63 protein-coding genes and 3 pseudogenes (1 of these 66 only partly in view) are annotated in these 56,031 nt (G+C 42.0%); 51 read left to right on the top strand and 15 right to left on the bottom strand.

Annotation, left to right across the window (positions count from 1 at the left end):
• The 16 genes and pseudogenes from OVN21_RS09385 to OVN21_RS09310 form a co-directional block, all read left to right on the top strand.
• On the top strand, window positions 1-577 hold the 3' portion of the coding sequence (locus OVN21_RS09385) for an enoyl-CoA hydratase (RefSeq protein WP_267248220.1). Its footprint begins 209 nt before the window's first position; only the last 577 of its 786 coding nucleotides appear in the window; its start codon lies off the left edge, out of view; its stop codon occupies window positions 575-577.
• A gap of 87 nt (window positions 578-664) precedes the next feature.
• Window positions 665-1,098: pseudogene (locus tag OVN21_RS09380) on the top strand (MarR family winged helix-turn-helix transcriptional regulator).
• Window positions 1,098-2,072: a beta-ketoacyl-ACP synthase III gene (locus OVN21_RS09375; RefSeq protein ID WP_267248219.1), complete on the top strand. Its 975-nt coding sequence runs from the start codon at window positions 1,098-1,100 to the stop codon at window positions 2,070-2,072. The pseudogene OVN21_RS09380 and the gene OVN21_RS09375 overlap by 1 nt, the downstream one beginning before the upstream one ends.
• Before the next feature lie 57 nt (window positions 2,073-2,129).
• Window positions 2,130-2,354 carry an acyl carrier protein gene (locus tag OVN21_RS09370; protein ID WP_000257840.1) on the top strand — a complete coding sequence of 75 codons (225 nt, stop codon included), beginning with the start codon at window positions 2,130-2,132 and terminating at the stop codon, window positions 2,352-2,354.
• 117 nt (window positions 2,355-2,471) lie between these two features.
• Complete coding sequence (fabK, locus tag OVN21_RS09365; RefSeq protein WP_267248218.1) at window positions 2,472-3,446, top strand: enoyl-[acyl-carrier-protein] reductase FabK; 975 nt, start codon at window positions 2,472-2,474, stop codon at window positions 3,444-3,446.
• A complete protein-coding gene (gene fabD / locus OVN21_RS09360; protein WP_267248217.1) occupies window positions 3,439-4,359 on the top strand; it encodes an ACP S-malonyltransferase in 921 nt (306 codons plus the stop codon). The genes fabK and fabD overlap by 8 nt, the downstream gene beginning before the upstream one ends.
• Window positions 4,360-4,404: 45 nt before the next feature.
• Entirely contained in the window at window positions 4,405-5,136 is a 732-nt protein-coding gene (fabG, locus tag OVN21_RS09355; protein ID WP_267248216.1) for a 3-oxoacyl-[acyl-carrier-protein] reductase, read from the top strand.
• Between the two features lie 28 nt (window positions 5,137-5,164).
• On the top strand, window positions 5,165-6,400 hold the full coding sequence (gene fabF, locus OVN21_RS09350) for a beta-ketoacyl-ACP synthase II (protein ID WP_267248215.1): 1,236 nt from the start codon (window positions 5,165-5,167) through the stop codon (window positions 6,398-6,400).
• A 2-nt stretch (window positions 6,401-6,402) separates the two neighbouring features.
• On the top strand, window positions 6,403-6,885 hold the full coding sequence (accB, locus tag OVN21_RS09345; RefSeq protein ID WP_267248214.1) for an acetyl-CoA carboxylase biotin carboxyl carrier protein: 483 nt from the start codon (window positions 6,403-6,405) through the stop codon (window positions 6,883-6,885).
• A complete protein-coding gene (gene fabZ, locus OVN21_RS09340; protein ID WP_267248213.1) occupies window positions 6,882-7,304 on the top strand; it encodes a 3-hydroxyacyl-ACP dehydratase FabZ in 423 nt (140 codons plus the stop codon). The genes accB and fabZ overlap by 4 nt, the downstream gene beginning before the upstream one ends.
• Before the next feature lie 11 nt (window positions 7,305-7,315).
• The gene (accC, locus tag OVN21_RS09335) at window positions 7,316-8,683 is read left to right on the top strand and encodes an acetyl-CoA carboxylase biotin carboxylase subunit (protein WP_267248212.1); all 1,368 of its coding nucleotides are present in this window, start codon (window positions 7,316-7,318) and stop codon (window positions 8,681-8,683) included.
• A 36-nt stretch (window positions 8,684-8,719) separates the two neighbouring features.
• Window positions 8,720-9,586: an acetyl-CoA carboxylase, carboxyltransferase subunit beta gene (accD, locus tag OVN21_RS09330; RefSeq protein WP_267248211.1), complete on the top strand. Its 867-nt coding sequence runs from the start codon at window positions 8,720-8,722 to the stop codon at window positions 9,584-9,586.
• On the top strand, window positions 9,583-10,350 hold the full coding sequence (locus OVN21_RS09325; protein ID WP_267248210.1) for an acetyl-CoA carboxylase carboxyl transferase subunit alpha: 768 nt from the start codon (window positions 9,583-9,585) through the stop codon (window positions 10,348-10,350). Before accD ends, OVN21_RS09325 begins: the two co-directional genes overlap by 4 nt.
• Before the next feature lie 10 nt (window positions 10,351-10,360).
• A complete protein-coding gene (locus tag OVN21_RS09320) occupies window positions 10,361-10,693 on the top strand; it encodes a bacteriocin (protein ID WP_267248209.1) in 333 nt (110 codons plus the stop codon).
• Window positions 10,694-10,720: 27 nt separating this feature from the next.
• Entirely contained in the window at window positions 10,721-10,963 is a 243-nt protein-coding gene (locus OVN21_RS09315; protein ID WP_267248208.1) for a hypothetical protein, read from the top strand.
• Window positions 10,964-10,998: 35 nt separating this feature from the next.
• Window positions 10,999-11,445, top strand: coding sequence for a CPBP family intramembrane glutamic endopeptidase (locus tag OVN21_RS09310; RefSeq protein WP_267248207.1), 447 nt, complete (start codon window positions 10,999-11,001; stop codon window positions 11,443-11,445).
• Window positions 11,446-11,493: 48 nt separating this feature from the next.
• Here the strand turns inward: OVN21_RS09310 and nusB are convergent, their stop codons facing one another.
• The 8 genes from nusB to gatC all read right to left on the bottom strand — a co-directional run bounded on the left by nusB (window position 11,494) and on the right by gatC (window position 18,330).
• On the bottom strand, window positions 11,494-11,916 hold the full coding sequence (nusB, locus tag OVN21_RS09305; RefSeq protein ID WP_267248206.1) for a transcription antitermination factor NusB: 423 nt from the start codon (window positions 11,914-11,916) through the stop codon (window positions 11,494-11,496).
• Entirely contained in the window at window positions 11,909-12,298 is a 390-nt protein-coding gene (locus tag OVN21_RS09300; RefSeq protein WP_267248205.1) for an Asp23/Gls24 family envelope stress response protein, read from the bottom strand. Before OVN21_RS09300 ends, nusB begins: the two co-directional genes overlap by 8 nt.
• Before the next feature lie 21 nt (window positions 12,299-12,319).
• A complete protein-coding gene (efp, locus tag OVN21_RS09295; RefSeq protein WP_061476385.1) occupies window positions 12,320-12,880 on the bottom strand; it encodes an elongation factor P in 561 nt (186 codons plus the stop codon).
• 81 nt (window positions 12,881-12,961) lie between these two features.
• On the bottom strand, window positions 12,962-14,089 hold the full coding sequence (locus OVN21_RS09290; RefSeq protein WP_267248204.1) for an SPFH domain-containing protein: 1,128 nt from the start codon (window positions 14,087-14,089) through the stop codon (window positions 12,962-12,964).
• 8 nt (window positions 14,090-14,097) lie between these two features.
• A complete protein-coding gene (locus OVN21_RS09285) occupies window positions 14,098-15,054 on the bottom strand; it encodes a zinc-ribbon domain-containing transport protein (protein WP_267248203.1) in 957 nt (318 codons plus the stop codon).
• 62 nt (window positions 15,055-15,116) lie between these two features.
• Window positions 15,117-16,562, bottom strand: coding sequence for an Asp-tRNA(Asn)/Glu-tRNA(Gln) amidotransferase subunit GatB (gatB, locus tag OVN21_RS09280; protein ID WP_267248202.1), 1,446 nt, complete (start codon window positions 16,560-16,562; stop codon window positions 15,117-15,119).
• Window positions 16,562-18,028, bottom strand: coding sequence for an Asp-tRNA(Asn)/Glu-tRNA(Gln) amidotransferase subunit GatA (gene gatA / locus OVN21_RS09275; RefSeq protein ID WP_267248201.1), 1,467 nt, complete (start codon window positions 18,026-18,028; stop codon window positions 16,562-16,564). Before gatA ends, gatB begins: the two co-directional genes overlap by 1 nt.
• A complete protein-coding gene (gene gatC / locus OVN21_RS09270) occupies window positions 18,028-18,330 on the bottom strand; it encodes an Asp-tRNA(Asn)/Glu-tRNA(Gln) amidotransferase subunit GatC (RefSeq protein ID WP_267248200.1) in 303 nt (100 codons plus the stop codon). Before gatC ends, gatA begins: the two co-directional genes overlap by 1 nt.
• Window positions 18,331-18,541: 211 nt before the next feature.
• Between gatC and OVN21_RS09265 the strand changes: the two genes are divergently transcribed.
• Window positions 18,542-20,086: a peptide chain release factor 3 gene (locus tag OVN21_RS09265; protein WP_267248199.1), complete on the top strand. Its 1,545-nt coding sequence runs from the start codon at window positions 18,542-18,544 to the stop codon at window positions 20,084-20,086.
• 253 nt (window positions 20,087-20,339) lie between these two features.
• On the opposite strand, the gene OVN21_RS09260 is transcribed toward OVN21_RS09265, so the two are convergent.
• The 4 genes from OVN21_RS09260 to OVN21_RS09245 all read right to left on the bottom strand — a co-directional run bounded on the left by OVN21_RS09260 (window position 20,340) and on the right by OVN21_RS09245 (window position 22,145).
• The gene (locus tag OVN21_RS09260) at window positions 20,340-20,960 is read right to left on the bottom strand and encodes a transposase (protein ID WP_267248198.1); all 621 of its coding nucleotides are present in this window, start codon (window positions 20,958-20,960) and stop codon (window positions 20,340-20,342) included.
• On the bottom strand, window positions 20,914-21,093 hold the full coding sequence (locus OVN21_RS09255; RefSeq protein ID WP_267246915.1) for a hypothetical protein: 180 nt from the start codon (window positions 21,091-21,093) through the stop codon (window positions 20,914-20,916). The genes OVN21_RS09260 and OVN21_RS09255 overlap by 47 nt, the downstream gene beginning before the upstream one ends.
• Entirely contained in the window at window positions 21,090-21,449 is a 360-nt protein-coding gene (locus tag OVN21_RS09250) for a transposase (RefSeq protein ID WP_267248197.1), read from the bottom strand. Before OVN21_RS09250 ends, OVN21_RS09255 begins: the two co-directional genes overlap by 4 nt.
• Before the next feature lie 336 nt (window positions 21,450-21,785).
• Window positions 21,786-22,145, bottom strand: coding sequence for a DUF3397 domain-containing protein (locus tag OVN21_RS09245; RefSeq protein ID WP_267248238.1), 360 nt, complete (start codon window positions 22,143-22,145; stop codon window positions 21,786-21,788).
• Window positions 22,146-22,236: 91 nt separating this feature from the next.
• Between OVN21_RS09245 and OVN21_RS09240 the strand changes: the two genes are divergently transcribed.
• The 5 genes from OVN21_RS09240 to OVN21_RS09220 are packed head-to-tail and all read left to right on the top strand — an operon-like array spanning window position 22,237 to window position 26,918.
• Window positions 22,237-23,166: a TIGR01212 family radical SAM protein gene (locus OVN21_RS09240; RefSeq protein WP_267248196.1), complete on the top strand. Its 930-nt coding sequence runs from the start codon at window positions 22,237-22,239 to the stop codon at window positions 23,164-23,166.
• Between the two features lie 10 nt (window positions 23,167-23,176).
• Window positions 23,177-23,722 (top strand): tRNA (mnm(5)s(2)U34)-methyltransferase, encoded by a 546-nt coding sequence (locus OVN21_RS09235; RefSeq protein ID WP_267248195.1) that lies wholly within the window; start codon window positions 23,177-23,179, stop codon window positions 23,720-23,722.
• A 2-nt stretch (window positions 23,723-23,724) separates the two neighbouring features.
• Window positions 23,725-23,979, top strand: a complete 255-nt coding sequence (locus tag OVN21_RS09230; RefSeq protein ID WP_267248194.1) for a hypothetical protein — start codon at window positions 23,725-23,727, stop codon at window positions 23,977-23,979.
• 11 nt (window positions 23,980-23,990) lie between these two features.
• Window positions 23,991-26,045, top strand: coding sequence for a cation:proton antiporter (locus tag OVN21_RS09225; protein ID WP_267248193.1), 2,055 nt, complete (start codon window positions 23,991-23,993; stop codon window positions 26,043-26,045).
• Between the two features lie 27 nt (window positions 26,046-26,072).
• Entirely contained in the window at window positions 26,073-26,918 is an 846-nt protein-coding gene (locus OVN21_RS09220) for a YihY/virulence factor BrkB family protein (RefSeq protein WP_267248192.1), read from the top strand.
• A 79-nt stretch (window positions 26,919-26,997) separates the two neighbouring features.
• On the opposite strand, the gene queA is transcribed toward OVN21_RS09220, so the two are convergent.
• Entirely contained in the window at window positions 26,998-28,026 is a 1,029-nt protein-coding gene (queA, locus tag OVN21_RS09215) for a tRNA preQ1(34) S-adenosylmethionine ribosyltransferase-isomerase QueA (protein ID WP_267248191.1), read from the bottom strand.
• Between the two features lie 149 nt (window positions 28,027-28,175).
• On the opposite strand from queA, the gene OVN21_RS09210 reads away from it, so the two are divergent.
• From OVN21_RS09210 to OVN21_RS09095, 22 genes and pseudogenes are all read left to right on the top strand, one after another.
• Window positions 28,176-28,883 carry a glucosamine-6-phosphate deaminase gene (locus OVN21_RS09210; protein WP_267248190.1) on the top strand — a complete coding sequence of 236 codons (708 nt, stop codon included), beginning with the start codon at window positions 28,176-28,178 and terminating at the stop codon, window positions 28,881-28,883.
• 138 nt (window positions 28,884-29,021) lie between these two features.
• Window positions 29,022-29,198 carry a 30S ribosomal protein S21 gene (rpsU, locus tag OVN21_RS09205; RefSeq protein WP_000048054.1) on the top strand — a complete coding sequence of 59 codons (177 nt, stop codon included), beginning with the start codon at window positions 29,022-29,024 and terminating at the stop codon, window positions 29,196-29,198.
• Window positions 29,199-29,327: 129 nt separating this feature from the next.
• Complete coding sequence (hprK, locus tag OVN21_RS09200; protein ID WP_267248189.1) at window positions 29,328-30,263, top strand: HPr(Ser) kinase/phosphatase; 936 nt, start codon at window positions 29,328-29,330, stop codon at window positions 30,261-30,263.
• A complete protein-coding gene (gene lgt, locus OVN21_RS09195) occupies window positions 30,256-31,044 on the top strand; it encodes a prolipoprotein diacylglyceryl transferase (RefSeq protein ID WP_267248188.1) in 789 nt (262 codons plus the stop codon). Before hprK ends, lgt begins: the two co-directional genes overlap by 8 nt.
• A complete protein-coding gene (locus tag OVN21_RS09190; RefSeq protein ID WP_050242113.1) occupies window positions 31,045-31,428 on the top strand; it encodes a DUF948 domain-containing protein in 384 nt (127 codons plus the stop codon). It abuts the gene before it with no gap.
• A gap of 15 nt (window positions 31,429-31,443) precedes the next feature.
• On the top strand, window positions 31,444-31,839 hold the full coding sequence (locus OVN21_RS09185; protein ID WP_267248187.1) for a YtxH domain-containing protein: 396 nt from the start codon (window positions 31,444-31,446) through the stop codon (window positions 31,837-31,839).
• 400 nt (window positions 31,840-32,239) lie between these two features.
• Window positions 32,240-34,509: pseudogene (locus OVN21_RS09170) on the top strand (YSIRK-type signal peptide-containing protein).
• Window positions 34,510-34,685: 176 nt separating this feature from the next.
• Entirely contained in the window at window positions 34,686-35,816 is a 1,131-nt protein-coding gene (gene hemW, locus OVN21_RS09165; protein ID WP_267248184.1) for a radical SAM family heme chaperone HemW, read from the top strand.
• Window positions 35,817-35,820: 4 nt separating this feature from the next.
• Complete coding sequence (locus OVN21_RS09160) at window positions 35,821-36,558, top strand: acyl-[acyl-carrier-protein] thioesterase (protein WP_267248183.1); 738 nt, start codon at window positions 35,821-35,823, stop codon at window positions 36,556-36,558.
• Window positions 36,559-36,568: 10 nt separating this feature from the next.
• A complete protein-coding gene (locus tag OVN21_RS09155; RefSeq protein ID WP_267248182.1) occupies window positions 36,569-37,342 on the top strand; it encodes a TIGR01457 family HAD-type hydrolase in 774 nt (257 codons plus the stop codon).
• Window positions 37,332-37,949, top strand: a complete 618-nt coding sequence (locus tag OVN21_RS09150) for a TIGR01906 family membrane protein (RefSeq protein ID WP_267248181.1) — start codon at window positions 37,332-37,334, stop codon at window positions 37,947-37,949. The genes OVN21_RS09155 and OVN21_RS09150 overlap by 11 nt, the downstream gene beginning before the upstream one ends.
• A 199-nt stretch (window positions 37,950-38,148) precedes the next feature.
• Window positions 38,149-38,550: a Spx/MgsR family RNA polymerase-binding regulatory protein gene (locus OVN21_RS09145; RefSeq protein WP_267248180.1), complete on the top strand. Its 402-nt coding sequence runs from the start codon at window positions 38,149-38,151 to the stop codon at window positions 38,548-38,550.
• The gene (locus tag OVN21_RS09140; protein ID WP_267248179.1) at window positions 38,551-38,829 is read left to right on the top strand and encodes a UPF0223 family protein; all 279 of its coding nucleotides are present in this window, start codon (window positions 38,551-38,553) and stop codon (window positions 38,827-38,829) included.
• Window positions 38,819-39,592: an inositol monophosphatase family protein gene (locus OVN21_RS09135; RefSeq protein WP_267248178.1), complete on the top strand. Its 774-nt coding sequence runs from the start codon at window positions 38,819-38,821 to the stop codon at window positions 39,590-39,592. The genes OVN21_RS09140 and OVN21_RS09135 overlap by 11 nt, the downstream gene beginning before the upstream one ends.
• Window positions 39,593-40,897, top strand: a complete 1,305-nt coding sequence (locus tag OVN21_RS09130) for an RsmF rRNA methyltransferase first C-terminal domain-containing protein (RefSeq protein ID WP_267248177.1) — start codon at window positions 39,593-39,595, stop codon at window positions 40,895-40,897.
• A gap of 219 nt (window positions 40,898-41,116) precedes the next feature.
• Window positions 41,117-41,995 (top strand): phosphate ABC transporter substrate-binding protein PstS, encoded by an 879-nt coding sequence (locus OVN21_RS09125; protein ID WP_267248176.1) that lies wholly within the window; start codon window positions 41,117-41,119, stop codon window positions 41,993-41,995.
• A complete protein-coding gene (pstC, locus tag OVN21_RS09120; protein WP_267248175.1) occupies window positions 41,995-42,912 on the top strand; it encodes a phosphate ABC transporter permease subunit PstC in 918 nt (305 codons plus the stop codon). Before OVN21_RS09125 ends, pstC begins: the two co-directional genes overlap by 1 nt.
• Complete coding sequence (gene pstA, locus OVN21_RS09115; RefSeq protein WP_267248174.1) at window positions 42,902-43,786, top strand: phosphate ABC transporter permease PstA; 885 nt, start codon at window positions 42,902-42,904, stop codon at window positions 43,784-43,786. Before pstC ends, pstA begins: the two co-directional genes overlap by 11 nt.
• 10 nt (window positions 43,787-43,796) lie before the next feature.
• Window positions 43,797-44,600 (top strand): phosphate ABC transporter ATP-binding protein PstB, encoded by an 804-nt coding sequence (gene pstB, locus OVN21_RS09110; protein WP_267248173.1) that lies wholly within the window; start codon window positions 43,797-43,799, stop codon window positions 44,598-44,600.
• Window positions 44,601-44,612: 12 nt separating this feature from the next.
• Entirely contained in the window at window positions 44,613-45,371 is a 759-nt protein-coding gene (gene pstB / locus OVN21_RS09105) for a phosphate ABC transporter ATP-binding protein PstB (protein ID WP_267248172.1), read from the top strand.
• 11 nt (window positions 45,372-45,382) lie between these two features.
• Window positions 45,383-46,036: a phosphate signaling complex protein PhoU gene (gene phoU / locus OVN21_RS09100; RefSeq protein ID WP_267248171.1), complete on the top strand. Its 654-nt coding sequence runs from the start codon at window positions 45,383-45,385 to the stop codon at window positions 46,034-46,036.
• A 158-nt stretch (window positions 46,037-46,194) separates the two neighbouring features.
• A complete protein-coding gene (locus OVN21_RS09095) occupies window positions 46,195-47,010 on the top strand; it encodes an ABC transporter substrate-binding protein (protein ID WP_267248170.1) in 816 nt (271 codons plus the stop codon).
• A gap of 20 nt (window positions 47,011-47,030) precedes the next feature.
• On the opposite strand, the gene OVN21_RS09090 is transcribed toward OVN21_RS09095, so the two are convergent.
• Complete coding sequence (locus tag OVN21_RS09090; RefSeq protein ID WP_267248169.1) at window positions 47,031-48,302, bottom strand: PLP-dependent aminotransferase family protein; 1,272 nt, start codon at window positions 48,300-48,302, stop codon at window positions 47,031-47,033.
• Window positions 48,303-48,594: 292 nt separating this feature from the next.
• Here OVN21_RS09090 and budA point away from each other — a divergent pair, with 292 nt between their 5' ends.
• The 7 genes from budA (at window position 48,595) to OVN21_RS09055 (ending at window position 55,044) form a co-directional block, all read left to right on the top strand.
• Window positions 48,595-49,326, top strand: coding sequence for an acetolactate decarboxylase (gene budA, locus OVN21_RS09085; RefSeq protein ID WP_267248168.1), 732 nt, complete (start codon window positions 48,595-48,597; stop codon window positions 49,324-49,326).
• A 9-nt stretch (window positions 49,327-49,335) separates the two neighbouring features.
• Window positions 49,336-50,088 carry a YhfC family intramembrane metalloprotease gene (locus OVN21_RS09080; protein ID WP_267248167.1) on the top strand — a complete coding sequence of 251 codons (753 nt, stop codon included), beginning with the start codon at window positions 49,336-49,338 and terminating at the stop codon, window positions 50,086-50,088.
• 110 nt (window positions 50,089-50,198) lie between these two features.
• A complete protein-coding gene (gene murB, locus OVN21_RS09075) occupies window positions 50,199-51,104 on the top strand; it encodes a UDP-N-acetylmuramate dehydrogenase (RefSeq protein WP_267248166.1) in 906 nt (301 codons plus the stop codon).
• Window positions 51,105-51,262: 158 nt separating this feature from the next.
• On the top strand, window positions 51,263-52,420 hold the full coding sequence (locus OVN21_RS09070) for an ABC transporter ATP-binding protein (RefSeq protein WP_000742913.1): 1,158 nt from the start codon (window positions 51,263-51,265) through the stop codon (window positions 52,418-52,420).
• Window positions 52,401-53,207 (top strand): ABC transporter permease, encoded by an 807-nt coding sequence (locus OVN21_RS09065; protein WP_267248164.1) that lies wholly within the window; start codon window positions 52,401-52,403, stop codon window positions 53,205-53,207. Before OVN21_RS09070 ends, OVN21_RS09065 begins: the two co-directional genes overlap by 20 nt.
• On the top strand, window positions 53,204-53,977 hold the full coding sequence (locus OVN21_RS09060) for an ABC transporter permease (protein WP_267248163.1): 774 nt from the start codon (window positions 53,204-53,206) through the stop codon (window positions 53,975-53,977). The genes OVN21_RS09065 and OVN21_RS09060 overlap by 4 nt, the downstream gene beginning before the upstream one ends.
• Window positions 53,974-55,044 (top strand): ABC transporter substrate-binding protein, encoded by a 1,071-nt coding sequence (locus OVN21_RS09055; protein ID WP_267248162.1) that lies wholly within the window; start codon window positions 53,974-53,976, stop codon window positions 55,042-55,044. The genes OVN21_RS09060 and OVN21_RS09055 overlap by 4 nt, the downstream gene beginning before the upstream one ends.
• A gap of 701 nt (window positions 55,045-55,745) precedes the next feature.
• Here the strand turns inward: OVN21_RS09055 and OVN21_RS09050 are convergent.
• Window positions 55,746-55,868 (bottom strand): annotated as a pseudogene (locus OVN21_RS09050) (IS110 family transposase); the annotation flags it as partial.
• Between the last annotated feature and the right edge of the window lie 163 nt (window positions 55,869-56,031).

Here is a 56,031-nt window from a genome sequence, read left to right as displayed (position 1 = left end):
AGCAGTGGATGAAGATGATATCCCTTCTTTGAATAAGATTGCAGAATTAGTCAATACAATTTCTTTTAAAATCAAGCAAATTCCTAAACCTGTTTTGATGGAGGTTGATGGAGCGGTTGCAGGTGCGGCGGCAAATATGGCAGTAGCAGTTGATTTTTGCTTGGCGACTGATAAGGCAAAATTTATCCAAGCCTTTGTTGGAGTTGGATTGGCGCCGGACGCTGGTGGGATTCATCTCTTGAGTCGTAGTATCGGGGTAACACGAGCTGCACAACTTGCTATGACAGGAGAAGCCTTGACTGCTGAAAAAGCACTGGAATGGGGCGTAGTATACCGCGTTTGTGAAGCTGACAAATTAGAAAAAACAAGAGAACAAGTTCTGAAAAAATTAAGACGAGGTTCAGCAAACTCATACGCAGCGATTAAAAAGTTAGTTTGGGAAAGTCAATTTAAGGATTGGCAAGATTATGCCGAATTGGAATTGAAACTGCAGGAATCTTTATCTTTAACTGAAGATTTTAAAGAAGGGATTCGAGCACATTCTGAAAGAAGAAGACCAAAGTTTTCAGGAAAATAAAAAAATACTTGCACAATTCTTTGAAGTTTGTTATACTTTTTCTATCAAATGTTTTGATTGTGAAAGTTTTTTGAGGAGGGAAAAAGTTTGGACTACCAACAAGTAAATGATTATTTAACATCTATTTTCAATAACGTCCTTGTGATTGAGGAGGCTAGCTTACGAGGTAGTCGATTCAAAGACACTCCATCAAAGAAATGCACACGATTGATGTGATTGGGAAGTTCCCTGAGGCGACGCCTAGTAAGGTTTCCAAAGAACTGATGGTGACCCTGGGAACAGTTACGACGAGCTTGAATAACCTAGAAAGAAAGGGTTACATTGAGCGTATTCGTTCTGATCAAGACCGTCGTGTGGTCTATCTGCATTTGACAAAGAAAGGTCGTTTGCTTCACCGCCTTCACAAACGATTCCACAAGGCAATGGTTGAAAGAATTATTGATGGCATGAGTCCTGAGGAAAAGAAAGTCATGGGCAGAGGATTGACGAACCTTTATCAATTTTTGGAGGATTTGAAATAATGGCCTTTGCTAAAATAAGCCAAGTTGCTCATTATGTTCCAGAGCAAGTGGTCACTAATCATGACTTGGCTCAAATCATGGATACAAACGATGAGTGGATTTCAAGTCGGACAGGAATTAAACAGAGACATATCTCAAAAACGGAGTCTACAAGTGACTTGGCGACAGAAGTTGCTAAGAGTTTGCTAGCTAAAGGGAGCTTAACAGCAGACCAGATTGATTTTATCATTGTAGCGACGATTACTCCAGATTCGATGATGCCTTCTACGGCAGCTCGGGTTCAGGCAAATATCGGAGCTCATAGAGCTTTTGCCTTTGATTTGACGGCAGCTTGTAGTGGCTTTGTATTCGCTCTCTCAACTGCTGAAAAGTTTCTAAGTTCTGGACAGTTCAAGAAAGGGATTGTTATCGGGGCTGAAACCTTATCCAAGGCAGTTGATTGGTCTGAACGTTCGACAGCTGTTCTCTTTGGAGATGGTGCTGGTGGCGTTCTCTTGGAAACGAGCGAAACACGGCACTTCCTTGTGGAAAGTCTCTATACAGATGGCTCTCGGAGCGAGTGTTTGACCTATGGTCAAACGGCTTTGGCTTCGCCTTTTTCAGATCAAGAAGCAGTTCCTGCTTTTCTGAAGATGGATGGACGAGCAGTTTTTGATTTTGCAAATCGTGATGTTGCTAGATCGATCAAAGAAACCATTGAAAATGGTCCAATCGCAGCATCAGAATTGGATTATCTCTTGCTTCATCAGGCAAATATCCGTATTTTGGATAAGATGGCTAAGAAAATCGGTGTAGACCGAGATAAGCTTCCTGCCAATATGATGGAGTATGGGAATACCAGTGCAGCAAGTATCCCGATTTTGCTCTCAGAGTGTGTGGAGAATGGCATGATTCGTTTAGATGGCAGCCAGACGATTCTCCTATCAGGCTTTGGTGGAGGTTTGACATGGGGCACACTCATTCTTACAATCTAGGTAATCATGTGGTAAGCACATAGTTATAATTTTTATATATTTTAAAGGAGTCCTATCATGGCAGTATTTGAAAAAGTACAAGAAATTATCGTTGAAGAACTTGGAAAAGACGCATCAGAAGTAACACTTGAATCTACTTTTGATGATTTGGATGCAGATTCATTGGACTTGTTCCAAGTAATCTCTGAAATCGAAGATGCTTTTGATATCCAAATCGAAGCAGAAGATAACTTGAAAACAGTTGGTGACTTGGTTGCCTACGTTGAAGAGCAAACAAAATAATTAACATATTACTAAAAGGAGTAGGGGAGACCCACTCCCTCTTGTTTAGGTAATAGTTTGAAGTTCAAATGATAAACTTATCGAACTATTACGTAAGCAAGGAATGGTGGAGGCACTATGAAAACACGTATTACAGAATTATTGAACATTGATTATCCTATTTTTCAAGGAGGAATGGCCTGGGTTGCTGATGGTGACTTGGCTGGTGCGGTATCAAAAGCTGGTGGTTTAGGGATTATCGGTGGTGGAAATGCACCTAAAGAGGTCGTAAAGGCTAATATCGATAAAATCAAGTCACTTACGGATAAACCTTTTGGTGTCAACATCATGCTCTTGTCACCTTTTGTAGAAGACATCGTTGATCTCGTGATTGAAGAAGGAGTTAAGGTGGTTACAACTGGTGCTGGAAATCCAAGTAAATACATGAACCGTTTCCATGATGCAGGAATTCCAGTGTTTCCAGTTGTTCCTAGTGTTGCTTTGGCAAAACGCATGGAAAAAATCGGTGCGGATGCCGTCATTGCAGAAGGTATGGAAGCTGGTGGACACATTGGTAAATTAACAACTATGACCTTAGTTCGCCAAGTTGCTGCAGCTGTTTCAATTCCAGTTATTGCTGCTGGTGGTATTGCAGATGGTGAGGGGGCAGCGGCTGGGTTTATGCTTGGCGCAGAAGCTGTTCAAGTAGGAACTCGTTTTGTAGTTGCCAAAGAGTCTAATGCTCATCCAAACTATAAAGCTAGAATTTTAAAAGCTCGTGATATTGATACAACGATTTCAGCACAATATTTTGGACACGCAGTTCGTGCCATTAAAAACCAGTTGACTCGTGATTTCGAGCAAGCTGAAAAGGATGCCTTTAAACAAGAAAATCCAGATTTGGAAATCTTTGAGCAAATGGGTGCAGGAGCTTTAGCTAAAGCTGTTGTCCATGGTGATGTGGATGGCGGATCTGTCATGGCAGGTCAAATTGCAGGGCTTGTTTCCAAAGAAGAAACTGTTGAAGAAATCTTAAAAGATATCTACTACGGTGCAGCTGAAAAAATTCAAGAAGAAGCTGCTCGTTGGGCAGGAGTTACAAAAAATGACTAAAACAGCCTTTCTATTTGCGGGCCAAGGTGCTCAGTATATAGGGATGGGACGTGATCTCTATGACCACTATCCTATCGTCAAGGAAACAATTGACCAAGCTAGCCAAGTATTAGGGTATGACCTCCGTGACTTGATTGACAATGATGAAGCAAAGTTAAATCAGACTCGTTACACGCAACCAGCTATTCTAGCTACATCCGTTGCTATTTACCGACTATTGAAAGAAAAAGGCTATCAGCCTGATATGGTTGCTGGTTTGTCTCTTGGAGAATACTCTGCCTTGGTGGCCAGCGGTGCCTTGGATTTTGAGGATGCAGTTGCCTTGGTTGCTAAACGTGGTGCTTATATGGAAGAGGCTGCACCTGCAGGATCTGGAAAGATGGTTGCGGTTCTTAATACTCCGGTAGAAGTGATTGAGGAAGCTTGCAAAAATGCCTCTAAAGTAGGAGTAGTGACTCCAGCCAACTACAATACCCCAAGCCAAATCGTTATCGGTGGTGAGGTGGCTACGGTTGACCGCGCAGTTGAACTCTTGCAGGAAGCAGGAGCAAAACGCTTGATTCCTTTAAATGTATCTGGTCCTTTCCATACAGCTCTTCTTGAACCAGCCAGTCAGCAACTAGCTGGAGCTCTTGAAGGAGTGAGTTTCTCTGATTTTACTTGTCCACTAGTCGGCAATACGGAAGCTGCTGTTATGGAAAAAGATCGAATCCAAGAGCTCTTGACGCGTCAGGTGAAAGAACCTGTTCGTTTTTATGAAAGTATTGCTGTGATGCAGGATGCTGGTGTGAGCAACTTTATTGAAATCGGTCCTGGTAAGATCCTATCAGGATTTGTCAAAAAAATCGATAAAACTGCTCAGCTAGCTAACGTTGAAGATCAAACAAGCTTGGATGCTTTGCTAGGAAACTAGTGACCCCCTTCTCACATAAAATACAACAGGAAACAGGAGAATAGAATGCAACTAAAAAATAAAAATATCTTTGTTACAGGTTCAAGTCGTGGTATCGGACTTGCCATTGCTCACAAATTTGCCAAACTAGGTGCGAATGTAGTCTTGAATAGTCGTGGGACAATCTCAGAAGACTTGCTGGCTGAGTTTTCAAACTACGGTGTCAAAGTGGTACCAATCTTAGGTGATGTTTCAAACTTCGCAGATGCCAAACGTATGGTAGATCAAGCAATTGCAGAACTCAGTTCTGTCGATGTCTTGGTCAACAATGCTGGGATAACTCAAGATACACTCATGCTTAAGATGACAGAAGAAGATTTTGAAAAGGTGATTAAAATCAACTTGACAGGTGCCTTCAACATGACGCAAGCAGTCTTGAAACAGATGATAAAGGCGCGTGAAGGTGCGATCATCAATATGTCCAGTGTGGTCGGTTTGATGGGAAATATCGGGCAGGCCAACTATGCAGCTTCTAAAGCAGGTTTGATTGGTTTTACCAAGTCAGTAGCACGTGAAGTTGCTAATCGCAACGTACGCGTAAATGCTCTTGCACCAGGGATGATTGAATCGGATATGACTGCCGTTTTGTCTGATAAGGTCAAGGAAGCGACATTGGCCCAAGTCCCAATGAAGCGTTTTGGACAAGCAGAACATATTGCAGATGCTACAGTATTCCTAGCTGGACAGGATTATTTGACAGGACAAGTTCTCGCTGTTGATGGCGGACTTAGCATGTAAAAAATAAGGAAAGATATAGGTAAGACAGATGAAACTAAATCGAGTTGTAGTAACAGGTTATGGATTGACCTCTCCGATTGGAAATACTCCAGAGGAATTTTGGAACAGTTTGCAAACTGGTAAAATCGGAATTGGAGAAATCACTAAGTTTGACCACAGCGAATTTGCTGTGCACAATGCGGCAGAAGTTCAAGATTTTCCATTTGATAAATACTTTGTCAAAAAAGATACCAACCGTTTTGATAACTATTCTTTGTATGCCTTGTACGCAGCTCAAGAAGCGGTGACAAATGCTAATCTTGATGTAGAAGCAACTGATAAAGATCGTTTTGGTGTCATCGTTGCCTCAGGTATTGGGGGAATTAAAGAAATCGAAGACCAAGTTATCCGTCTTCATGAAAAAGGTCCAAAACGTGTTAAGCCATTGACACTTCCAAAAGCCTTGCCAAATATGGCTTCGGGAAATGTTGCCATACGCTTTGGAGCAAACGGTGTCTGTAAATCAATCAATACGGCCTGTGCCTCATCAAATGATGCTATTGGAGATGCCTTCCGTTCCATCAAGCTTGGTTTCCAAGATGTTATGTTAGTAGGTGGAGCAGAATCATCTATCACTCCTTTTGCCATCGCTGGTTTCCAAGCATTGACTGCCCTATCAACTACAGAAGATCCAACTCGTGCATCTATTCCATTTGACAAAGACCGTAATGGTTTTGTGATGGGAGAAGGTTCTGGGATGCTGGTTCTTGAGAGTCTTGAACATGCTGAAAAACGTGGAGCGACTATCTTGGCTGAAGTAGTTGGTTATGGAAATACCTGTGATGCTTATCATATGACTTCACCTCATCCAGAAGGTCAAGGTGCAATCAAGGCAATTAAATTAGCTTTGGAAGAGGCAGAGATTTCTCCAGAGCAAGTAGCCTATGTCAATGCTCATGGAACTTCAACTCCTGCTAATGAAAAAGGAGAAAGTAGTGCCATTGTAGCTGTTCTTGGTAAAGAAGTACCAGTATCTTCAACCAAGTCCTTTACAGGACACTTGCTTGGTGCTGCAGGGGCAGTAGAAGCAATCGCTACAATCGAAGCTATGCGTCATAACTTTGTACCAATGACAGCTGGAACAAGTGAGTTGTCAGATTATATCGAAGCCAATGTCGTTTATGGGCAAGGCTTGGAGCAAGAAATTCCATACGCTATTTCAAATACTTTTGGGTTTGGTGGCCACAATGCCGTTCTTGCTTTCAAACGTTGGGAGAATAAATAAGTATGAATTTAAATGAGATCAAAGACTTGATGGCTCAATTTGACCAATCAAGTTTGAGAGAATTTTCTTATAAAAATGGAACGGATGAATTGCAGTTCAGTAAGAATGGAGCAAGAATGGCTTCTGAAGTAACAACTCAAGTTGCTCCAGCGACAACTGCAGTAGCTGCAAGTCCAGTAGTTTCTGCCCCTTCAACTCTAGTAGAGAGTGCAGTGGAAGAAGCTCCAGCTGAAACAAGTGTGGCTGCTGAGGGAGATGTTGTAGAGAGCCCACTTGTTGGAGTGGCTTACTTGGCTGCTGGTCCAGATAAACCTGCCTTTGTAACAGTTGGTGATAGTGTTAAAAAAGGTCAAACATTGGTAATTATCGAAGCCATGAAAGTCATGAATGAAATCCCAGCTCCTAAGGATGGTGTGGTAACGGAAATTCTCGTTTCTAACGAAGAAATGGTTGAGTTTGGTAAAGGATTGGTACGTATCAAATGATTGATATTCAAGGAATCAAAGAAGCCCTTCCCCACCGTTATCCTATGCTCCTGGTAGACCGTGTGTTGGAAGTGAACGAGGACACCATTGTTGCCATCAAAAATGTGACCATCAACGAGCCTTTCTTTAATGGCCATTTTCCTCAATACCCAGTTATGCCAGGTGTTCTGATTATGGAAGCCTTAGCGCAAACAGCTGGTGTTTTGGAGTTGTCTAAGTCTGAAAATAAGGGGAAACTGGTCTTTTACGCTGGTATGGATAAGGTCAAATTCAAGAAGCAAGTTGTACCAGGCGACCAATTGGTTATGACAGCAACTTTTGTAAAACGTCGTGGCACCATAGCTGTGGTTGAAGCAAAGGCTGAAGTGGATGGCAAGCTTGCAGCTAGTGGTACTCTTACTTTTGCAATTGGGAACTAAGGAGGTTCTCCATGTTTCGAAAAATTTTAATTGCCAATCGTGGTGAAATTGCGGTTCGTATTATCCGTGCGGCGCGTGAACTGGGGATTGCGACGGTGGCGGTCTATTCAACTGCCGATAAGGAAGCTCTTCACACACTCCTAGCGGATGAAGCTATCTGTATCGGACCTGGTAAGGCGACAGAGTCTTACCTCAATATCAATGCGATTTTATCTGCTGCAGTCTTGACAGAAGCAAAAGCCATCCACCCAGGTTTTGGTTTTCTTAGCGAAAACTCTAAGTTTGCCACTATGTGTGATGAAGTGGGGATTAAGTTCATCGGTCCTTCTGGGGCTGTAATGGATACCATGGGAGATAAGATTAATGCGCGTGAGCAAATGATCAAGGCTGGGGTTCCAGTTATCCCAGGATCTGATGGTGAAGTTCACACGGCTGAAGAGGCACTTGCAGTTGCAAAAAAAATTGGCTATCCTGTTATGCTCAAGGCTTCAGCAGGTGGTGGTGGAAAAGGGATTCGTAAGGTTGAAAAGGCAGAAGACTTGGTCGCAGCCTTTGAGACAGCATCCAGTGAAGCCAAGGCCAATTTTGGAAATGGCGCTATGTATCTTGAACGTGTGATTTATCCAGCTCGTCATATCGAAGTTCAGATTCTTGCAGATCAAGAGGGGCATGTTGTCCATCTTGGTGAACGGGATTGTTCACTTCAACGGAATAACCAAAAGGTCTTAGAAGAAAGCCCGTCCATCGCGATTGGCAAAACACTTCGTCATGAAATTGGTGCTGCTGCTGTTCGAGCGGCAGAGTCTGTAGGCTATGAAAATGCAGGGACTATTGAGTTTTTGCTTGATGAAGCAAGTAGCAACTTCTACTTCATGGAAATGAATACACGTGTACAAGTAGAACATCCAGTAACAGAGTTTGTTTCAGGTGTTGATATCGTGAAGGAACAGATTCGCATTGCGGCAGGTCAGCCTTTGTCTGTGAAGCAAGAAGATATTGTCCTACGTGGCCATGCCATCGAGTGCCGTATCAATGCAGAAAATCCAGCCTCTAACTTTGCTCCAAGTCCAGGTAAGATTACCAATCTCTATCTACCAAGTGGTGGAGTTGGTTTGCGCGTGGATTCAGCAGTTTATCCAGGCTATACCATTCCTCCCTATTATGATAGTATGATTGCCAAAGTCATCGTTCACGGCGAAAATCGTTTTGATGCCTTGATGAAAATGCAACGTGCCCTCTATGAACTAGAGATTGAAGGGGTGCAGACCAATGCTGATTTCCAGCTTGACCTCATTTCAGATCGCAATGTCATTGCTGGAGATTATGATACTTCCTTCTTGATGGAAACCTTCTTACCTAAATATCAAGAAAAAGAATAAAATGACTTCAAGAGTGTAAACCGAAAAGGGGAATCAATGGCTCTATTTAGTAAAAAGGATAAGTATATTCGGATCAATCCTAACCGTTCCGTAAGGCAGAAACCACAAGCCAAGCCTGAGGTTCCGGATGAACTCTTCTCCCAGTGTCCTGGTTGTAAACACACCATTTACCAAAAGGATCTCGGGAGCGAACGAATTTGTCCCCATTGTAGCTATACTTTCCGTATTTCAGCTCAGGAACGCTTGGATTTGACGATTGATTCTGATAGCTTTGTGGAGATGTTTACGGGTATTGAAACTCAAGATCCATTAAACTTTCCAGGCTACCAGAAAAAACTAGCTAATATGCGTAAAAAGACAGGTTTGGATGAAGCAGTACTGACTGGTACAGCTAGCATCAAGGGACAAAAAGTTGCCCTTGGGATCATGGATTCTAACTTTATTATGGCTTCTATGGGAACCGTTGTGGGTGAAAAAATCACGCGCTTATTTGAGTATGCCACGGTAGAAAACTTGCCAGTCGTACTTTTCACAGCTTCTGGTGGAGCCCGTATGCAAGAAGGAATCATGAGCTTGATGCAGATGGCTAAGATTTCTGCGGCAGTTCAACGTCATTCCAAGGCAGGACTTTTTTACCTAACCATTTTAACCGATCCGACAACAGGTGGGGTGACCGCTTCTTTTGCTATGGAAGGTGATATTATCCTAGCGGAGCCACAGAGTTTGGTTGGGTTTGCTGGGCGCCGTGTTATTGAAAATATAGTTCGTGAGACCTTGCCGGATGATTTCCAAAAGGCAGAATTTTTGCTTGAACATGGATTTGTTGATGCAATTGTCAAACGGAGAGAATTGCCTGAAACAATTGCTAAATTAGTGAGATTGCATGGAGGAAGTCGCGGATGAATATTGCAAAAATAGTCAGAGAGGCACGCGAGCAGAGTCGCTTGACTGCACTTGACTTTGCCAATGGAATCTTTGACGAGTTTATCGAATTGCATGGAGACCGCTCTTTCCGTGATGATGGTGCGGTTATTGGTGGGATTGGCTGGTTAGGTGACCAAGCAGTAACTGTCGTTGGTATCCAAAAGGGAAAAAGTCTTCATGACAACCTCAAACGAAATTTTGGGCAACCTCATCCAGAAGGCTATCGTAAGGCCTTGCGCCTGATGAAACAGGCAGAAAAGTTTGGACGTCCAGTTGTGACCTTTATCAATACGGCGGGTGCTTACCCTGGTGTGGGAGCCGAGGAACGTGGACAAGGGGAAGCAATTGCCCGAAACCTGATGGAAATGAGTGACCTTAAGGTTCCAATCATCGCGATTATTATCGGTGAAGGTGGATCTGGTGGAGCCCTAGCTCTAGCCGTAGCTAACCGTGTCTGGATGTTAGAAAACTCAATCTACGCAGTACTTAGCCCTGAAGGATTTGCCTCTATTCTTTGGAAGGATGGAAGTCGTGCTATGGAAGCAGCGGAATTGATGAAAATCACTTCACATGAACTTCTAGAAATGGGAATTGTAGACAAGATAATTTCAGAAGAGGATTTCTCAAGTAAAGAACTGCTAGGATGGGTTAAAAGTGAATTGCGTGCAGAACTAGATAGGCTGCAAAAACTACCACTCGACCAACTTATTGAAGAACGTTACCAACGCTTTAGAAAATACTAAGAATGACTAAATGAGACTAGAAAGGTCTCATTTTTTATGGAAAAATGCAATTCAGGACGAAAAATTGACAGTTGAGGAGATAGACTATAAAATAGACAAAAAAGATGTATGCTGTAGATGTAGGCTTACAAAAATTTATTTTAAGGAGGTACTTGCAATGACAGGTACAGAACAGTTTGCAGTTCTTTCAACAGAAGAGCTGGATCAGATTTCAGGTGGGAAAGTTATATTTTTAGGTGATTCTGATAATTGCCCCTATCCTGGGGAATTTAGCCCTTACTTAAATTCTAGTTCCCTTAATAACTATAGAAATTCTTGGCGTTATGGATTATTTGCAGGATAGAACATAAAAGGTCACAAGGAGAAGGAAATGAAAAAACTAGGGCATATGGGAGTCTATACATCACTGGTATTTCTATCGGTTTATCTACCAGAGTTAGGGGTTGTGCATCTAACTAAGTTTTTAGGATGGGGGATAGATGGCTATTCTATCATTTCACTTGTTTGGGAACTAGTTCTTGTAGTTTTATTTGTTTTCTGGTTAAAAAAGAAAGAGATGCTCTTTATCTTTGAAAAAAGGCTTGGACTTGGTCAACGATTTTTCCCCTTGTAGTCAGTCTAGTAGCTACTTATTTTGTTCGTCAATTGGTGGATGCTTTTCAGTTACAGTTTCATCACCTAATTGATAACAAGTATATCTTTCAAGACCTTCTTTCGGTTCTATACTCTAATGGGCAACCAACTTTTCTATCAACTATTCTCAGTTTTAGTTTAACAGTAGTCGTCGCACCTATATCAGAGGAACTAATTGACAGAGGGTATTTTATGAATACCTTCTTTCCCCAGTCCAAGTATTATCTGGATGTTATCTTATCAGCTCTTATCTTTGGTCTTGGTCATTTGATCCTAACTCACCGAGATCCTATCAGTTTGACTATTTTTAGTTTTGCTGGTCTCTTCTATGCCCTTGTCTACCGTTGGATAAAGAATTTAAAAATTACCATCCTGTGCCATAGTTTTTTCAATTTTCTCATCTATGCAAAACCTATCTGGATTTTTGTTTATAATTATGTCTATTATCATTTTTTTAGATAGTAGGAGGCAAAGAAAAAGTGTTTGATAGCTATCAAACACTTTTTCTTTTTACTGTTCTTCTGTTACAAACTGGCTGAGCAGTCCATTGATAAAACGGGCAGATTTTTGATCTGAGAAGTCCTTTGCAAGTTCGATAGCTTCATTAACAGCAACAAGCTGAGGAGTGTCAAACGAAGTGATTTCAAAGACTCCCAAGCGAAGGAGGTTTTTCTCCACAAGCGTTAAGCGTTCAATGGTCCAACTTGCTTTTAAATGCTGTGTGATTTGCTTATCTAGTTCTTCCTTTTTAGCTTGAACACCAGAAACGAGGTCTGTCAAAAAGGCTGGAAGTTGTACATCCGTATCTTCGCGATTATGAGTATAGGCGAAGCGACAAGCAGTTTCGACATCCGTACTGAACTCAAGGCTCATGAGAGCTTGAAAAGCGCATTTACGGAGCAGGCGTCTAGATTCTAATAGTGGACTAGTCATTGAGGAAGTCCTCGTCAAATAAATCTTTCAATTCTGGTTTTGGTGTCTTATCTGGGACGATACCGGCAACGTGGATATTGATAGCAGCGAGTTCTACATCAGCCATATCGCGGACTGCATCTTTGACAGCTTTCTGGATAGCAATCGCTACCTGAGGAACTTTTACTCCGTACTCAAGGTAGAGATAGATATCTGCTGTGAGTTCTTCGTCCACGTTTTTAAGATAAACACCACGGCCGAGTGAAAGTTTTGAAAGGGTATCGGATACTGATTTATTTGAAAAAGAGTGTACACCCTCTACCTTTGCAGTAGCAATAGCAATGATTTTTTCAAGTACACGTGGGGCGATAACGATTTCGCCAAGTTGTTCTTCAATTCCCATAGAATGACCTCTTTCTAGAGATTAGGCACGAGAAACGTAAGTTCCTTCTGCAGTGTTGATAACGAGTTTTTGTCCTGCTTCGATGAAGTCTGGAACGTTTACGACAAGTCCGGTTTCCATCGTTGCTGGTTTACCAGAACCTGTAACAGTAGCACCTTTGATAGATGGTTGAGTTTCTGCAACTGTCAATTCAACAGTAGTGGGAACGGTGACGCCAATCACTTCAGTTCCGTAGAATTGGATCTTCACATCAGAGTTTTCAAGGATGTAAAGCAATTCGTTTTCAATGTTGACTACAGGGATTTCGTACTGGTCGTAAGTTTCTGTATTCATGAAGTATGCTGTGTCATCCATTTTGTACAAGTATTGAGCTGGGACAGTCTCGATGATGGCTTGTTCAAATTTTTCCTCTGGACGGTAGCTTGTGTCAAATGTAGAACCAGTACGGACATCACGCAATTTCATACGCATGATTGTGTTTCCTTTACCTGGTTTGTGGTGGCTAGCTTCCAAAACGCGGATCAATTTTCCGTCAGCTGTTTCAAAGGTCATACCAGCCTTTAATTTACTTGCTTCAATCATGTTTTTACCTCTTTAATAAAATAATTTACTCTTTATTGTACCATAAAAGACAACATTACTCAAATGTCAGAAGGAACTTGATTAGTTGACTGGTACGATATTCCCATCCTCGTCTTTGGTGACGAGAACGTATTTTCCATCGACTTCGATGTAAAAATTCTTGCTGGCAGTTTGCCCAGTGTTTTGAGCAGGTGCTTGATTTTGAACTTGTTGGCTTAGTTGACCACCGAGAGTTTGGCCAAGATTCATGCCCATAAACATGTTCATCCCATTACCATTCCCTTCATTGGCAGCTGCAGCAATGAGCGCTTCGTTGCGAGCACGGCGTTCTTCGATTTCAATCGTGTTGTACTTCATTGCTACGAGCTCACTATCAAGCTTGCGAATGATATCAAGACTTTCTTGGTCGTAGCTAAGATCTTCAAGTAAGATATTGGTTGCTTCCATCCCGTAGAGACCTGTCCAAACCTTGTTGACCTCTTGTTTAGTGAGTTCGTTAAAGGTGTCTTGATTGGCATTGAGGCTATAAATATCAACCTTATTTTCGTTGGTGTATTTGGTAATGGCGATTGCGATTTTCGGTGCGATATTTTGACGGAGCGTTCCTTGAGCTACATCTTGGAGAGTAAATGGCTGTCCGTCAGTAATTTGGTGGCTAACAGAGCTCACGTAGAAGAGGACTGGATCTGCTATTTTTACATCAAACAAGCCATAGAAACGGATGTTGAGCAGTTGTTGGTAACGTTCGCTGAAATATTCGACCGCATTTTGTGTGCCGAACTTATTGCCCGCGATGGGTTGCATGCGGATAAAGATGATTTCTTGTTGAGTGATGACTTGTCCACCAAAAGAGAAACGGTTTTTAAAGTTTTTCCAAGTGCCTTTTAAACCACCTTTTTCAAGGAGCCAGGTGTTATCACCAGCTTGCCATTCGTGGCTACCAGCTTCGAGGACTTCACCAAGGAAGCTACCGTTGTTTACCAAAACAGCGGTATAGCCTTGGGGAACGATAACCACACTGCCATCTGACAAGAGTCCAGTATTTTGATTGCTGTGACGCGAATGTCCATCGGAGTCTTTTGTGAGTAATTGTCCCTTGATGGCCAAGGCATCGCTAGAGACATTGTCTGGAAGGACAATGGCTTCCTTAAATTTACTATCATTAAAACTATTTAAGCCTGCTGATAAGGCTGCACATATAAATCCCATAATTCCTCCTAATTATAAAGCTCGTCTTCATCCACAACATCATAGGTGTCCAGTACCCATTGGTTTGGACTACGAGAGAGATTGGCACCACAGTAGTCACAATCGCTAACTGCAGAGATTTTCAATGGCGCGCCACAGTTTGGACAACGACCGCTCACAACTTCGTCGGGATTGACTGTTTGCGTTTGGCTACCATGTTGACGGATAAAGTTCAATTGATACACGGTGAAGAGATCTTTTTTAGGGTTTCCTTCAAGCACATGACGACTCTCATCGTCAATGACATAGTCCCGCAAGGTAGATGACAGAATCACAACTAAGGTATCGTTTCCGTCAGGATTTTCAATGAACTCCTTGATGCGAACATTTTCGATACAAACTTTCTCTAAAACATTGGTTGTTTTAGCTCGAATGTGATCCTCAAGTTGGGTACTGTGTTGGGAGTAGAGACTAGTGCTTTCTATAGCGCGGACAGAGTTCCAATTTTTCTCAGTCCAGGCAACCTGCAATCTAAGGTAGACTTCCTTAACCCAAGATGTGAAGGCTTCCGTGTCAAAGTTTGGATCCCCGTATTTCACACACCTAATGGCCAGTGTGTTGTGTTCAACTCGACGATGGAGAGTTTGATAATCATTACTAGTGTACGTTGAATTCGAATCTCCAGACTTATTCTGCAAGGATTTGACGATAACAACTAGTATGATTCCTCCGACTAATATGAACATAAATCCTAGATAGGGAGAGTTAGCAGAACTGTCAGAGGAAGACCCATATCCAGAGCGGTAGTAGTGGTAGGATGAGCCACCAGAACGACTTCCACCTCCACTTGAGCGACTAGTACTTCTGGAGCTACTGCGGCTACTTCCTCCACTTCTGGAATGTCCGACACCCGCATCAACGATTTGAGGCACGGATAGAAAAATAAGTAATAAACAGGTCATTAAAAGAGCGTAAAACTTTTTCATGTGTCTCCTAACTATATGATTGAAAAGGTAGCTGGCTTGACCATTGGGTGACTACTAGAGAATTAGTCACTTTCTTTCAGCTTCGCCAACTCTTGTGCAAGGAGTTTAAGGGCGACTTGTGGGTTGGCTTGGCCTTTAGTTGCTTTCATGAGGAAGCCTGTGAAGGCTTTGTCTGCGTTGCGTTTGCCTGACTTGAAGTCGGCAACGGCTGCTTCATTATTCGCAAAGACTTGATGAATGATTGGAATCAAGACATCTGGATCTGAGATTTGAACCATGCCTGCTTTTTCCACGTATTCACGCGCGCCACCGCCGTTTTTAGCCAGGTGGACGAAGACTTTCTTGGCAATCTTAGAAGAGATCGTGCCGTCTTCGATGATGGCAATCATTTCTACCAAGTTTTCTGGTGTCAGTTCGATTTGTTCTAGTGTCCTGCCTTCAGCGTTCAAGAATTGAGCGACTTCGCCTTGGAGCCAGTTAGAAACTTGTTTGGCATCACCACCGAGGGCAACAGCTTTTTCAAAGAAGTCAGAAGTGACTTTGTTTGCAGTCAACTGGCTAGCATCGTAGTCTGACAAGCCAAGGTCAGATACGTAGCGCGAACGGCGTTCTTTTGGAAACTCTGGCAATTCTGTTCGCATTTCCTCAATCCACTCGTCTGAAATTTCAAAGAGGGGTAGGTCTGGTTCTGGGAAGTAGCGGTAGTCAGCAGCACCTTCCTTGACACGCATGAGGATAGTTGCTTTGTTAGCTTCATCGTAACGGCGTGTTTCTTGGCGAATTTGACCACCTGAGCGAAGGATTTCAGCCTGGCGTTGGACTTCGTATTCGAGACCCTTACGAACGTTTGAGAAGGAGTTGAGGTTCTTCAACTCAGTCTTGGTACCGAATTTCTCTTGACCATAAGGACGAAGAGAAATGTTGGCATCTACACGCATCGAACCTTCTTCCATCTTAACGTCAGAAATACCAGCGTACTGGATGACTTCCTTGAGGGCAGTCAGATAAGCATAGGCTTCTTCTGGAGAACGCATGTCGGCTTCAGATACAATCTCAATCAATGGAACCCCTTGACGGTTGAGGTCAACATAAGAGTAGCCATCTATACCGTGGGTGTTTTTACCAGCGTCTTCTTCTAGGTGAGCACGTTCGATACCGATTTTCTTAGTTGTACCGTCTTCTAGCTTCACTTCAATCCAACCATTGTAGCCGATTGGCTCATCAAACTGAGAAATTTGATAGGCTTTGGGATTATCAGGATAGAAGTAGTTCTTGCGGTCAAAGTGCATCTTTTTGTGGATGTCCATGTTGAGGGCAAGAGCTGCCTTGATACCGGCATCGACAACACCTTTATTGAGAACTGGCAGAACACCTGGGAAAGACCAGTCAATCACGTTGGTGTTGGCATTTTGGTCGTTTCCAAAGTGGGCAGAAGTAGGTGAGAAGATTTTTGAATTGGTGTTGAGCTCTACGTGGACTTCAAGTCCAATGACTGTTTCAAAGTTCATTAGTTGTCACCTCCAAAAATCACGGGTTGTTGTTTGTGGTAGTCTGTTGTTGCTTCAAAGGCAGCAGTAGCTTGGTAAATGGTTTCCTCAGAGTACTTAGGACCGATCAATTGGAGACCGACAGGTAGACCTTGAGAGAATCCAGCAGGAATCGAAATTCCTGGTAGACCAGCCAAGTTAACTGGGATTGTCAAGAGATCCGCCAAGTACATAGCAACTGGATCGTGGTTGAGCGAATCCAAGTCAAAGGCTACACTTGGAGCAGTTGGTCCCAAAATCAAGTCGTAATCCGCAAAGATGTTTTCGAAATCTTGGATGATGAGGGTACGGACCTGACTAGCCTTTTTGTAGTAGGCATCGTAGTAACCTGATGAAAGGCTGAAAGTTCCTAGCATGATACGGCGTTTCACTTCTTCACCGAAACCTTGGCTACGGCTGTTGACATAGATTTCGTCAAGATTAGTCGCATCCTCTGCGCGGTAGCCGTAACGGATACCGTCAAAACGTTGCAAGTTTGATGAGGCTTCTGATGAAGCGATAATATAGTAAACAGCAACACCGTATTTAGAGTGAGGAAGGCTGACTTCTTCAACGATGGCACCAAGCTTTTCAAAGTGTTTGGCTGCATTCAGAATGGTTTCTTTAACTTCTGGGTCAATCCCTTCACCAAGGTATTCCTTAGGAAAAGCAATTTTCATGCCCTTGATGTCTTGCCCAATTTTGGAAGTAAAGTCAGCAATGCGGACAGGAGCAGAAGTAGAGTCTTTGGCATCTTCGCTAGCAATTGCATTGAGCAAGAGGGCATTTTCTTTAACAGTTGGTGCAAAAGGTCCAATCTGGTCTAATGAGCTACCGAAGGCAATGAGACCGAAACGTGAAACTGTTCCGTAGGTTGGTTTGAGACCAACAATCCCGTTGAAGGCAGCAGGTTGGCGGATGGAACCACCAGTATCAGAACCAAGTGACAAGCGAACTTGTCCTGAAGCCACAGAAGCCGCAGAACCGCTTGATGAACCACCAGGAACCTTGCTATGGTCCCAAGCATTTTTAGTCGCACCGTAGTGAGAAGTCTCACCTGAACCACCCATGGCAAACTCGTCCATGTTGGTTTTTCCGACAATAATCATACCCTTAGCTTTGGCATTGGCAACGGCTGTCGCATCAAAGATAGGCTCGTAGTTGTAGAGCATTTTTGAGGCTGCAGTTGTCAGAATACCGTCTGTAGAGATATTATCTTTAACAGCAAGCGGAATTCCTGAAAGGACATTATCAGCGTCGATTCCAGCTTCATCAATAGCCTTAGCTTGTGCAAGGGCTTGCTCCTCAGCGATGGTAACAAAAGCGTTGATAGCTGTCTCGCGAGATTGGATATCTTCAAGCGTTGCTTGTGTCAATTCAGTTGCTGAAATCTCCTTAGAGACAAGGAGGTTGTGCAAGTCTTCAATCGTTTTGTTATTAAAAGTCATTAGGCATCTCCTCCATCATCTAGGATAGCTGGTACCTTGATATAGTAGTTGTCTTTTTCAGGTACGTTTTTAAACAAGCGGTCGCGGTCTGTTCCTTCTTCAGCCACATCAGGGCGGAGTACAGTCTTGCGGTCAGCCATAGTCGTAGTAGGTGCGACACCATTTGTGTAGACTTCGCCCAGCAATTCAACCATATCAACAATCTTAGACAAGGTTGTTGCAAAGGCAGCAGTTTCTTCTTCAGAGAATCTTAATTTTGAAAGATTGGCAACGTGTGTTACCTCTTCTTGCGTAATTTTCATCTTGCATCCTTTCGTGAAATGATGATTTTTAGTCTGTTCTATTTTACCATATTTTCCTATAAATAAGGGAGCCAAACTGAAAAGAAATAGAAATTGAAAAAAATGCTAAAATCCGATATAATGGAGTGTTGAAAGGAATGGTAAAATCCAATGTAGAAATCATTCTTAGCTATTGAAACAAGAAAAATAGAGAATCAAAGAAAGAGAACTTATGACTATTCAAGAAGAAATTAAGAAACGCCGTACCTTTGCCATCATCTCTCACCCAGATGCGGGGAAAACAACCATTACGGAGCAGTTGCTCTACTTTGGGGGCGAGATTCGTGAGGCTGGTACCGTAAAAGGAAAGAAAACAGGGACTTTTGCCAAGTCTGACTGGATGGATATCGAGAAGCAGCGTGGGATTTCCGTTACTTCATCTGTTATGCAATTTGACTACGCCGGCAAGCGCGTGAATATCCTAGACACACCAGGACACGAGGACTTCTCAGAAGATACCTATCGTACCTTGATGGCGGTGGATGCTGCAGTTATGGTCGTGGATTCTGCCAAGGGTATCGAGGCTCAAACCAAGAAACTGTTTGAGGTTGTGAAGCACCGTGGCATTCCAGTCTTTACCTTTATGAACAAGCTGGACCGTGATGGTCGTGAGCCGCTGGACCTCTTGCAAGAATTGGAAGAAGTCTTGGGTATTGCGAGCTACCCGATGAACTGGCCAATCGGGATGGGGAAAGCCTTCGAAGGCTTGTATGACCTTTATAACCAACGTTTGGAACTTTATAAAGGGGATGAACGTTTTGCCAGTCTGGAAGAAGGGGATAAGCTATTTGGTAACAATCCTTTCTACGCTCAGGTTAAGGACGATATCGAACTCCTTGAAGAAGCAGGAAATGAATTTTCAGAAGAAGCTATTCTTGCTGGAGAACTGACTCCGGTCTTCTTCGGTTCAGCTCTGACGAACTTTGGGGTGCAGACCTTCCTTGAGACCTTCCTCAAGTTTGCTCCAGAACCTCATGGACACAAGAAAACAGACGGCGAAATTGTGGATCCTTATGACAAGGATTTCTCAGGATTTGTTTTTAAAATCCAAGCCAACATGGACCCTCGTCACCGGGACCGTATCGCCTTTGTCCGTATCGTATCAGGTGAATTTGAGCGCGGTATGAGTGTCAATTTGCCTCGTACTGGTAAGACTGCCAAACTATCTAATGTCACTCAGTTTATGGCCGAAAGTCGTGAAAATGTCACTAATGCCGTAGCAGGTGATATCATCGGAGTTTACGATACCGGTACTTATCAAGTTGGAGATACCTTGACGGTTGGAAAAAACAAGTTTGAATTTGAACCACTGCCAACCTTTACACCTGAGATTTTTATGAAAGTTTCTGCTAAGAACGTCATGAAGCAAAAATCCTTCCACAAGGGGATTGAGCAATTGGTGCAAGAGGGAGCCATTCAGCTTTATAAGAATTACCAAACTGGCGAGTACATGCTAGGGGCTGTGGGTCAACTCCAGTTTGAAGTCTTTAAGCACCGCATGGAAGGCGAGTACAATGCGGAAGTGGTCATGAGCCCAATGGGTAAAAAGACCGTTCGTTGGATCAAGTCAGAGGATTTGGACGAGCGCATGTCATCAAGCCGCAATATCTTGGCCAAAGACCGTTTCGACCAACCAGTCTTCCTCTTTGAAAATGAGTTTGCCCTCCGCTGGTTTGCGGACAAGTATCCAGATGTAGAGTTGGAAGAGAAGATGTAAATCGTTACAAATGACTAGCAACATAAAGTTACTGTCATTTGACGGTAACTGCTATGGTAGTCTACCTAAACGCTTCACTAGGCAAAGTCCACGAATGATATCGATTCATGGACTTTGCCGTCGTAATAGTAAGGAGGTGAACTGGCGAACTGCCTCACTAACCTCGTTTGGCAAATGAAATCGATTTGCTAAACTCTGTGTCGTAGTTCAGGAAATTTACTTATTTGTATAACAATCTGAGTAATTAATGAACCTAGGACAAAATAGTTCTCAACCACAAAAAAGCTAGAGATTTCCAATTGCAGAACTCTAGCTTTTTCATTTTAAGGGCTCTCTTATTGTATTTTAGGAGCTTATTTGCCATAAGTACCAATCCCATGTCAATTCTCACTTGACGCATCCCTCTCAGATTCCCTCTCTTGTACCCCAAACAAGCCTTTATCTGTCCAAAAACAGGTTCCACATCAATCTTACGTTGAGCGAAAATCTGTCTACCTTGGGGAGATAAAAGCGCCTGGCATTCTTTAGTTTTTAAGTGCTGATAGCGTTCATTCCTATACAGTCCCTTTTGAGGAGCTGATTCAGATTCATCAGCATAGTAAACCTTGATTTCCTCTTGAAAGTCCGTCTCTGTTTTCTGATGTTTGATGGGGCGAAAACGATAACACCAACCATCAGGATGTGTATAGCTATCCTCCTTGCCATTATAGTACCAATTCCCTAAGTTTCTAGCTGACTGTGTATACCTTCTCTTTTGTTCCTTATCAAACATGGCATATTTCATCAGATGGTTCACCTCCTTTTCATCTAAACGAAGGAGGCTCTCTTCACTTCCATATCCAGCATCTGCGACAACTGTCTTTAGGGGTTTCAAGTAAGGGGAGAAGAGTCTTGGTATCTGTCGGATTTGAGAAGACATCATAGTGAAGAAGAAATTGGTTTTCAGTAGCGATTTGAAGATGATAAGCAGCCTTGAGTGGGTCATTTTTCATATGATCTTCTTTCATCCGCATAAAAGTGGCATCTGTATCTGTTCTTGCAGTTTGACGGAAAACTTGTCCCTTGCTTTTTTCCACACGAAACGATACTTGTTGGCATTGGCTTCAATCTTAGTCCCGTCAATACACAAACAATCTAAGATCACTAACTCTTCCATTTTTAAACGAAGATTGAGGTCGATGAAAAGATCACGAATGAGTTCTTCCATCCCTTCGGCGACACGAAAACGCTTGATGGTGCGATAGCTAACAACCAACTGCCCTGTTAGGTACTGCATGGCGAGATTTTCAATCATCATTTTTTCAATTTTTCGAGCAGAGAAAATCCCTTGTGAAGAGGCAAATAGAAGAGTAGATACAAGCATTTTAGGGTGCTAAGACGGGTGAGCAGAGGCATGATAGAAGGTAGGGAAAGGACTATCTTCCAAGGTATTCAGATAATAAAGACGAGATGGTCTTGTGGCAAGAAAGAACGGATTTCTAGTGGTAAAGTTGTTTGATTTTTGTTATAGTGAATATGCATAAGATAGCCTTTCTAAATGGTGTATTGTGCAGTTCTATTTTACCAAGACTATCGTAACCATGCAAAAAGCAACGGCAAATCCGTTGCTTTTTTGGGGATAAGAGACTATTGTCCTAGGTTTTTTTGTAGGTATAGGAGTAAAAGAAAGACCCAGCATTTAAATACTCTGGGTTGGTAATCATTTTACCATCATCAATTCAACAATCATTGCTATGTAGATGATTAAGGTTAGGAGAAAACTAGCTCTCCAGAAGAATTTAATGAATTTAGGGTAATAAAAACTTCGTTTTTTGATAAGGAAAAAGACTACAAGGAGGATTGCTAGGAGAGAAAGTGCGACACCAAGTCGCGGTAGAAAGTTGTGGGTAAAGGCTTTAGCAGTAATCAGATAATACTCAAATATCAAAAGTGGAAAAGCTAAATCTGCGAAATTAAACCCTATTTTCCTAAGTCCGAACAGTTTGGAGACAATAAAGCAAACCACCAAAGTTAATATCAACAATAAAATAGATGCTATTTTCATTAAAATCATACCTATATTGTATCATAAAAAAACTCTAAAGGAAACGAGAAACAGAGGAATTTATAGGAAAGTCAGGCTTTTGAGATTGTGGGTATTTTTTGTTATAATGAAGGTTATGAAACCTTATAATACCTTGAATGATTATTATCGAAAACTCTTTGGAGAAAAGACCTTTAAAGTCCCTATTGATGCGGGATTTGACTGTCCCAATCGTGATGGAACTGTGGCTCATGGAGGCTGTACTTTTTGTACGGTTTCTGGTTCTGGAGATGCTATTGTAGCACCGGATGCCCCTATTCGTGAGCAATTTTATAAGGAAATTGACTTTATGCACCGCAAGTGGCCAGATGTTCAGAAGTATCTGGTTTATTTTCAAAATTTTACCAACACCCATGAAAAGGCGGAAGTGATTCGGGAACGTTACGAGCAGGCGATCAATGAGCCAGGTGTAGTTGGAATCAATATTGGAACACGGCCAGACTGTCTGCCAGATGAAACCATCGAATATTTGGCTGAGTTGTCGGAGCGCATGCATGTAACGGTTGAATTGGGCTTGCAGACCACTTATGAAGCAACCTCTGACTTGATTAACCGCGCCCATTCCTATGAATTGTACGTAGAAACGGTCAAGCGTTTGAGAAAGTATCCCAAGATTGAGATTGTTTCTCATTTGATCAATGGTTTGCCCGGTGAAACCCATGAGATGATGATTGAAAATGTCCGCCGCTGTGTCACTGATAATGATATTCAAGGGATTAAACTGCATTTACTTCATCTTATGACCAATACGCGTATGCAACGGGATTATCACGAGGGGCGTTTGCAACTGATGAGTCAGGACGAGTATATCAAAGTCATCTGTGACCAACTGGAAATCATCCCCAAGCATATCGTCATCCACCGAATTACCGGAGATGCACCGAGAGATATGCTGATTGGTCCTATGTGGAGCCTCAATAAATGGGAAGTGCTAAATGCTATTGAAACTGAAATGCGACGTCGCGGAAGCGTGCAAGGATGCAAGGCTGTAAAATAGGAGTTTAAAAATGAAAAGACCACTTGAGATGGCACATGATTTTTTGGCTGAAGTAGTGACAAAAGAGGATGTCGTAGTGGATGCAACCATGGGAAATGGCCACGATACCCTTTTTTTAGCCAAGCTAGCTAAACAAGTCTATGCCTTTGATATTCAGGAACAAGCCTTGGAAAAGACCAAAGAGCGTTTGGAACAGGCTGAAATGACAAATGCCCAGCTAATCTTGCGAGGCCATGAGACACTGGATCAGTTTGTGACAGAAGCCAAGGCAGGAATTTTTAATCTGGGCTATCTACCGTCGGCTGATAAATCTGTCATTACCCAACCGCAGACAACTATTGAAGCATTAGAAAAGTTGTGCCATTTGCTTGTCAAAGGGGGACGGATTGCTATTATGATCTACTATGGTCATGAAGGAGGAGACCTCGAGCGGGATGCTGTCTTGGATTTTGTTAGCCAGTTGAATCAACAAGAGTACACAGCTGCCATTTACCGAACCCTGAACCAAGTTAACAACCCGCCCTTTTTAGTTATGATTGAAAAATTAGAGAGATAGACATGGATAAACAATACCTACGTGAAAAGCTGGATACCATGCGCCAGAAATTTGTCGAGTCAATCCACCACGAACGTGCAGTGGGCGTGCTAGACCAAGCGCATATGAGCAAAAAAATGCTTAAAATCAAGAAAAAATTAGTTGCTCTTGAAATGGAACGGTGCCAGAGAAAAATTGAGCACAAAGACTGTTCCAAGATTGACCAAAAAATCAAAGAGCAGAAGGAGATATTTGAATCCTGTTGTAAAAAAGACTAAGGAGGAATTGCGTGGAATTACTGATTTACCTCATCCTATTTTTACTTGTCTTGATTGTTTCAAGTACAATCAATAAGCTCCTGCCCTTTTTGCCTCTCCCTTTGGTTCAAATTCTTTTTGGAATTGTGATTGGTCTCTTTTTACCCAATGCCGACTTTCACCTTAATACAGAGTTATTTTTGGCCTTGGTTATCGGACCCTTGCTTTTCCGAGAGTCGGAAGAAGCGGATATTACAGCTATTTTTAAACACTGGCGAATCATTGTTTATCTCATATTTCCAGTGATTTTTATCTCGACCCTGAGTTTGGGTGGCTTAGCCCATCTTCTTTGGCTTAGCCTTCCCTTGGCAGCTTGTTTGGCTGTTGGGGCGGCTCTTGGGCCAACGGACTTGGTGGCCTTTGCCTCTCTTTCGGAGCGCTTTAGCTTTCCTAAACGTGTCTCCAATATCCTTAAAGGTGAAGGACTCTTGAATGATGCTTCTGGCTTGGTGGCCTTTCAAGTTGCCTTGGCGGCTTGGACAACAGGAACCTTTTCGCTTGGCCAAGCTGGGAGCTCGCTCATCTTTTCAATTCTAGGTGGTTTTCTGATTGGCTTTTTAACAGCCATGACCAACCGCTTCCTCCATAGCTTCTTGCTAAGTGTCCGCGCAACGGATATTGCCAGTGAGCTCCTTCTGGAATTGAGTTTGCCTCTGTTGACCTTCTTTTTAGCAGAAGAGGTACACGTCTCAGGGATTATTGCTGTTGTAGTTGCGGGGATTTTGAAGGCAAGCCGTTTTAAGAAAATCACGCTTCTCGAAGCCCAAGTGGATACGGTGACCGAGACAGTCTGGCATACAGTAACCTTCATGCTCAACGGTTCTGTCTTTGTGATTTTGGGAATGGAGTTGGAAATGATAGCAGAACCTATTTTAACCAATCCCATCTATAATCCCTTACTCTTGCTGGTATCTCTTGTCGCCCTTACCTTTGTCCTCTTTGCCATTCGTTTTGTCATGATTTATGGCTATTATGCCTCCAAGACACGCCGCCTCAAGAAAAAACTGAATAAGTATATGAAAGATATGCTTCTCTTGACCTTTTCAGGCGTCAAGGGAACGGTGTCGATTGCTACAATTCTTCTGATACCAAGTGATTTAGAGCAGGAGTATCCTCTCTTACTTTTCCTTGTCGCAGGTGTCACGCTTGTCAGCTTTTTAACAGGTCTCTTGGTCTTACCTCATCTTTCTGATGAACAGGAAGAAAGCAAGGACTATCTCATGCATATCGCCATTTTAAATGAAGTGACGATAGAGTTGGAAAAAGAGTTGGAAGATACCAGAAATAAACTTCCCCTCTATGCAGCCATTGACAATTATCATGGACGTATTGAAAATCTCATCCTGAGTCAAGAAAATAAGGGAGCTCAAGAAGACTGGGAGGCCTTGAAACTTCTTATCCTCAGTATTGAAAGCGATGGATTGGAACAGGCTTACGAGGAAGGCAAGATGAGTGAGCGTGCTTATCGGGTTTACCAACGTTATCTGAAAAACATGGAACAAGGTATCAATCGCAAGTTTGCTTCACGAGTGACCTATTATTTCCTTGTTTCCTTGCGGATTTTACGTTTTCTCCTTCATGAAGTCTTTACCTTTGGCAAGACCTTCCGCAGTTGGAAAAATGAAGAATCTAAGAAACTCAGAGCTCTTGACTATGATCAAATTGCAGAGCTCTATCTAGAAAATACAGAGATGATTATCGAAAGTTTGGAGAATCTAAAAGGGGTTTATAAGAGTTCCTTGATTAGCTTCATGCAGGATTCTCGTCTCCGTGAAACAGCTATTATCAGCAGTGGTGCCTTTGTCGAACGGGTTATCAATCGTGTCAAGCCTAACAATATCGATGAAATGCTGAGAGGCTATTACTTAGAGCGTAAATTGATTTTCGAATATGAAGAGAAACGATTGATTACGACTAAGTATGCCAAGAACTTACGGCAAAATGTGAATAACTTAGAGAACTATTCCTTGAAGGAAGCTGCCAATACCCTGCCTTATGATATGATGGAATTGGTAAGAAAAAATTAATCAAGATTGTAAGTGAAGGAGTGTGACATGAAGAAGTGGTGGAAAGAGCTGATAGACAAGCCTTTAGTAAAAGCTTTTTTACATTATTATCAAGCTTCAGATAGTGAGCTGACCAGTGTCGCAGTAGCCTACTATTGGTTGATTTCGATTTTTCCCCTGCTTTTGGTGGTAGTCAATATCCTCCCTTATTTTCAGATTCCAGTTTCCAATTTTTTGAAGGTTGTCAATGAATTTTTGCCGGATACGGTCTATGATGTGGTGGCAAAGATTATTACAGAAGTGCTGACACAACCTTCAACAGGCTTATTGAGTTTTGCGGTTTTGTCAGCCCTCTGGACCTTTTCAAAATCCATGAATTTCCTACAGAAAGCCTTTAATAAAGCTTACGGAGTAGCAAAAAATCGTGGAATGATTTCCCATCAGCTCATGAGTTTGTTTGTCAGTTTCGGATTGCAGATTCTCTTTGCCTTGGCTCTCTTTCTGAGTGTTTTTGGCCGCATGCTCCTCAACCTTATCAAAAGCTACTGGAAATCAGATAGTCCTCTCTTTGATTATCTGCAAGACCTAACAGGTCCCTTGGTCTATGCCTTGATTTTTGCCATCTTGGTCATGCTTTATTATTTCCTGCCCAATGTCAAGGTGCGACGAATTCGACATGTATTGCCAGGAAGTGCCTTTGTCTTGTTGACCTTGGTCTTCCTGCTCAATATCTTTTCAGTCTATGTCAACAACTATGTTAATCACCTCGTGGACGTTCGTTTCTTCAGTTCCGTTGTCGTGGTGGTCATGATGTTCTGGTTTATTCTCATCGCTAAGATTTTGATTGTCGGCGCGGTAATCAATGCCAGTGTTCAGAGCTTGAGAAAAGACTAACACCTTCTTTATCCATAACAAAACGCATACTATCAAGGTTTTATAATGCCTGATACTATGCGTTTTTTGATTATGTAAATTAATAGATAAACATGGCATCGCCAAAACTGAAGAAGCGGTAGTGTTCTTGGATAGCATGGTGATAAGCATCTAAGACTAATTCACGACCGGCAAAGGCAGAAACCAACATGACCAGAGTTGATTTTGGCAGGTGGAAATTGGTTGAAAAGGCATCAACAACCTTCCATTCGTAACCAGGCTTGATAAAGATATTGGTCCAGCCAGAATCTGCTTGGATTTGTCCATCAAACTTGGAACCAATAGTCTCCAAGGTGCGGATAGAAGTGGTTCCGACAGCAATGACACGACCACCATTTTCTTTGACAGAGCGAAGGGTGCTAGCTGCCTCCTCAGAAAGTTGGTAGAATTCTGAGTGCATTTCGTGTTCGTCCAGATTGTCAACTGAAACGGGTCTAAAGGTTCCGAGTCCGACATGGAGAGTCAGATAGACCAGATGGACACTCTTAGCTTGGATTTCTGCTAGCAGTTCTTTGGTGAAGTGAAGACCAGCAGTCGGTGCTGCAGCAGAGCCACTTTCTTTAGCGTAGACCGTTTGATAGCGTTCACGGTCATCCAGTTTTTCGTGGATATAAGGTGGTAGAGGCATTTCTCCCAGACTTTCCAAGACTTCTAGGAAAATTCCTTGGTATTCAAAGCGGACAATGCGTCCCCCGTGGGTCAATTCTTCTGTAACGACAGCGCTGAGGCGACCATCACCAAAGCGGATACGAGTACCGACCTTGAGGCGTTTGGCAGGTTTAGCAAGAACTTCCCACTCATCTCCAGCAGTATTTTTGAGCAGGAGAAGTTCCACATGACCTCCAGTTTCTTCCTTTTGACCATAGAGGCGGGCAGGGAGAACTCGGGTGTCATTCATAACAAGGGCATCACCAGGTTCCAGCATATCAATAATTGAGTGGAAGTGTTTATCCTGCATTTTTCTCGTCTCACGGTTGACGATGAGGAGTTTAGAGGCATCCCGTTTTTCAAGGGGTGTTTGGGCAATCAATTCCTCTGGCAAGTGGAAATCAAAATCAGCTGTATTCATATATCTGTTCATTCTTTCTAAGTTCTAATCCTATCCATTATAACATGTTTCAAGTATAGTCGCTCTTTTTTTAGAATTAAATCGTTTTCACTTGACAAAAATTGGTCTATACCATATAATAAATATAGATAGAAATGGAGGATGAAAAGATGAAAGTTATTAAAGTTGAAAACCAAATCGAAGGTGGAAAAGTTGCTTTTGAGATTTTGAAGGAAAAATTGGCCAACGGCGCTCAAACCCTAGGACTTGCGACAGGAAGTAGCCCACTTGAATTTTACAAGGAAATTGTTGAAAGTGACCTTGATTTTTCAAATCTAACCAGTGTCAACCTTGATGAGTATGTAGGTCTTGATGGCGACAATCCTCAGTCTTACCGTCACTTCATGCAAGAAAATTTGTTCAACCAAAAACCATTTAAAGAAAGTTTCTTGCCTCGTGGTGTTAAGGACAATGCTGAAGCTGAAGTTGAACGCTACAACCAAATTTTGGCTGATCATCCAGTTGAACTCCAAATCTTGGGAATCGGTCGCAATGGGCATATCGGCTTTAATGAGCCTGGTACTCCATTTGACAGTCAAACGCATCTGGTAGAACTGGACCAGTCTACTATTGAAGCCAATGCGCGCTTCTTTGACAAGATTGAAGACGTCCCAACCCAAGCTATTTCAATGGGGATTAAAAACATTTTGGATGCCAAGTCAATCCTTCTTTTTGCTTACGGTGAATCAAAAGCAGAAGCCATTGCCGGAACAGTGTCTGGTCCAGTGACTGAGAATCTACCAGCAAGTAGCCTCCAAAATCACCCTGATGTGACCATCATTGCAGATGCTGAAGCGCTTAGCTTACTTGAAAAATAAAAAGCAATGTTCTATTGAACGCTTTCAACTCTTGTATAAATGGAAGAAAAAATCAAAATTAAACCGCATTTTTGCTTGACAATTATTCCTTTTACGTGTAGAATAAAATAGATATTGAACTTGAAGGGAGTGAAAAAAATGTCTAAAACAGTAGTACGTAAGAATGAATCTCTTGACGACGCACTTCGTCGTTTCAAACGTGCGGTTACTAAAGCTGGTACTCTTCAAGAAACACGCAAACGTGAATTCTATGAAAAACCTTCTGTAAAACGTAAACGTAAATCAGAAGCAGCTCGTAAACGTAAAAAATTCTAATTGAAATGAAAGGCTAGAGAAATCTAGTCCTTTTTCTTTTAAATAAATACTATAAATCCTGCAAAAATCTGAAATATCCTCCTACAATTTGATATAATAGAGGGAAGAACTCGATTGAAGGAGGAAATGATGTCGGTTTTAGTAAAAGAAGTGATTGAAAAGCTTAGACTAGACATTGTCTATGGCGAACCAGAATTGCTTGAAAAGGAAATCAATACAGCGGACATTACGCGACCTGGTCTTGAAATGACAGGTTATTTTGACTACTACACGCCAGAGCGGATCCAGCTCTTGGGGATGAAGGAGTGGTCTTATCTGATCAGCATGCCTTCCAACAGCCGTTATGAAGTTTTGAAAAAAATGTTTCTACCTGAGACACCTGCGGTCATTGTGGCCCGTGGTTTGGTGGTTCCAGAGGAGATGTTAAAGGCAGCCAGAGAATGTAAGATTGCTATTTTAACCAGCCGTACAGCGACAAGTCGTTTATCTGGAGAATTATCTAGTTATCTGGATTCACGTTTGGCAGAACGTACCAGTGTGCACGGTGTCTTGATGGATATTTATGGGATGGGCGTCTTGATTCAGGGAGATAGTGGAATTGGTAAGAGCGAGACAGGTCTTGAGCTTGTCAAACGTGGTCACCGTTTGGTAGCCGATGACCGTGTCGATATCTTTGCCAAGGATGAGATTACTCTCTGGGGTGAACCAGCTGAAATTTTGAAACACTTGATTGAAATTCGTGGGGTTGGGATTATCGATGTCATGAGTCTCTACGGTGCGAGTGCTGTCAAGGATTCTTCACAGGTTCAGCTTGCTGTCTATTTGGAAAATTACGATACGCATAAGACCTTTGATCGACTTGGAAACAATGCAGAGGAATTAGAAATTTCTGGCGTAGCCATTCCTCGTATCCGCATCCCAGTTAAAACAGGTCGTAATATCTCTGTCGTGATTGAGGCAGCCGCCATGAATTATCGTGCCAAGGAAATGGGCTTTGATGCGACCCGTTTGTTCGAAGAACGCTTGACAAATCTTATTGCTCAAAACGAGGTGCCTAATGCTTGATCCAATTGCTATTCATCTAGGACCTCTAGCCATTCGTTGGTATGCCTTATGTATTGTTACAGGTTTGATTCTTGCGGTTTATTTGACCATGAAAGAAGCGCCTAGAAAGAAGATCATACCAGACGATATTTTAGATTTTATCTTGATAGCCTTTCCTCTGGCTATTTTAGGAGCTCGTCTCTACTATGTCATTTTCCGTTTTGATTACTATAGTCAGAATTTGGGAGAAATTTTTGCCATTTGGAATGGTGGTTTGGCCATTTACGGTGGTTTGATAACTGGTGCCCTTGTACTTTATATCTTTGCTGATCGTAAACTCATCAATACTTGGGATTTTCTAGATATTGCAGCGCCTAGCGTCATGATAGCCCAAAGTTTGGGTCGCTGGGGCAATTTCTTTAACCAAGAAGCCTATGGTGCAGCAGTGGATAATCTGGATTATCTACCTGGCTTTATCCGTGACCAGATGTATATAGAGGGGAGTTATCGTCAACCGACCTTCCTTTATGAGTCTCTATGGAATCTGCTTGGCTTTGGCTTGATTTTGATATTGAGACGAAAATGGAAGAGTCTCAGACGAGGTCATATCACTGCTTTTTACTTGATTTGGTATGGTTTCGGTCGCATGGTTATTGAAGGCATGCGGACAGATAGTCTCATGTTCTTTGGTCTTCGAGTGTCTCAATGGCTATCAGTTGTCCTTATCGGTCTCGGTATAATGATCGTTATTTATCAAAATCGAAAGAAGGCCCCTTACTATATTACAGAGGAGGAAAACTAAATGTTAGAAGTTGCATATATTCTTGTTGCTCTAGCTTTGATTGTCTTTTTGGTCTATCTAATCATTACTGTGCAAAAGCTCGGACGTGTGATTGATGAAACAGAAAAGACGATTAAAACCTTGACTTCAGATGTAGATGTGACCTTGCATCATACTAATGAGTTGCTGGCTAAGGTTAATGTCTTGGCAGATGATATCAATGTCAAGGTGGCAACGATTGATCCACTCTTTAGTGCTGTTGCAGATTTGTCTCTATCCGTTTCAGATCTCAATGACCATGCGCGTGTCTTGAGCAAGAAAGCTTCATCAGCTGGTTCAAAAACACTCAAGACTGGGGCAAGTTTGTCAGCTCTTCGTCTTGCAAGTAAATTTTTAAAAAAATAAAAAAGGAGAATCCTTATGGGTAAACTATCCTCTATCCTTTTAGGAACCGTTTCAGGTGCAGCTCTTGCCTTGTTTTTAACAAGCGATAAGGGCAAACAAGTTTGCAGTCAGGCTCAAGATTTTCTAGATGATTTGAGAGAAGATCCTGAGTATGCCAAGGAGCAGGTCTGTGAAAAACTGACAGAAGTTAAGGAGCAGGCTACAGATTTTGTTCTGAGAACCAAAGAACAGGTTGAGTCAGGTGAAATCACTGTGGACAGTGTACTTGCTCAAGCCAAATCATGCGCCCGTCAAGCGACAGAAGCCTCAAAAAATCAATTCAATAATCTCAAGGAGCAATGGCAAGAAAAGGCCGAAACTCTTGATGAATCAGAAGAGATTGTGATTGATATCAAAGAAGAAAAAATCTAGATTTGACAGAGAGGGAAAAAAATTCAATAGTAGTCGCAAATCTAGTAAATTGTGTAAGATAAAACGCATAGTATCAAGGACTGTAAATGCCTGATATTATGCGTTTTTTATGATTTTGAAGACTTTTTGACAAACCTTTTTAAAAACACATGAGTGTCAAGATTTTTTATGGTATAATGGCATTGTTGAAAGTAAAATATTTACATTTTTTTATATTTTACTGATATTTTATTAACATTAAGCCATCCATTTTTCTATGATTAGAAATCAATGTGATAGTTTATGATCAAGTAGAGGAAAAGCTCTGAAATTTTAGTCAAGAAACGATTTAGTATTTTGTCAAGGGAAAATAGTAGAAGCCTCTATTTTGTAAAAAATAGCTAGAAAGAAAGTTGGTAAAATGAAAGACATTTTTAATAAACGCCAACGTTTTTCGATTCGAAAGTTTTCTGTTGGAGTGCTTCTGTATTAATAGGAATTGCCTTGTTTACACCATCTTAGGGAGTGCTTGCTTCTACGGAAAATTCTCTATCTTCTGTGGAGAAAAGAGAAGAAGTTCAACATATACCAGATAATCAAGATAATCCTTCTTCTGAGTTAGATACCAGAGATGTTCCAATAGGATCTACAAGGACTACAGAACTCGGCATATCTGGGGATAAGGAAAATAATAGCTTGACCACAAGGGCTTCCGTGGCGGGTGAAGACAGATCAAGTACTTCAGAGGTGAGAGCAGCATCAAATCCTTCCAATATTAAAAAATATGAATTAACTGATGAGTACGCTAAGCAAATAAAAGCAGGAGTAATCGGTTCAGAAGGTGATAAGCTTGACAGTTTGTTATTAAACGGCCCTGAGTTAAGTTCAGAAGCTTATACAGATGATGATTATTTGAAGGATAAAGAAGAACTTTATATTTATGAAAAAGGCGGGGAAAAGTATGTAGGCTATAATAGTCATCCCTTATTAGAAGATACTGATGGTGATGGTATTATTGACAGTAAAAAAAAGCCAGATGAAAGATTAAAATAGAATGTAAGTGGACGCGATATGATTATGTTCATGGAATTGTCCTACCGTGATAATCATTACATTGATAGAGTGTTGGATTATAAGAAACCCTTAACAGAATCAGAGTTATATAAAAAGAATGGTGATAGGAAACCACGTTATGAATATATGATGATGAATAAGGAATTGGGACTTTATTGGGAAAGGAAGAAAAGTTATCATACATCCAGTGGACTGGATGCTGTGTTGTATGAAACTAAGAGTGATTTTTTATATTTACCAAATGGAACTGCACAAGTGTTGGCATTTCGTGGAACAAATGATGCGAAAGATATAGGAGTTGATATAACTCTGGGGACCGGAGGAAATCCTCAACAGGGGATAGATGAAGGCGATGATGTAGTTAAGAAGACAACCACTTACGCGGTCAATGCAAGTACCGGTACCCTCCCTCCAACAGTAAGAAAAGACATTGTCAATCCAAATGGTGTCAAATCTAAAGTTGTAACTAAAATAATTCCGGTAACAACGCGGTATGAAGCAGATAAAACCAGAGATGTAGGAACTAACACGGTTACTAATAATGGATCTGAAGGTAAGATAGTAACAACAACACCAAAACTTGTTAAAGTTGGTGCCAAAGACAAAGTCGTAGAAGCTCCGATTGAACCTGAAGTAGAATACGTTAAAGATGTTGAAAAAGACTTCGGTACACCAGATCAGCGTACTGAGGGTGAAAAAGGTAAAACAGTAACTACCACCACTTACGATGTAGATCCAAACGATGGTCACATCACAGAACACGTTGGTAACCCAGTCGTTAAAATTGGTGCTAAAACTAAGGTTGAACAATCTAAAGATTCTGAAGGTCGTGATGTGATTGATACCACTACCTATGAAGTTGATTCCAAAACAGGTCAGGTAACTCCAACAACAGTTCGAACTTATGGAACAAGTAAAGAACCAACAGTTGAGTTAGAACAAGCTCCTAAGACAGGTGATGTTACAGTACCACCGAAGAAACCAGATGGCTTAACATACCCATCAGGAACTAAGGTAGAAATGCCAGGTGAAGATGGAAAAGGTACAGTACCAAACAGTGACCTCCCAGAAGGTAAACTCTCAGGTACAGGTAAGATTACGGAACCAGGTAAACCAGCTGTGGGAGTTCCTAATGTAACAATTTTTGAAAACGGTGTATTAGCGGATTCAATTAAATTGCCAGAGCTAATGATTGAGGTTCTCTGGATTGATGAAGATGGAAATGTATTGAAACCATTCGTTAAGACAGGTAATGAAAAGGGTGCTGAACATGGATTAATTCCAGGATATGAATTTGTAAGAACAATGATTGATGAAAATGAACCAGTAATGATCCACATTTTCAGAAAAGTAGGTCCAAATACAAATACGATTCCAGTTGCGCCAGTCCCACCTGCTACTAATGGAGGTTCTGGTCAAGATACACCTGCACCAACAACTCCAAATGCAGATCAGGTAGATACTCAGACTACTATTGACAATGGTGCTAAGTCAAATGATTCTCAAAATGTATTGCCAAACACAGGAACAGAATCGAATGCAACTCTTGCATCTCTAGGGCTTCTTGGTATGCTAAGAGGTCTCGGACTTGCTCTTGGAAAGAAAAAAGAATACTAAAAATTTAGTCAAATGAATATTCATTCTTTTGTATTATAAAGACAAACTAGATTGATTCTGGGAATCGTGTTAGTCATAAAATAAAAAAGAATGTTTAGATAAAGAAAGCGAACAATGCTAGGATTTTGTTAAACGGAATTCTAAGTATTGTTCGCTTTTGTGGTATAATAATTACCATGCAGAAAAAAACAACGTCCGCCTATGTGCACATCCCATTTTGTACCCAGATTTGTTATTATTGTGACTTTTCAAAAGTTTTTATTAAAAATCAGCCAGTAGATAGTTATTTGGAGCATCTGCTAGAAGAATTTCGTTCTTATGATATCCAAAAGTTGCGAACTCTCTATATTGGAGGAGGGACGCCAACGGCTCTGTCAGCTTCGCAATTAGCAGTGCTTTTGGATGGCTTGACCCAAAACCTGGACTTGTCAGCCTTAGAAGAGTTGACTATTGAGGCCAACCCAGGCGATTTGGACGCGGATAAAATCACGGTTTTGAAACAGTCGCCAGTCAATCGTGTTTCCTTAGGTGTGCAGACTTTTGATGACAAAATGCTGAAAAAGATTGGGCGTAGTCACTTGGAGAAGGATATTTATGAGAATATCGACCGCCTCAAACTCGCTGGTTTTGACAATATTTCCATCGATCTAATCTACGCTCTACCTGGTCAAACTATGGCTCAGGTCAAGGACAATGTAGCTAAGGCTATCTCGCTTGATATTCCTCATATGAGCCTTTATAGCTTGATTTTGGAAAACCATACGGTCTTTATGAATCGGATGCGACGTGGGAAATTACCTCTGCCTAAGGAGGAACTGGAAGCGGAGATGTTTGAGTACATCATCGCAGAGTTGGAGCGAGCAGGTTTTGAGCATTACGAGATTTCTAATTTTTCCAAACCCGGTTTTGAAAGTCGCCACAACCTCATGTATTGGGACAATGCTGAATACTATGGCATTGGTGCTGGGGCATCTGGCTATGTCGATGGTGTTCGCTATAAAAACCATGGTCCCATTCGTCATTATCTTAGTGCAGTTGAGGAAGGCAATGCTCGTATTACAGAAGAATACCTGAGTCAAAAAGAGCAAATGGAAGAAGAAATGTTCTTGGGACTCCGCAAGAAATCAGGAGTCTCTATGGCGCGATTTGAGGAAAAATTTGGCCGATCTTTTGAAGGAATTTATGGACAAATTGTCAGAGACTTGGTTCAACAAGGTCTCATGCAAACAGAGGGTGACCGCGTGCGTATGACAAAGAGAGGTCTCTTTTTGGGAGATACTGTAGCAGAACGATTTATTTTGGAGTAGGATCATGGGCTTAACTTATCAAATGAAAATGAAGATTCCTTTTGATATGGCTGACATGAATGGTCATATCAAACTTCCAGATGTGATTTTGCTGTCCCTGCAAGTTTCAGGGATGCAGTCGATTGAACTGGGAGTTAGTGATAAGGTCATTTTGGAAGAGCATAATCTGGTCTGGATTATCACAGATTATGATATTGAGGTGGCTCATTTGCCTCGTTTTGCGGAAGAAATTACCATCGAAACGGAAGCTTTGAGCTACAATCGGCTCTTTTGCTACCGTCGATTTACCATTTATGATGAATCAGGGCAGGAGCTCATCCACATGATGGCGACCTTTGTTCTGATGGATCGAGATAGTCGAAAAGTCCATGCTGTCGAACCCGAGATTGTGGCTCCTTACCAGTCTGATTTTGATAAAAAGCTCATTCGTGGTCCAAAGTATGAGCTCTTGGAAGAGCCTGTCAGCAAGGATTACCATGTTCGTTTTTACGATTTGGATATGAATGGTCATGTTAATAACAGTAAATACCTGGACTGGATTTTTGAGGTCATGGGAGCAGATTTTTTGACCCAATATGTTCCCAAGAAAATCAACCTCAAGTATGTCAAGGAAGTTCGACCAGGTGGGGTGATTACATCGGCTGTTGAGCGGACTGGACTGGAAAGCAAGCATGAGATTACAAGCGACGGTGTTACCAATGCACAGGCTATTATCACTTGGCAAGAAATAGAAAAGGATTAGGGAGAAATAGATGAAATATAAAGGCTATTTAATTGATCTAGACGGAACTATTTATAAGGGGAAAGATAGAATTCCAGCAGGAGAGGTTTTTGTCCATGAATTGCAAAAGCGGGATATCCCCTATCTCTTTGTGACCAACAATACAACCCGCACTCCAGAGAGTGTTCAAGAGATGTTGGCTCAGAATTTTAATATCGAAACGCCCCTATCGACTGTCTACACAGCGACCTTGGCAACTATCGACTATATGAATGACTTGGGACTGGAAAAGACGGTCTATGTTATTGGAGAAGCAGGGCTCAAGGATGCCATCAAGGCGGCTGGTTATGTGGAAGACAAGGAAAATCCTGCCTATGTGGTAGTAGGACTGGACTGGCAGGTCGACTATGAAAAATTTGCAACAGTAACTCTGGCTATCCAAAAGGGTGCCCATTTTATCGGAACCAACCCTGACCTCAATATCCCGACAGAACGCGGTCTTTTACCTGGTGCTGGTTCACTGATTACGCTTCTTGAAGTGGCAACACGAGTGAAGCCTGTTTATATCGGAAAACCAAATGCTATCATCATGGACAAGGCGGTTGAGCACTTGGGCTTGAAAAGAGAAGAATTGCTCATGGTTGGGGACAACTATCTGACTGATATCCGAGCTGGGATTGACAATGGCATTCCAACGCTCTTGGTGACGACAGGTTTTACCAAGGCAGAAGAAGTAGCAGACCTGCCAATCGCACCGACTCATGTGGTTTCTAGCCTTGCGGAGTGGAACTTTGATGAAAACTAAATTAACCTTTTGGGGCTCTATGCTCTTTCTCCTCTCCCTCTCAATCCTTCTGACCATCTATCTGGCTTGGCTTTTCTATCCGCTGGAAATCAAGTGGTTAAATTTGACGGATCGAGTTTATCTAAAACCAGAAACCATTCAGTACAACTTTCATATCTTGATGAATTACCTGACCAATCCTTTTAGTCAGGTTTTAGAGATGCCGGATTTTCGTTCGTCAGCAGCCGGTCTGCATCACTTTGCGGTTGTGAAGAATCTTTTTCACTTTGTTCAACTAGTTGCCTTAGTGACACTGCCAAGTTTCTATGTCTTTGTCAAAGGGATTGTGAAAAAGGGCTTCTTGTCTCTATTTAGTAAAGGGCTTTTGGCTCTAGTGGTTTTGCCTTTACTGATTGGTCTTGGGGGAGTGTTGATTGGTTTTGACCAGTTCTTTACTCTTTTCCATCAGATTCTCTTCGTGGGAGATGATACCTGGCTTTTTGATCCAGCAAAGGATCCAGTTATTTGGATTTTACCAGAGACTTTCTTTCTCCATGCCTTTTTATTTTTCTTTGCCTTGTATGAGGGAATATTCGGTTTCCTCCTTGTTAAAGCTTCAAGGAAATAGAGGATAACATTCTGTATTTTTAATAAAAAAACGAGAGAAGTTGCTCTGCTCCCTATTTATTGTTAGGTTATCCTAAAGATAAACTTGTAAAGCAGGAGATTTTTGAAGAAAACAGTCTTTTTTTCTAAAAATACCTAGTCAAGCGCTTTATTTTTTTGTATAATAGAAATAGCAAGTATAGATAAAAGAAGAGAAAAGCATGATTACACTATTTTTATCACCGAGTTGTACATCATGTCGTAAGGCAAAGGCTTGGTTAGAGACGCATAAGGTGCCCTTTCAAGAGCATAATATTATGACTAGTCCTTTAACAAGAAAAGAATTACAGCATATTCTTGCCTTGACCGAAAATGGTACTGATGACATCATTTCAACTCGTTCAAAAATTTTTCAAAAATTGGATATTGATGTAGAGAGTATCTCGGTATCGGAGTTGCTTCAGTTGATTGAGCAATATCCTAGTCTTTTGCGTCGCCCAATTATTATAGATACCAAACGCATGCAGATCGGTTTTAATGAAGATGAGATTCGTGCTTTTCTCCCTCGTAGTTACCGTAAGCAAGAACTAAAAGAAGCAAGAATGAGAGCTGGTATAGGATAGATGAACAAACAGTATAGTTACCCACTAGATTTGTCGTGGAGCACTGAAGAACTTGCTTCAGTGCTTTCTTTTTTTAATGATGTTGAAGCTGCTTATGAAGATAAGGTAGAAGCAAAAAAACTGCTAGATTCCTATAAGGAATTTAAGTCTGTCGTTCCGAGCAAAAGTGAAGAAAAGCGCCTAGGTCGCGAATTTGAAACAGTTAGTGGTTATTCGCTTTACCGAGCAGTTCAGGCTGCCAAGGAAAAAGGGGAAGGGAAGATTTCTCTTGGAAACTAAATTTGAATTTGCCAAACAGATTGTGCAGGAAGCTGCTGACTATATTTGGGCTCACATGAAAGAAGATTTGCAGGTTGAGCGCAAGTCTTCTCCTACTGATTTGGTGACACGATTGGACAAAGAAGTTCAGGAACTCTTGGTTGATCGAATCAAGTCCTCCTATCCTGAGGATTTAATTTGCGCGGAAGAGGGCTGTTTACGTGTTGCGGTTGATCAAGGTTCTGTTTGGGTGATTGATCCCATTGACGGTACCAATAACTTTGTCGCCCAGCAGGAAGATTTTGCCGTGATGTTGGCTTATTTTGAGAATGGTGTGGGCAAATTTGGCATTATATATGATGTCATGAAAGGCGATTGTTACCATGGTGGTGGTGCTTTTCCTCCCTATCGTAATAATGAGCCCTTACCGACTTTTAAAAAGAAGCCCCTCAGAGAATTCCTGGTTGCTGGTAACTCAGGTATGTTTGAAAGCAATGAGTGGGGCTTGGCGGATTTGGGGCGAGCAGCTTTGGGAGTCCGTGTCTACGGCAGTGCGGCCATTAGTTTTGCAAAGGTTTTATCGGGTCGTCTTCTGACTTATATTACCTACCTGCAGCCATGGGATTACGCTGCGGCCAGTATCTTAGGAGAAAGTCTGGGTTATCGTCTTTTTACGGTATTGGGGGAAGCTGCCGATTTTAAAACGCGTCAGCCTGTCATGATGGTGCCAATCGAGATGCAAGAAGAAATTCAGTCTTATATCTACGAAAGGAAAGAGAACTAAATGCAATTTCCAGAAGGATTTGTTGAAAAATATGAAGCGATACTAGAAGATGAGGCAAGAGACTTTCTTGCCTCTTTTAAACAAGAAGCAGTTTCGGCTTTTCGGGTTAATCCCTTAAAAGAAAGTCAGTTATCGTTTGCAGATGCCATTCCCAATACACCTTGGGGGTATTATGGTAAAGTTTCTGGGAAGTCACCAGAGCATGTGACGGGCTTCGTTTATTCACAAGAGCCTGCAGCCCAGATGGTGGCTCAGGTAGCTCAACCCAATCCTGGAATGAAGGTCTTGGATTTGGCAGCAGCACCAGGTGGAAAATCCACTCAACTAGCAGCTTATCTGGCTAATCAAGGAGTCCTTGTCTCCAACGAAATTTCAAGCAAGCGTGCTAAGATTTTAGTGGAAAATATGGAGCGATTTGGAGCGACAAATGTTGTCGTAACCAACGAATCTGCTGACCGCTTGGCCAAGGTCTTTAAAGGTTATTTTGATGTGATTGTCCTTGATGCCCCTTGCTCGGGTGAAGGGATGTTTCGTAAGCAGCCAGATGCCATGGATTATTGGGGTACGAATTATCCTAGCCAATGTGCTAGTCTCCAAAGAGAAATTTTAGAAGATGCAGTGACCATGCTTGCTGAAGGTGGGCATTTGGTCTATTCGACCTGTACCTGGGCACCTGAGGAAAATGAAGAAATCGTCCACTGGTTGCTTGATACTTATGATGTTGAACTGCTTCCAGTCGAGCATGTGAACGGTATGGTAGCAGGAATTAATCTTTCTGAAACGGCTCGGATGTACCCTCATCATTTCAAGGGAGAAGGCCAGTTTGTTGCCCACCTGCAGTTTAAGGGACAAAATCCAGCACCTAAATTCAAAGCTAGCAAGAGCAATCTCAGTCGTGAACAACTGGCTTTGTGGCATGATTTTGCCCAAAAACACTTGCGGGTCAATCTAACTGGTATCTTGCAGACTTTTGGAGAACAGCTCTATCTCTTGCCAGAGTTGCTACCTGATCTAGGAAAACTCAAAATTGCTAGAAATGGGCTCCATCTGGGTACCTTTAAAAAGAAACGTTTTGAACCAAGCTTTGCTCTGGGATTAGCCTTGAAACCAAGTCAAGTACTACAAAATGTTGAAATCAACGATGAGGAATTTGTAAAATATGTGGCTGGTGAGACTGTTCAATTGTCTGAAGCTCTACCAAATGGCTGGTACCAAGTTGTGGTTCAAGGAAACGGACTAGGCTTTGCCAAGGTAACGGGAAATGTCTTGAAAAATTATTATCCAAAAGGGCTCAGATTCAGGTGAAAAAGCTAGTCAAAGAGCCTATTCTATGTTATAGTGGAAGTATGAGTTTTTTCTGATAGTCTTTCATTATTACTTATATTATACGATTTATACGATGGAATTGTTCGCTCCTAAGAATGACTGGATAAAATAAAGCGGGACAATCATTGATGATTATTGGATGATCAGGACAAACGGAAGAAATCAGAACATTTATCATTATGTTCAAGGAGAATAACAGTGAAAAAAAGAAAAAAGCTCGTCATGTCTCTTGCAGCTCTTTTGATGGCAGGTTCTCTAGCAGGATGTGCTAGCTGGATTGATCGTGGAGAATCCATGACAGCCGTTGGTTCAACAGCTCTTCAGCCTCTTGTCGAAGCAGCAGCAGATGAATTTGGCTCTAGAAACATCGGAAAAACAGTCAATGTTCAAGGTGGTGGGTCGGGTACAGGACTTTCCCAAGTCCAGTCTGGAGCTGTAGACATCGGGAACTCTGACGTCTTTGCAGAGGAAAAAGAAGGAATCGATGCTTCGGCTCTAGTAGACCACAAGGTTGCAGTGGCTGGTCTTGCAGTGATTGTGAACAAGGAAGTTGACGTTGAAAATCTGACAACTGAACAACTCCGTAGCATCTTCACAGGTCAAGTAACCAACTGGAAAGAAGTCGGTGGGAAGGATCTAGCCATTTCTATTATCAACCGTGCAGCAAGTTCTGGTTCGCGTGCAACTTTTGATAGTGTTGTCATGGATGGTCAATCTGCCATGCAGAGCCAAGAACAGGATTCAAACGGGATGGTCAAATCCATTGTTTCTCAGACACCAGGAGCCATTTCTTACCTAGCCTTTGCCTATGTAGATGACTCCGTGAAAAGCATGAAACTGAATGGGTATGAACCTACATCTGAGAATGTAACGACCAACAACTGGCCTCTGTGGTCTTATGAACATATGTACACACTTGGTCAGCCAAATGAGTTAGCTACTGAATTCCTGAATTTTATCCTCTCAGATGAAATCCAAAATGGAATTGTTAAAGGAATGGGCTATATCACTATCAATGAAATGAAAGTCCAAAAGGATGCTGTCGGAACGGTGACAGCACTAGAAGGGAGTCAATAATGAATCAAGAAGAATTAGCTAAAAAATTACTTTCTCCCTCAAAGAACTCTCGCCTTGAGAAGTTTGGTAAAGGTTTGACCTTCACTTGCCTTTCTTTGATTGTCATCATTGTGGCGATGATTTTGATTTTCGTAGCTCAAAAAGGCTTATCGACCTTCTTTGTCAATGGAGTAAACATCTTTGATTTCCTCTTTGGACAAACTTGGAATCCTTCAGGTAAACAATTTGGTGCCCTTCCGATGATTTTGGGTTCCTTTATTGTGACGATTTTATCAGCCCTCATCGCAACACCCTTCGCTATCGGAGCTGCAGTCTTTATGACAGAAGTTTCACCAAAAGGTGCTAAGATTTTGCAACCTGCCATTGAACTTCTCGTCGGTATTCCTTCAGTCGTCTATGGATTTATCGGTTTGCAAGTCGTAGTTCCCTTTGTCCGAAGTGTCTTTGGTGGAACTGGTTTTGGGATCTTGTCAGGGATTTTCGTTCTCTTTGTCATGATCCTACCAACTGTAACCTTTATGACAACAGACAGCTTGCGTGCGGTACCTCGTCACTACCGCGAAGCTAGTTTGGCTATGGGGGCCACTCGTTGGCAAACCATCTGGCGTGTGACCTTGAAAGCAGCACGTTCAGGGATTTTCACTGCAGTCGTCTTTGGGATGGCGCGTGCCTTCGGTGAAGCCCTTGCTATTCAGATGGTGGTCGGAAACTCAGCAGTTATCCCAACCTCGTTAACAACACCAGCTGCGACTTTGACATCTATTTTGACTATGGGAATCGGAAATACAGTCATGGGAACGGTTGATAATAACGTTCTCTGGTCACTGGCCTTGGTATTGCTCTTGATGAGTTTGGCCTTTAACAGTGTGATTAAATTGATTACGAAAGAAAGAGGAAAGAAAAACTATGCACGCTAAGAAATTAGATAAACTTGCAACAGCTGTCCTCTACTCAATTGCAGGAATTATCGTTGCCATCTTGGCATCCTTGATTCTCTATATCTTGGTGAGAGGGTTACCGCATATCTCTTGGTCCTTCTTGACTGGGAAATCCTCCTCTTATCAAGCAGGTGGGGGTATCGGGATTCAGCTCTATAATTCCTTCTTCCTTTTGGTCATTACCTTGATCATTTCTGTTCCCCTGTCTATGGGAGCTGGTGTTTTCCTCGCTGAGTATGCCAAAAAAGGGCCTGTGACCAATTTTATTCGTACCTGTATTGAGATTTTGTCTTCTCTACCATCAGTCGTTGTGGGTCTCTTTGGTTACTTGATCTTTGTAGTCCAGTTTGAGTATGGATTTTCAATCATTTCAGGTGCCTTGGCCTTGACCGTTTTTAACCTGCCTCAAATGACACGTAATGTTGAGGACAGCTTGAAACACGTTCATCATACGCAGCGTGAGGCTGGTCTGGCCCTTGGGATTTCCCGTTGGGAGACAGTTGTCCATGTCGTCATTCCAGAAGCCCTTCCAGGTATCGTAACGGGTGTCGTCTTGGCTTCTGGTCGTATCTTTGGTGAGGCCGCCGCTCTCATCTATACAGCAGGACAATCCGCTCCAGCCCTTGACTGGTCTAACTGGAACATTCTCAGTGTGACCAGCCCAATCTCTATCTTCCGTCAAGCAGAAACCTTGGCTGTTCACATTTGGAAAGTCAATAGTGAAGGAACCATTCCAGATGGAACCATCGTATCAGCAGGTTCTGCAGCCGTGCTCCTCATCTTTATCCTCATCTTTAACTTTGGAGCCCGTAAACTCGGAAGCTACCTACACAAGAAATTAACCGCTGCCTAAAGGAGAAGCCATGTCAAAATATAATTGGGATGAAAAGCATATCATCACCTTTCCTGAAGAGAAAGTGGCCCTCTCTACCAAGGATTTACATGTTTACTACGGTAAAAATGAATCCATCAAGGGCATCGATATGCAATTTGAAAGAAATAAAATAACAGCCTTAATTGGTCCATCTGGATCAGGGAAATCTACCTATCTTCGGAGTCTCAATCGGATGAATGATACCATTGATATTGCCAAGGTAACAGGTCAAATCCTCTACCAAGGGATTGACGTCAACCGTCCAGAAATCAATGTCTATGAGATGCGCAAGCATATCGGAATGGTCTTCCAACGTCCAAATCCATTTGCTAAGTCTATTTACCGCAACATCACTTTTGCTCACGAACGTGCAGGAGTTAAGGACAAGCAAGTCTTGGATGAAATTGTCGAAACCTCTCTTCGTCAGGCTGCCCTTTGGGACCAGGTCAAAGATGATTTGCACAAATCAGCCTTGACCCTATCAGGTGGACAGCAACAACGTCTCTGTATCGCTCGCGCCATCTCTGTCAAGCCAGACATCCTCTTGATGGATGAGCCTGCTTCAGCCTTGGATCCGATTGCGACAGCCCAGCTGGAAGAAACCATGCTGGAATTGAAGAAGGATTTTACCATCATCATCGTGACCCACAGTATGCAGCAGGCTGCGCGTGCTAGTGACTACACAGGATTTTTCTACTTGGGTGACTTGATTGAGTATGATAAGACCTCTAATATTTTCCAAAATGCCAAACTGCAGTCAACCAATGACTACGTAACAGGACACTTTGGATAGAAAGGAAACAGTATGACAGAACCGATTTTGCAGGTTAAAGACCTGTCCGTTTATTACAATAAAAAGAAGGCTTTGAATAGTGTTTCCCTTTCTTTCCAACCTAAGGAAATAACCGCCTTGATTGGTCCTTCTGGATCAGGAAAGTCCACCCTGCTCAAAGCCATCAACCGCATGGGCGATCTAAATCCTGAGGTGACAACAACTGGAACAGTGATTTATAATGGCCACAATATCTACAGTCCACGTACCGATACGGTTGAATTGCGTAAGGAAATCGGTATGGTTTTCCAACAACCAAACCCTTTTCCTATGTCTATCTATGAAAATGTTGTCTATGGGCTTCGTATCAATGGAATGAAGGACAAGCAAGTTCTGGATGAAGCAGTGGAAAAAGCCTTGCAGCGTGCTTCTATCTGGGATGAGGTAAAGGATCGTTTGCATGATTCAGCTATTGGGCTTTCAGGTGGACAACAACAACGTGTTTGTGTTGCCCGTGTCTTGGCAACCAGTCCGAAAATCATCCTCTTAGATGAACCGACTTCAGCTTTGGATCCTATCTCAGCTGGTAAGATTGAGGAAACCTTATATGGTCTGAAAGATAAATACACCCTGCTCTTGGTTACGCGTTCGATGCAACAGGCCTCTCGTATCTCTGATAAAACAGGCTTTTTCCTAGATGGGGATTTGATCGAGTTTAACGATACTAAGAAAATGTTCCTAGACCCACAAAACAAGGAAACAGAAGATTATATTACAGGAAAATTTGGATAAGGAGTTGAATGATGTTACGATCTCAATTTGAAGAAGATTTAGAGAAATTGCACAACCAGTTCTATGCCATGGGACAAGAAGTGCTCTCACAAATCAATCGTACAGTGCGTGCCTTTGTCACACATGACCGTGATTTGGCAAAAGAAGTTATTGAGGAAGATGCAGAAGTAAATGGATATGAAGTGAAACTCGAAAAGAAATCATTTGAAATGATTGCCCTTCAACAACCTGTTTCTCAAGACCTCCGTACCGTGTTGACCGTTCTCAAGGCAGTATCAGACCTGGAACGCATGGGAGACCATGCAGTGTCAATCGCAAAAGCAACTATTCGTATGAAGGGGGAACAACGCATCCCTGCCGTTGAGGAAGAAATCAAAAAAATGGGGCGCGATGTGAAAAACTTCGTTGAAACTGCTCTCGAACTTTACCTGAATGGCTCTGTGGATCAAGCCTACGAAGTAGCAACTATGGACGAAAAAATCAACCATTACTTTGACAGTATTCGTGATCTTGCTACAGAGGAGATTAGGAAACATCCTGAAGCCATCGTTACAGGCCGTGATTACTTCCAGGTCATTTCCTTTTTGGAACGTATCGGAGACTACGCTAAAAATATCTGTGAATGGGTTGTTTACTTTGAAACAGGGAAGATTGTCGAACTATAAGAAACGGTTTAAATATACAGAATAAAAGGCTGATTGTGATAAATCAGTCTTCTTTCTTTACGAAAAGAATTGTTTTGCAGTCAAAATCTCTAAAAGGGTTGACAACTATTTTTAAAAGAGTTATAATTATTCAGAAATAATAGAAAGGTTGTTTATTTATGAAATTTAAAAAATGGATGTTAGTTGTATGTAGCATGCTGGCCAGCATGGTTTTGGTAGCTTGCCAGTCAGGAACGGATAGTTCCCAGTCAGCTGTGGACGCTATTAAACAAAAAGGAAAGCTAGTCGTTGCGACCAGTCCAGACTATGCGCCATTTGAATTCCAATCCTTGGTAGATGGTAAAAACCAAGTGGTTGGGGCAGATATTGATATGGCTCAAGCGATTGCGGATGAGCTTGGGGTTAAACTTGAAATCTCTAGTATGAGTTTTGACAATGTTTTGACCAGCCTTCAAACTGGAAAGGCTGACTTAGCCATTGCGGGAATTAGTGCCACAGATGAGAGAAAGGAAGTCTTTGACTTTTCAATCCCTTACTATGAAAACAAGATGAGTTTCTTGGTTAGAAAAGCCGATTTAGACAAGTACAAGGATCTTTCAAGCCTCGCAAGTGCCAATATCGCAGCTCAAAAGGGAACTGTACCAGAAACCATGGTCAAGGAACAATTGCCAAATGCCCAATTGACATCCTTGACCAATATGGGGGAAGCAGTCAATGAATTGCAGGCTGGAAAAGTGGATGCTGTTCATATGGATGAACCAGTTGCTCTTAGCTACGCAGGTAAAAACTCAGATCTTGCCGTTGCGACAGCTACTTTGACGATGAAAGATGGCGAAGCCAATGCAGTTGCTATCAAGAAGGATCAATCAGACTTAAAAGCAGTAGTCGATAAGGTTATCCAAAAACTAAAAGATGACGGAACCTATCAAAGCTATCTAGAAAAAGCAGCGAAACTAACAGAAGTTGAACAATAAGAAAAGAGCAGAGTTGGACTTTAATCCAATTCTGCTTTTATGTATTCTAATAACTCTTCTAGATTTTCGAGAGAGACTTTGGCGAACTGATAAGGACAGGCGTCCAAATAAGCCTTCTCAAAAAAGTCTAGTTTGAGTGAGCTATGCTTTAAACTGACGATTTTAGGATAGTGTCTCAAATCAAGCAGAAGGCCATCGTGTAGAGGATAGTAGGGCAAGAGACAGGTATTTCTTTCAAGCACTTTCTTTATCTGAGTCTGATAGTTCTCTTGAAGAGTCAGTCTGACCAGTCGATTTTTTTCAAATAGCTGGCTATCGATGTAAAGAGAGAGAGCCTTTTGCATGATGAGATTGCTGTCATAGTCTAGGATATTTTTGTAGGAAACAAAGGCCTTTTTTAGGGCATTTGGGAGAATGAGAGCGGTGATACGAAGGGCTGGAAAGAGGCTGGTTGAGAAGGACTTGATATAAATGACCCGATCCTCAGTGTCCAGATAGTGGAAAGTTTGCCCTTTTTTAGGGTCTAAATCCCCTAGATAGTCATCCTCTACGATGTAAACACCATACTGATTTGCTAGATCCAGAATAGCCCTTTTTTCCTGATCAGAATAGGAATGACCTAGGGGATAGTGGAAGCGAGGAATAGTGTAGAAAAACTTGATTTTGCCAGATTTGAACTGTTCTTTCAGTTCTTCAAGGTCAATGCCATCAATACGGCGTTCAATGGTCTGGTAAGCTAATCCTTGAGCGACCAAGAGGCGATTCATTCGGTGGTAGGTCGGTTGTTCGACCAAAATCTCAGCTCCCTCGCTCGGAAAGTCAATCTGAGAAAGGATAAAGAGAGCTTGCTGGGTACCAGATGTTAGAACCAGTTGGTCGGGTTTGCAGTAGAGGGCTTGGTCGAAAAGAAGTTGATGGACAGATTGTCTGAGTTCCTCAAGTCCTTCTTGGTTGTCATAGTAGTTGAAGAGGTAGTTTTCTCGGCCTATCAGGGTTTCGTTGACGCAGAGTCGGAAGTCGTCATAGGCACTAGCATGCTCGTCAGTGACTTCAATTTCCAAGTCTTGGTGCTGTCCTTGTTCTAGAACATAGTAGCCACTTTGGGGTTTGGCATAGAGGTATTGTTCATGGCGTAATTCCAGCAGGGCTCGTTGGACAGTGTCCTTGCTACAGTGAAAATCTTGGCTCAGTTGACGGATAGAGGGAAGCCGGCTACCTGTTGGAAATTTTCCTGATTCGATACATTTTTTGAGAAAGGAAACGATTGCTTGGTATTTACTTTCTTTCTTCATTCCAGCCCTCCCTTGATTTTATTACATTGTACTCTTTTTTTTCCTTCTTGGCAATGTCTAGAGTGTTTCTCTCGTTCACATCTAGGGGCAAATGTGGTATACTTAGGAGTAACATTTATAGAATAATACTCTTCGAAAATCTCTTCAAACCACGTCAGCTTCGCCTTGCAGTATATATGTTACTGACTTCGTCAGTTCTATCTACAACCTCAAAGCAGTGCTTTGAGCAGCCTGCGGCTCGCTTCCTAGTTTGCTCTTTGATTTTCATTGAGTATAACAGACAAGAAAGAGAATGGATAGAAAAGTGCAGGAACCGGTTAAATTATTTCAATACAATACTCTAGGTGCCCTAATGGCTGGTCTCTATGGTGGAACCATGACAGTAGGAGAATTGCTGGAACATGGTGACCTCGGTTTGGGAACCTTGGATTCCATTGATGGGGAGTTGATTGTCCTTGATGGCAAGGCTTATCAAGCCAAAGGGGCTGGTCAAACGCCTGAAATCGTTGAGGTGGCAACGGATGCTCTTATTCCCTATGCAGCAGTGGTCCCTCATCAGGCAGAAGTGATTTTCCGTCAGCGCTTTGAGATGACAGATAAGGAATTGGAAAAACGAATTGAGTCCTACTATGATGGGGAAAATCTTTTTCGTTCCATCAAGATTCATGGCGAATTTTCACAAATGCACGTACGGATGATTCCCAAATCCACACCTGATACCAAGTTTGCTGATGTCGCGACTCACCAACCTGAATATAGCCGTGAAAATGTATCGGGAACCATTGTTGGATTTTGGACACCGGAGATTTTCCATGGAGTGAGTGTTGCAGGCTACCATTTGCATTTTATCTCAGATGATTTGACCTTTGGTGGGCATGTGATGGACTTTGTTATCAAAGAAGGAATGATTGAGGTTGGGGCAGTCGACCAGTTGAACCAACGTTTTCCAGTCCAAGATCGCCAGTATTTATTTGCCAAATTTAATGTTGACGAGATGAAGAAAGATATTGATAAGTCAGAATAGGAGAAAAAGATGACAGTACATATTATCCTCACCATGATCGCTTTAGTTCTCATTCTAGTAGGTGGAACTTGGTATGCCAAAAAACGGTTTAAAATCTCTCTTGCAGTGATGGGCTTGGGGGCAATCGCATTTTTTGTTTCTTCTCAAGTGTTAGAGAAGATGGTTCACCTTCTGGTACTCCATCCGCAAAAAGATGGAACCATTCCGCTCATGCAGGAGGAGCCTTTCTTATACGTTCTTTATGGGATCGCTATGGCAGCCCTCTTTGAAGAGACGACCCGTTTTGTCTTTTTTAAATGGTTGGAGAAAAAGAGAAAGTTGGAAGATAGAGATGCTTGGGCTTATGGCTTAGGACATGGAGGCTTAGAGATGCTCTACCTCGGAATGGGAAGTTTGATTAGCCTTTTGATCCTCTTTTCACTCCTACAATCTTCAAACTCTGATGCGGCGAATCTTCTTACAAAGGGTACATTAGAAACAGTTCAGTCTCTATCAGCATGGCAGGTCTATCTACTAGGAGTTGAGCGTGTCCTTGCTCTGGTTCTCCAAATTAGCCTTACTGTCTGGGTCTATCAAAGTGTCCGTCAAAAGAAATGGCTCTATATCGTTGCTGCCTATGGTTTGCATGCCTTATTTGACTTGGCTCCAGCTCTATCTCAAGTGGGATGGATTGCAAATCCGCTTCTAGTTGAGTTTATCCTTCTCGCAGAACTTATAGCTCTTGTCTGGCTGACAAAATCTACATTTTGGAAAAAATCATAAAAAGAGGGGTGACCTCTTTTTTTATGTGATAAATTGGATACAGAAATTTCCAGTCGTCAAAAATCTTTAAAAATGGTATAATGAAATCACTTTACAAAAGGATGAGAGATATGACATTAGTAACTAGAATACAAGAACAATTAGAAGGAATTGATATTCGTTTTAAGGAACCCTTGAAGCTCTATACCTACACTAAGGTAGGGGGACGAGCGGATTATCTGGTTTTGCCACGGAATCGCTATGAGATGGCGCGTGTCGTTCAATTTGCTAATCAAGAGAGTATTCCTTGGATGGTGCTAGGGAATGCCAGCAATATCATCGTTCGTGACGGTGGAATTCGTGGATTTGTCATCTTGTGTGACAAGCTCAATAACATTTCAGTTGATGGCTATACCATTGAAGCGGAAGCTGGGGCCAACTTGATTGAAACGACACGTATTGCCCTCCGTCATAGTTTGACTGGATTCGAGTTTGCCTGTGGCATTCCAGGGAGCGTCGGCGGTGCGGTCTTTATGAATGCGGGTGCCTATGGAGGAGAGATTGCCCATATCTTGCAGTCTTGTCAAATTTTGACCAAGGAAGGGGAGATTGAGACCTTATCTGCCACGGAATTGGTTTTTGGTTACCGTCATTCAGCTGTTCAAGATTCTGGAGCTGTTGTTTTGTCAGCTAAATTTGCCCTTGCTCCAGGAACCCATCAGGTTATCAAGCAAGAAATGGACCGCTTGACGCACCTACGTGAACTCAAGCAACCTTTGGAATATCCATCTTGTGGCTCGGTCTTTAAGCGTCCAGTCGGGCATTTTGCAGGTCAGTTAATTTCAGAAGCTGGCTTGAAAGGCTATCGTATTGGTGGAGTAGAAGTCTCAGAAAAACACGCAGGATTTATGATCAATGTTGCTGATGGAACGGCTAAAGATTACGAGGACTTGATCCGATCTGTTATTGAAAAAGTCAAGGAACACTCAGGTGTCACTCTTGAAAGAGAAGTCCGAATCTTGGGTGAGAAAGAGTAAGATTTAGGCAGAAAAGCCGCTACTATGTCAATGGAAAGGAGGTGAAAGCCTATCGCTAGCGAAGATGTATGTAGGCAGTTCAATCTCCTACACGAGGTAGTAGTGGTCTGACAGAGCCCTAATCTGTTAATTTATGAAAAAGAAGGAATTTATGCCAATTGAAAAAACCAATTATCGAATTCAAAAACGTCTCTAAAGTTTTTGAAGACAGCAACACCAAGGTTCTCAAAGACATCAACTTTGAGTTGGAAGAAGGGAAATTCTACACCCTTCTAGGCGCATCTGGTTCAGGGAAATCAACCATCCTAAACATCATTGCAGGTTTACTGGATGCGACGACAGGAGATATTATGCTAGACGGTGTCCGAATTAATGATATCCCAACCAACAAGCGAGACGTCCATACCGTCTTTCAATCCTATGCCTTGTTCCCACATATGAATGTGTTTGAAAATGTTGCTTTTCCACTTCGCTTGCGTAAAATTGACAAGAAAGAAATCGAGCAACGCGTAGCGGAAGTTCTCAAGATGGTTCAGTTGGAAGGGTACGAAAAACGTTCCATCCGTAAACTCTCTGGAGGACAACGTCAGCGTGTGGCCATTGCCCGTGCTATCATCAACCAACCCCGTGTGGTTTTGTTGGACGAGCCTTTGTCAGCGTTGGACTTGAAATTAAGAACAGACATGCAGTATGAACTGCGTGAACTGCAACAACGATTGGGGATTACTTTTGTCTTTGTCACTCACGACCAGGAAGAAGCCCTTGCCATGAGTGACTGGATTTTCGTTATGAATGATGGAGAGATTGTCCAGTCAGGAACACCTGTTGACATCTACGATGAGCCAATCAACCACTTTGTTGCTACCTTTATCGGTGAGTCAAATATTTTGCCAGGTACCATGATTGAGGACTACTTAGTTGAGTTTAACGGCAAACGCTTTGAAGCGGTCGATGGTGGGATGAAGCCAAATGAACCTGTCGAGGTTGTTATTCGTCCAGAGGACTTGCGGATTACCCTTCCTGAAGAAGGCAAGCTCCAAGTTAAGGTGGATACCCAGCTCTTCCGTGGGGTGCACTATGAAATTATCGCCTATGACGAACTTGGAAATGAATGGATGATCCACTCAACCCGTAAGGCCATCGTGGGTGAGGAAATCGGTCTGGACTTTGAACCAGAAGATATCCACATCATGCGTCTCAACGAAACCGAAGAAGAATTCGATGCTCGTATCGAAGAGTACGTAGAAATCGAAGAGCAAGAAGCAGGTCTGATCAATGCAATCGAGGAGGAAAGAGATGAAGAAAATAAGCTCTAAACTCTTTGTAGTGCCCTACATGCTTTGGATTGCCCTCTTTGTCCTGGCACCCTTGGTCTTGATTTTCGGTCAATCCTTTTTCAACATCGAAGGCCAGTTCAGTTTAGAAAATTACAAATCCTACTTTGCGTCACAAAACTTGACCTATCTCAAAATGAGCTTCAACTCTGTGCTCTATGCTGGGATTGTAACTCTAGTGACACTTCTTATCAGCTATCCAACAGCCCTCTTTTTGACCCGTCTCAAGCACCGTCAACTATGGCTCATGCTGATTATCCTGCCTACCTGGATTAATTTGCTCCTCAAGGCCTATGCCTTTATTGGGATTTTTGGTCAGAATGGCTCTATTAATCAATTCTTGGAATTCATCGGAATCGGGTCCCAACAGTTGCTCTTTACTGATTTCTCTTTTATCTTTGTCGCAAGCTACATCGAGCTTCCCTTTATGATTTTGCCGATTTTCAATGTCTTGGATGATATGGATAACAACCTCATCAATGCCAGCTATGACCTCGGTGCGACCAAGTGGGAGACCTTCCGACATGTCATCTTCCCTCTATCGATGAATGGTGTGCGAAGTGGAGTCCAATCGGTCTTTATCCCTAGCTTGAGCCTCTTTATGCTGACACGTTTGATTGGCGGAAACCGCGTTATCACCCTGGGAACGGCTATTGAGCAGAACTTCCTGACCAATGACAACTACGGTATGGGTTCAACCATCGGTGTGATTCTCATCCTGACCATGTTCATCACCATGTGGGTGACCAAGGAAAGGAGAGAACGATGAAAAAATTTGCCAATCTTTACCTAGCCTTTGTCTTTATCATCCTTTATTTTCCAATTTTTTACTTGATTGGCTATGCCTTTAATGCAGGGGATGATATGAATAGCTTTACTGGTTTTAGCTTGAGCCATTTTAAAACTATGTTTGGTGATGGTCGCCTCATGTTGATCCTCACCCAGACCTTCTTCTTAGCCTTTCTATCAGCCTTGATAGCGACCATTATCGGGACTTTCGGTGCCATTTACATCTACCAGTCTCGTAAGAAATACCAAGAAGCCTTTCTATCACTCAATAATATCCTCATGGTTGCGCCTGACGTTATGATTGGTGCCAGCTTCTTGATTCTCTTTACTCAGCTTAAGTTTTCACTTGGCTTTTTGACCGTTCTCTCTAGTCATGTGGCCTTTTCCATCCCTATCGTGGTCTTGATGGTCTTGCCTCGTCTCAAGGAAATGAATGATGACATGATCCATGCGGCTTATGATCTTGGTGCTAGCCAGTTTCAGATGTTCAAGGAAATCATGCTTCCCTACCTGACTCCGTCTATCATTGCAGGTTATTTCATGGCCTTCACCTATTCGCTAGATGACTTTGCCGTGACCTTCTTTGTAACGGGAAATGGCTTTTCAACCCTCTCGGTCGAGATTTACTCTCGTGCTCGTAAGGGGATTTCGCTAGAAATCAATGCCCTGTCTGCCCTTGTCTTTCTCTTTAGTATTATCCTAGTGGTTGGTTATTACTTTATCTCACGTGAGAAGGAGGAGCAAGCATGAAAAAACTCTATTCATTTTTAGCAGGAATTGCAGCCATCATCCTGATCTTGTGGGGAATTGCGACTCATCTAGACAGTAAAATCAATAGCCGAGATAGTCAAAAACTGGTTATCTACAACTGGGGGGACTATATCGATCCAGAACTCTTGGAACAATTCACAGAAGAAACAGGCATCCAAGTCCAGTACGAGACCTTTGACTCCAACGAAGCCATGTATACCAAGATCAAGCAGGGTGGAACGACCTACGACATTGCCATCCCAAGCGAATACATGATCAACAAGATGAAGGACGAAGACCTCTTGGTACCGCTTGATTATTCAAAAATTGAAGGAATCGAAAATATCGGACCAGAGTTTCTCAACCAGTCCTTTGACCCAGGCAATAAATTTTCTGTCCCATACTTCTGGGGGACCTTGGGAATTGTCTACAATGAAACCATGGTCGATGAAGCGCCTGAACATTGGGACGACCTCTGGAAGCCAGAGTATAAGAATTCTATCATGCTCTTTGATGGGGCGCGTGAGGTGCTGGGACTCGGGCTTAACTCGCTTGGTTACAGCCTTAACTCTAAAAATCCGAAACAGTTGGAAGAGACAGTGGACAAGCTCTATAAACTGACTCCAAATATCAAGGCTATTGTGGCGGATGAGATGAAGGGCTACATGATTCAGAATAACGCTGCTATCGGTGTGACCTTCTCTGGAGAAGCCAGCCAAATGCTGGAGAAAAATGGAAACCTCCGCTATGTGGTTCCGACTGAGGCCAGCAACCTTTGGTTTGACAATATGGTCATTCCCAAAACAGTCAAAAACCAAGACGCAGCCTATGCCTTTATCAACTTTATGTTGAAACCTGAAAATGCTCTTAAGAATGCAGAGTATGTCGGTTATTCAACACCAAACCTACCAGCTAAGGAACTGCTCCCAGAGGAAACAAAAGAAGATAAGGCCTTCTATCCTGATGCTGAAACCATGAAACACCTAGAAATTTATGAGAAATTTGACCATAAATGGACAGGTAAATACAGCGACCTCTTCCTACAATTTAAAATGTATCGGAAGTAGGGGATTTCCAGTTGCCGGAAAGAAATTTTAATTAAACTAAAATAAAACCTAGCTATTAGTAACAAGGAAAGTTTCTATAGCTAGGTTTTATTATGGTCTTAAGTGGTAAGTAGTAATAATTTGTGAATCGTGTTATAATTTTTCTAATCATAAAGAATTTATCTTTTCATAGAAAAAAGTGATTTGGAAAGTATTTGTGGGAGTATTATGTCTATTTCGTTTACTTATTTTGGAGTTGCATGTGGAGTCATTTCCGTAGATGTCAAATTTAATATAGGGATTGAACCTGATTTATCTCCTAAAGGTACTTTGGTTTAATTTAAAGGCTTTGTATCTAAAAAACAAACTGATGTCAATAATGACAAGAAGCTTCTTGATAAGGTTAACGTTTGGTTAATAACTCATGGTCATCGAGATCATTTAGATGATATAGGAAAAGGATACCTAAGGGATAAGACCGTAATTTCTCCTAACAGAAAAATCACAGAAGGATTGTCATGTTTAAATAATATAGTTTTAAATTGGGGAGAAGAGCAGTTGTTTTCAGCTGATGAATATCAAATTGTTATTAAAGCTGTGCCAGCGTACCATGCGAGTAATTATATAATGCAAAAAATAGTTGGAAAGGTTAATGGATATCAAATAACAATCACAACTCCTTTGCAAATTTAGAACCTGTATTCACAAAATGATAAAGCCTTCAAAAGACGATTGAAGCCAATGGGGTCATTGAGCCTAGTGTATCCATGACTCTTCTCACCGTTGACTAAAATTGCCACTTCAGAACTTGCCTTACTCACATCAATCCCAAATACTGTAGGCATGATATTACCTCTTTTGTCTTGAATAATTCCGTGTTCTAGTGATTTTATTTTCAATACGCGACGTCTAGCACCAAAGAGCCCTACGACTTTACAAGACACCTTTACTTTAACATAAAGAAAAAGTAGTGAGTACTCTCTCCCGTCGGAGATTTTCTCACTACTA

This window comes from Streptococcus sp. Marseille-Q5986 (genome assembly GCF_946902915.1).
GTDB lineage: Bacteria > Bacillota > Bacilli > Lactobacillales > Streptococcaceae > Streptococcus.
Note: the sequence above shows the minus strand (reverse complement) of the source record. Positions and strands in the feature narration are given on the sequence as shown.

Bases quoted from the DNA above. Each gene is read 5' to 3' on its own strand.
- OVN21_RS09230 (WP_267248194.1), top strand. From the start codon at position 23,725: ATGGATAAACAATACCTACGTGAAAAGCTGGATACCATGCGCCAGAAA.
- accD (WP_267248211.1), top strand. From the start codon at position 8,720: ATGGCTCTATTTAGTAAAAAGGATAAGTATATTCGGATCAATCCTAAC.
- OVN21_RS09375 (WP_267248219.1), top strand. From the start codon at position 1,098: ATGGCCTTTGCTAAAATAAGCCAAGTTGCTCATTATGTTCCAGAGCAA.
- OVN21_RS09145 (WP_267248180.1), top strand. From the start codon at position 38,149: ATGATTACACTATTTTTATCACCGAGTTGTACATCATGTCGTAAGGCA.
- pstB (WP_267248172.1), top strand. From the start codon at position 44,613: ATGACAGAACCGATTTTGCAGGTTAAAGACCTGTCCGTTTATTACAAT.
- fabD (WP_267248217.1), top strand. From the start codon at position 3,439: ATGACTAAAACAGCCTTTCTATTTGCGGGCCAAGGTGCTCAGTATATA.
- OVN21_RS09325 (WP_267248210.1), top strand. From the start codon at position 9,583: ATGAATATTGCAAAAATAGTCAGAGAGGCACGCGAGCAGAGTCGCTTG.
- murB (WP_267248166.1), top strand. From the start codon at position 50,199: ATGACATTAGTAACTAGAATACAAGAACAATTAGAAGGAATTGATATT.
- pstA (WP_267248174.1), top strand. From the start codon at position 42,902: ATGCACGCTAAGAAATTAGATAAACTTGCAACAGCTGTCCTCTACTCA.
- OVN21_RS09300 (WP_267248205.1), bottom strand. From the start codon at position 12,298: ATGGGAATTGAAGAACAACTTGGCGAAATCGTTATCGCCCCACGTGTA.
- fabK (WP_267248218.1), top strand. From the start codon at position 2,472: ATGAAAACACGTATTACAGAATTATTGAACATTGATTATCCTATTTTT.
- queA (WP_267248191.1), bottom strand. From the start codon at position 28,026: ATGAATACAGCTGATTTTGATTTCCACTTGCCAGAGGAATTGATTGCC.
- OVN21_RS09220 (WP_267248192.1), top strand. From the start codon at position 26,073: ATGAAGAAGTGGTGGAAAGAGCTGATAGACAAGCCTTTAGTAAAAGCT.
- gatC (WP_267248200.1), bottom strand. From the start codon at position 18,330: ATGAAAATTACGCAAGAAGAGGTAACACACGTTGCCAATCTTTCAAAA.
- hprK (WP_267248189.1), top strand. From the start codon at position 29,328: ATGTCGGTTTTAGTAAAAGAAGTGATTGAAAAGCTTAGACTAGACATT.
- OVN21_RS09060 (WP_267248163.1), top strand. From the start codon at position 53,204: ATGAAAAAATTTGCCAATCTTTACCTAGCCTTTGTCTTTATCATCCTT.
- OVN21_RS09160 (WP_267248183.1), top strand. From the start codon at position 35,821: ATGGGCTTAACTTATCAAATGAAAATGAAGATTCCTTTTGATATGGCT.
- pstC (WP_267248175.1), top strand. From the start codon at position 41,995: ATGAATCAAGAAGAATTAGCTAAAAAATTACTTTCTCCCTCAAAGAAC.
- OVN21_RS09140 (WP_267248179.1), top strand. From the start codon at position 38,551: ATGAACAAACAGTATAGTTACCCACTAGATTTGTCGTGGAGCACTGAA.
- OVN21_RS09210 (WP_267248190.1), top strand. From the start codon at position 28,176: ATGAAAGTTATTAAAGTTGAAAACCAAATCGAAGGTGGAAAAGTTGCT.
- OVN21_RS09265 (WP_267248199.1), top strand. From the start codon at position 18,542: ATGACTATTCAAGAAGAAATTAAGAAACGCCGTACCTTTGCCATCATC.
- OVN21_RS09285 (WP_267248203.1), bottom strand. From the start codon at position 15,054: ATGAAAAAGTTTTACGCTCTTTTAATGACCTGTTTATTACTTATTTTT.
- OVN21_RS09095 (WP_267248170.1), top strand. From the start codon at position 46,195: ATGAAATTTAAAAAATGGATGTTAGTTGTATGTAGCATGCTGGCCAGC.
- OVN21_RS09370 (WP_000257840.1), top strand. From the start codon at position 2,130: ATGGCAGTATTTGAAAAAGTACAAGAAATTATCGTTGAAGAACTTGGA.
- nusB (WP_267248206.1), bottom strand. From the start codon at position 11,916: ATGACTAGTCCACTATTAGAATCTAGACGCCTGCTCCGTAAATGCGCT.
- OVN21_RS09155 (WP_267248182.1), top strand. From the start codon at position 36,569: ATGAAATATAAAGGCTATTTAATTGATCTAGACGGAACTATTTATAAG.
- rpsU (WP_000048054.1), top strand. From the start codon at position 29,022: ATGTCTAAAACAGTAGTACGTAAGAATGAATCTCTTGACGACGCACTT.
- OVN21_RS09320 (WP_267248209.1), top strand. From the start codon at position 10,361: ATGAGACTAGAAAGGTCTCATTTTTTATGGAAAAATGCAATTCAGGAC.
- OVN21_RS09235 (WP_267248195.1), top strand. From the start codon at position 23,177: ATGAAAAGACCACTTGAGATGGCACATGATTTTTTGGCTGAAGTAGTG.
- OVN21_RS09130 (WP_267248177.1), top strand. From the start codon at position 39,593: ATGCAATTTCCAGAAGGATTTGTTGAAAAATATGAAGCGATACTAGAA.
- efp (WP_061476385.1), bottom strand. From the start codon at position 12,880: ATGATTGAAGCAAGTAAATTAAAGGCTGGTATGACCTTTGAAACAGCT.
- OVN21_RS09290 (WP_267248204.1), bottom strand. From the start codon at position 14,089: ATGGGATTTATATGTGCAGCCTTATCAGCAGGCTTAAATAGTTTTAAT.
- OVN21_RS09255 (WP_267246915.1), bottom strand. From the start codon at position 21,093: ATGAAAGAAGATCATATGAAAAATGACCCACTCAAGGCTGCTTATCAT.
- OVN21_RS09090 (WP_267248169.1), bottom strand. From the start codon at position 48,302: ATGAAGAAAGAAAGTAAATACCAAGCAATCGTTTCCTTTCTCAAAAAA.
- OVN21_RS09240 (WP_267248196.1), top strand. From the start codon at position 22,237: ATGAAGGTTATGAAACCTTATAATACCTTGAATGATTATTATCGAAAA.
- fabF (WP_267248215.1), top strand. From the start codon at position 5,165: ATGAAACTAAATCGAGTTGTAGTAACAGGTTATGGATTGACCTCTCCG.
- hemW (WP_267248184.1), top strand. From the start codon at position 34,686: ATGCAGAAAAAAACAACGTCCGCCTATGTGCACATCCCATTTTGTACC.
- OVN21_RS09055 (WP_267248162.1), top strand. From the start codon at position 53,974: ATGAAAAAACTCTATTCATTTTTAGCAGGAATTGCAGCCATCATCCTG.
- OVN21_RS09065 (WP_267248164.1), top strand. From the start codon at position 52,401: ATGAAGAAAATAAGCTCTAAACTCTTTGTAGTGCCCTACATGCTTTGG.
- accC (WP_267248212.1), top strand. From the start codon at position 7,316: ATGTTTCGAAAAATTTTAATTGCCAATCGTGGTGAAATTGCGGTTCGT.
- pstB (WP_267248173.1), top strand. From the start codon at position 43,797: ATGTCAAAATATAATTGGGATGAAAAGCATATCATCACCTTTCCTGAA.
- fabG (WP_267248216.1), top strand. From the start codon at position 4,405: ATGCAACTAAAAAATAAAAATATCTTTGTTACAGGTTCAAGTCGTGGT.
- OVN21_RS09190 (WP_050242113.1), top strand. From the start codon at position 31,045: ATGTTAGAAGTTGCATATATTCTTGTTGCTCTAGCTTTGATTGTCTTT.
- OVN21_RS09150 (WP_267248181.1), top strand. From the start codon at position 37,332: ATGAAAACTAAATTAACCTTTTGGGGCTCTATGCTCTTTCTCCTCTCC.
- OVN21_RS09185 (WP_267248187.1), top strand. From the start codon at position 31,444: ATGGGTAAACTATCCTCTATCCTTTTAGGAACCGTTTCAGGTGCAGCT.
- OVN21_RS09250 (WP_267248197.1), bottom strand. From the start codon at position 21,449: ATGCTTGTATCTACTCTTCTATTTGCCTCTTCACAAGGGATTTTCTCT.
- OVN21_RS09080 (WP_267248167.1), top strand. From the start codon at position 49,336: ATGACAGTACATATTATCCTCACCATGATCGCTTTAGTTCTCATTCTA.
- gatB (WP_267248202.1), bottom strand. From the start codon at position 16,562: ATGAACTTTGAAACAGTCATTGGACTTGAAGTCCACGTAGAGCTCAAC.
- phoU (WP_267248171.1), top strand. From the start codon at position 45,383: ATGTTACGATCTCAATTTGAAGAAGATTTAGAGAAATTGCACAACCAG.
- lgt (WP_267248188.1), top strand. From the start codon at position 30,256: ATGCTTGATCCAATTGCTATTCATCTAGGACCTCTAGCCATTCGTTGG.
- fabZ (WP_267248213.1), top strand. From the start codon at position 6,882: ATGATTGATATTCAAGGAATCAAAGAAGCCCTTCCCCACCGTTATCCT.
- budA (WP_267248168.1), top strand. From the start codon at position 48,595: ATGGATAGAAAAGTGCAGGAACCGGTTAAATTATTTCAATACAATACT.
- accB (WP_267248214.1), top strand. From the start codon at position 6,403: ATGAATTTAAATGAGATCAAAGACTTGATGGCTCAATTTGACCAATCA.
- OVN21_RS09315 (WP_267248208.1), top strand. From the start codon at position 10,721: ATGAAAAAACTAGGGCATATGGGAGTCTATACATCACTGGTATTTCTA.
- gatA (WP_267248201.1), bottom strand. From the start codon at position 18,028: ATGACTTTTAATAACAAAACGATTGAAGACTTGCACAACCTCCTTGTC.